Here is a 57,671-nt window from a genome sequence, read left to right as displayed (position 1 = left end):
GAATCGGAGACCCGAGGTTAACACGGTCGAGCGAATTAATTTCTCCATCACCATTCTGATCCACAAAGCGCAGGTCTCCTACGCCGGTCAGTGATTCATGTGGATATGATTCCAGTTCAGCTTCATTCTGAAAAATGCCATCAGTTTCATATCCATAAAAAGAACCTATCGGAATACCGACGGTGCTTCTTGTAACAAGTTGACCGTTGCCGAGATTACCGCCATACAAGACTGAGTCAATACCACTGTTACCTCCGATGCTGAGCACTTCATTATGAATGGTTGCTCCTATTACACCTATCCTGTATTTAAATTCTCCCACGGCATCGTTATAAGCTAAGTTTAATTCAAAACCACGATTCAGCACCGAACCGGCATTGTACCGCACCTTCACACCTTGTCCATTTCCAAGATAGCCGGGTGTAGACAATTCTACTAAAATATCTTCAGTGGTTCTGGTGTAGTAGTCCAACTCTGCAGTGATGCTGTTTTTAATGAATCCCATTTCAAGACCAATATCAACCTGATTAGTGCTTTCCCATTTCAAATCAGGATTACCGGTTTTTCCATAGCTCGATCCGGGCGTAAGCACTTCATTGGTTCCGAAAACACCATTGATCTGGTTTAACACAAGGGCATACTGATCGAGATAATTAATTTTCTCATTACCAATGATGCCCCAGCTGCCTCTTATCTTAAGGTTAGAAATAAAAGGCACACTTTCCATAAAAGTTTCATTCGAGATATTCCATCCTGCGGCAAGAGATGGAAAATTCGAATACCTGTTGTCAACATTGAATTTTGAGGATCCATCTCTTCTGAAAGTAGCAGTGAGGAGATATTTAGAGTTATAGGAATAGTTTGCACGGAAAAGATAAGAGATGATGGAATAATTCTGTTCATCATTCACACCATTGACTATGGATGTTGGTGTGATATTATCAGCATTCAGGTACCACAGGTTCTTTGTATCACTCAGGATATTCATTGCTGCAGCACCAAGGAATTCAGATGATGATTCCTGCATGGTGTAACCACCCAAAAGATTAATCGCATGTTTGCCAATTGTTTTATTATAATTCAAAGTGTTTTCCCATAGCCAGGTTACATATTCTGTATTGCCAACAAAAAGATCATTGATTTCATTTTGCTGTTGTGGTGAAACATAAAATACTGGAGTGAATCGCCTGTTTTTCTGGAAAGCCATGTCAACACCAAAACTGCTTCTGAAGGTAAAATCCTTCAGGAAATGCACTTCCGCAAAAATATTTCCAACTGTTCGCAATCCTTTGTCGAAGCTGTTGGTATTTTCAATATCTGCCAGTGGGTTACCTACTCCGGGCACTTCACTATAACTTCCATCTGTATTAAACGGTGCTACTACCGGTTGTGCACGATAGGCACCATAAGTTGCATTCGCAGTGTTTTGCTGTTCGTAGGGTGCGAAGGTTAAATTGTTACCCAGCTTTATATTTTTTGAAAGTGTATATGTATTATTCAATTGCAATGAAAATCGTTCATAGCTTGATTTCTCAATGATTCCCTGCTGATTGAAATATCCGAAGCCGACATAGTACTGAGATTTCGGTGATGACCCGGAAACAGATAAATGATAATTCTGCATGGGTGCATTTTGAAAAACCAAATCCTGCCAATCAGTATTAGGAACCGCATCGAGATTGTTGTAAGAGCCGGGCGTAATATCATTTACATAAGTTGCAAATTCCCTTCCGTCCAGCAACTCAATTTTCTTAGCAAGAATCTGTGTGCTGTATTCTGCACCAAAACTCACGGTAGGTTTATCCTGTCCTCCCGCCTTTCCTTGTTTGGTGGTAACGATGATTACTCCATTAGAACCCCGCGAACCGTAGATGGCTGTTGCGGAAGCATCCTTGAGAATTTCCATGGATTGTATATCCGCTGAATTCAAAAAAGAAATATCATCCAGGATTACACCATCCACCACATAAATGGGAGATGAATTGTTAAACGTACCCACACCTCGTATACGAACAACCGGATCCGCACCGGGCGCACCTGATGTACTTGTTACTTGCACACCTGCTACTTTTCCCTGTAAAGCCTGTAAGGGAGATGAAGAGGGAATTTTAGTAAGATCAGAACCACGGACTGAAGACACTGCACCGGTCAGGTCGCTTTTCTTTTGTGTTCCGTAACCAACCACTACAATGTCATCGAGAATAGCCACATCAAGTGCCAGCACTACATCAATAACAGCACGGTTTTCAATACCTACAGATTTGGTAATGTATCCGAGATAAGAAAAAACGAGACTGTCATTTCCTGAAGCAACAGTCAGACTATAGTGACCATCTGCATCAGTGGAAGCACCAGTCGTTCCGGCCTTAACCACTACATTCACTCCAATCATCGGCTGACCATCATCTGAACCTGTCACTGTGCCCTGTACAGGAAAGTTTTGTGCATTGGCTGCCAATGAAAAAAAGCACCCTGTTGCAAAAAGTAAATTTCTTACCATATCAAGTATTTAGAAATTTGAGATTCGTTATTTGATTGCCAGAATATCTGAGAGGTGTTTTAATCAATTGCATTTTTATTTCATTCCAAAAATAAATCCGTTCCTGTTCAAATTCTGATACCACTTCTTGTTGAACTTAAAGAAACCTGCCGAACGGTGTGAAAAACCTTCCTGCTTTTCTTTCAACTTTGTCAGTAAACCGCACCTAAGATTTTTCTTTCTTAAATTATGCTTATCAATTTTTCGGTGAAGAATGGCTTCCTAAATATGCTAAAGCTGGGTAAGTGTTTCAAATGCGTGAAGGGCGATTCATTCATTCCACCAACAGCACTTTCAATTCTTCCTTATCAAATACGAAGATCACGCAATCCACAGAAAATCGGAATGCCGCTAAGGTAGTTTTACCTTTAGTATCTTCTTTATATATGGCAGGGAATTGTAAACAAATATAGGCTTCTTTTTAAGTTAAGTGTATTCCATGCACTAATTATTTTAAAGCCAACCATGTTTGGATTCTTTGAATTATCTGAAGAGTTTATATTGTTTAATCCTACAATTACCCGCATGCTAATTGATGCAGCTTTTCAAAAGCTTTGTTACAACCATGTGGCTATTTAAGCATTCAACATATTTTCAAAAATAATATCTTTCAAAATCTAAAAAAGAAAGCTGATCTCACGAAGCTTCATTTAGTGTTATCCAACCAACCACCTTTAAATCCTGCCTTTTTCAAACCTGCAACGATATATGGATTCTTCTTCATCAGATTCCAGACGAAACCGTTTTCATAATTCTGCAGTTGAATGATGATCGGTCCTTCATCTATGCCCAGATAATCCTGGTCTACCCAGCCCTGTGATCCGTCTTTATTAATGATGGTTAGATTGAAGGCATCTTTAAATCCATACCGATCATAAATCTTACTTCCATATTGTTGCTTCATCGCTTTTAACGCGGGAAGACAAATTTCAGGAGCAAAGGGAACTGAACCTCCGGCCGCTGTGGGCGCGATGGTCCCGTCATCCTGCACATACCACTGTGCTGCACCACGGGCACCGTAGCCCATAAAAGCGATGTTGGGATTACTCTTGTTCTCGTTTCCGGGACCATCGCATGCCGTAAGTCCCCAGATAGAAGATGTATAGCCAATGTAACCAGCGGGATTATTGATGCAATAAGCCTGATTGGCATAGGTAGCGCGGCGGGAATTTTCGAAATAATCAATTCCCTTGTTGCGCATGTATTCATCGGTGATTCCTTTAAAATCAATATACATATGTGAATACTGGTGCCCGAACAAAGGCCCGAAGTTCACCATCTCCTGTCCATAATAGTTTGCCCATTGATATGAATTCGTCCATGCCTTCCAGCTTTCAGCAGGAATCGTATGCGTAGGTGAGCCTAATGCCAGCACATAAATAATCATGCCTTCATTGTACCCTTTCCAACGGGCATCAATAAATCCTTTCTCCGGATGCCATCCCATGCTCATGGTCGGATCGTTATTCATCGCCCAATCCCATTCAACGTTTCGGTACAGAGCATCAGCAATATCACGAATTTGTTTTTCAGTTTCATTATCAGCATCGAAATACGTCTGGCAGGAAAGAATTCCGGCTATCAACAATCCCGTATCAATTGTTGAAAGCTCTACGTTTTCAAAACGCAACCCTGTAACCATATCAATGAAGTGATAAAAGAAACCGCGATAACCGGTAATACCTGTTTGCGCGCTTCCCATTTTTGCATTTTTGAAAAACTGCAAGGTCATTAAAACCCTTTCTGCCGCCTGTTGGCGTGTAATGTATTTGCGTTCCACACCAACAAGATATGCGGTAAGCCCAAAGCCCGTAGCTGCAATACTTGAAAAACTCTTGGAAGGCCACCGGTCCGGGATCTGACCATTTTGTTCGCCCGCCAGATCCCAGAAATAATGGAAAGTGTTTTTCGATAAGGAATCAATAAAAGTAGCGGGTACAACCGATGGCTTTTGCTGGTAAGTTGCCGAGAAAAAAACAATGGGAAAGAGGAGCAGTAAAAGAACTTTGTTGATTTTGTGCATGTGTTGATGTTAAAGGATTAGTCAATTCAATGATTAAATTGTTGTGCAATTGCAGTGATCAAACAAGGAAAAAGATACGAAGCCATTTGATCATTAAATCATGCAGCCATGCATCATGATCATTGCGGAATAAAAGTAAAAGTAAAAAGCAAATAGAAAAGCTCCGTTGCTCAGAAAGCATTCGACTTGAATAATTTCACTGCAAGGGCAAGCAGGATAACACCGAAAATTTTTCTTAGTAAATTGATTCCTCCAATGCCAAGCAATTTTTCTATGTGATGGGTGTTTCGCAGCACAAAATAAACCACCACAAGGTTAATAAGAATGGCTGCTATTATATTTTCAACATGCTGGTATTGCGAACGAAGTGATAACAAGGTAGTAAGTGTGCCCGCTCCTGCAATCAATGGAAAAGCAATCGGAACAATGGAAACTGTTTCTGGTGATTCCCCTTTGAAAAATTTAATGCCGAGAATCATTTCAAGCGCGAGAAAAAAAATGATGAATGAGCCGGCTATCGCAAAAGAAGCAATGTCAATTCCGATGATGTTAAGTATTGATTCACCCAGAAATAAAAAAAGAATCATAATAAGGCCGGAAACCATGGTGATCTGTTCTGATTTTAACCTGCCTGTTTTTTGTTGCAAATCAACAAGCACAGGAAGTCCACCCATAATATCGATAACGGCAAACAAAATCATGGAAATGGTTCCTATTTCTTTACCATCGAAATGCATGTCTGTACTGTTTAGACAAAGATGATTATTTTATTTTGGGTGGAGTGATTAAATGGTTGAATGGTTGAATGGTTGAATGGTTGAATGGTTGAATGGTTGAATGGTTGAATGGTTGAATGGTTGAATGGTTGCGGCGAAGCCGTAGCGCAAACATTTGATAACAACACCAGGTGCAATCGAACTCGTATCCACAAAAGTCTATTTTCCAATACCCTGTGCTGAAGAATATGATTAATTTTATGCAACAATGAGACATTTATTGCTGATAATTTTTGCGGCTCTTCCTTTCAATTATGCTTTATCACAACCGTCATTTCATTTAAATGAATTGAAAAGGATGGTGAATCCATATGAGTCTGCTGTTCCTGATTACCTGCAGCAGTCGATTCCGTCAGACCACGATGCAACAAGGGAATTAATTTTCAAACCCCTGTACGAACAATATGATTATTATGACCTGCTCGAGCATGAATGGATCCCTTCGTACAAGTTTGAGTACGATTACCATCCTGATGCCAGTTTGAATATTCTGAATGAATTCAGTCTTGACCTGCTTGTTGGTGACTGGATAAACACCAGGCGCACCACCTACGCTTATGACCTATTCGGTTTTCAATCTTCTGGACTGGAACAGGTATTTGATCCTTCGTCAGGTGGACTGATCAACAATACACTTTATGAAGAACAACACACAACAACGGGTGACTTATTGCAGGAAAAAATCAGCTATTGGAATGCTATCGCAACATCATGGCTTGCAAATCACAAGCATGATTATACCTATTATGCCAATGGCAAAGAACTATCCGTAACCCATTCTGACTGGGTAGATACCAGCATGTTGTGGTACACTTACTCGCAATACATTTCAACTTACGACAATAATGAAAACCTCCTGCTCTACAAAGGGATCGTATGGAATGAAGACTCAGTGGCCTGGCTGAATGAAACGGAGGATACGATGGTTTACAATTCTTTAAATCAACTGATACACAGCGAATCAAAGATTTGGTCCATAGAAAATCAGGAATGGATTGTTTATTACGGTTACGATTATGAATATGATGATTTCGCCAACCTGATCAGGATAACAAGTTCAACATGGGACAACAATAATTCTGTATTCCAAAACCTGAATCAATATCTGTATGAATTCGACAATAATAAGCTCACCAAAATAATCTTCCAGTTATGGGATAATTCGTCAGCGAGTTGGCAGAACTTTAATATGAATGCTTTTTTCTATGACGCGTCCGGGTTTCCAGGCCAGAAAATTATTTCCAACTGGACAGGAACCGGCTGGGTGTCAACCTATCAATACCTTTATACAAATGATGATCATGGAAACGTGATACAATCTATAGGGCAAACTTGGAATAATAACTTTCAGGTATGGAACAATGTAGAACGATACACAGTAAACTGGTTGTCGGTAATCACATCAATTCCGATCAAAACTACCATCGAAAACAATGTCTTGATAAGCCCGAATCCTGTTGCAGACTATTTTATTATTGCAGGATTAAATTTGTCGGATTCTTACAATGCTGCAATCACAGATATGAAAGGAATAACAGTTTCAAACATAAGTATTCATGGCAGTCAGCCGGTATTTGTTAAAAATTTACCTGCCGGAAATTATCTGGTGACTATAAAAGAAAATAGCCGCAACGTAGTTGCAGCTTTGCCTTTCCTTATCGTAAAATAAGTTGCTTAACCGTGAGCGGCAGCCGGTTGTTCACTCTTGGTGATAGAGCCGGGACAACCCATCTTTTGACTTCCACAGGAACTCACCGCGATCGCAATTACCAATGCCATTGCACACAATGCCATTGTTTTGAAAACTGAAGGTTGATTGGACATGTTTAAAAAAATTTAGAACAGGCGTTTTACTTCTAACTAATTTCGGACTCATTAACGGCGTAAAAGTACGCTGAATTGTTAGCTCCTGCAAACGTAAAAAAATGAATGTCCACTTTATAGCAATCGGCGGAAGTGTTATGCACAACCTCGCTATTGCATTGAGCCTGAAAGGCTACACCGTAACAGGTTCCGACGATGAGGTTTTTGAACCTGCAAAAAGCAGTCTCAGGAAATATGGCTTGCTGCCACCTTCATTGGGTTGGGACGAAAATAAAATTACATCCTCGCTTGATGCAATTGTTTTGGGCATGCATGCCAGGGCCGACAATCCTGAATTGTTAAAAGCAAAAAAACTGGGGATAAAAATCTATTCCTTTCCAGAATTTTTATACGAACAATCAAAGCACAAGACTCGTGTAGTAATTGGAGGAAGCCATGGAAAAACAACCATCACGGCCATGATTCTTCACATGCTGAAAAAAAACGGGGTTGATTTTGATTACATGGTGGGCGCAAAATTACAGGGCTTCGACATTATGGTTCGCCTGTCGGAATCTGCACCCGTAATGATTTTCGAAGGTGATGAATATCCTGATTCCGCTATCAATAAAACTCCAAAGTTTCATTTGTATCATCCGGATATCGCCCTTATCAGCGGCATTGCCTGGGATCACATCAACGTGTTTCCCACCTTTGAAAATTATGTTGCTCAATTTAAAATCTTTGTGGATCTCATTCCGCAAAGTGGCTTATTGATTTTTAATTCGGAAGATGAGGAAGTAATGCATATCGCATCATCAACTAATCCTGCATTGCAAAAGATTCCATATGCAACTCCTGACTTCACGATAGAAGCTGGCCTCACCTACCTGAAACGAAATGATGAAAGTATTCCTTTAAAAATATTCGGAAGACATAACCTGCAGAATATGATGGGCGCCATTGAAGTATGTAAAGCGCTTGGTATCAGTGAAACAGATTGCCTCGATGCCATTCGCGATTTTACCGGTGCTGCAAGGCGACTTGAATTGCTCGATCAAACCACCACATCGGCTGTCTTCAAAGATTTCGCGCACTCACCTTCAAAACTCAAAGCAACGATTGCAGCAGTGAATGAGCAGTATCCAAAACGCACACTGGTGGCCTGTATGGAACTTCATACCTATAGCAGTCTGAACAAATCATTTCTTACTGAATACCGGAACAGTTTGAAAGATGCTGCCGTAAAGATTATTTTTTATGATGCCCATACTTTCGAAATTAAAAAACTCGATCCGCTCACCCCTGATTTGATAAGAGAAGCATTCAACGACGATTCAATAATAATATTTACAGACAAAACATCGCTTCATCAATTCCTGGTATCGCAATCATGGAAACAAGCGAACCTGCTATTGATGAGCTCAGGTAATTTCGGCGGATTGGATTTAAAAGAGTTGAGTACATTTGTCAGCACTCATTCATAAAAGCAGCAATGGAATTAAAACTCACGCGACCCCTTGCATTCGTAGACCTTGAAACCACGGGTATCAACTTCGCCAAAGACCGAATTGTTGAAATAGCCGTGCTGAAACTGATGCCGGATGGAAATGTGCACGAAAAGCAAACGCGTGTAAATCCACTGATACCTATTCCTGCTGTAGTAACTGCCATACATGGCATTACTGATGAAGATGTGAAGGATGCACCCACCTTTGAACAGATTGCAAAACAGTATTTTATTTTCCTGGATGAATGTGATCTGGCAGGATTCAATTCCACCCGATTTGATTTTCCGATACTACTCGAAGAATTTCACCGTGCAGGAGTGATCTTTGATGTCAGTGCCAGGAAATTTGTGGATGTACAACGAATTTACCACAACCTCGAACCACGGAACCTCGCTGCTGCCTATAAATTTTACTGTAAGAAAGAACTGATAGATGCACATAGCGCTATGGCAGATGTGAAGGCAACCTACGAAGTGCTGAAATCACAATTGGATCAGTATCCCGATACACTTAAAAATGATGTTGATTTCCTGCATGATTTCTCAAAAGACGGTGATTATGTTGACCTTGGAAAAAGGATGTACTATGAGAACAAGATCGAAATGTTCAATTTTGGAAAGCACAAAGGAAAAGTAGTAACAGAAATTTTTAAAATTGAACCCAGCTATTTCGATTGGCTGATGAAAAGTGAATTTCCATTAGACTTTAAAGAAAAAATAAAAGGCATCCGCGAACGGATGAGAAAATAATTCTATACCTTCTCCGTTTCCGCAATCTGCAATGACCAATGACTAATTGATGACGACTAACGACTAACGACTTTATACCAAGCCCCCTGCTCACAAAATTTGAAAAATTATTAATTAAGAGTTGAAGAACTCCCTCATCGTAATACCAACCTTTAATGAACTGGAAAATATTTCCAGGATGATCCGTGAGATTTTTTCTCTTTATACGGACACAAATCTACTTATTATAGATGATGCATCGCCGGATGGAACGGCAACGGCCGTAAAAGAATTGCAAAAAGAATTTCCGGACAGATTGTTTATTGAAGAACGCGATCGGAAACAGGGCCTCGGAACTGCTTACATAAAAGGATTCAAATGGGCTATTGAACGCCACTATGAATTCATTTTTGAAATGGATGCCGATTTCTCACATCCGCCCAAAGACCTGCAGCAACTCTACAACGCTTGTGCTTTTGAAGGTTATGATGTTGCGATCGGTTCACGATATGTTAAAGGTGGACAGGTGATGAACTGGCCCACCGGGCGGGTATTGATGAGTTATTATGCATCCATTTATGTAAGAGTGATTACATGGATGCCCATACGTGATACCACGGCAGGTTTCGTTTGCTACCGGAAAAAAGTATTGGAAACCATTGACCTTGATAAAATAAAATTCGCCGGATATGCCTTCCAGATTGAAATGAAATTCGCGGCCTGGAAACTCGGATTTAAGATTAAAGAAGTCCCGATTGTCTTCAGTGATCGCCTTGAAGGAATTTCCAAAATGAGCAAAGGCATTTTTAATGAAGCTGCTACCGGTGTTTTGAAAATGAAGTGGAAGAGTTTTTTTGAGAGCTACAGCAGGAATTAAGAATTTAGAATCAGGAATTTATTAGCGATTAACTAATATTAATATACTATCGCATTTAGGGTTGCGTTAAGCGTCATCACGCTCCACTTTATGACGCCATCCAAACTTTCATTTTTCATTTTAAGTTTTGTTTTTGTTATTGCCTGTCATTTCAGCGTAAATGCAGGAATCTCACTTGAAGAAGCCTTGAAAAATAAATGGGTGACGGCCACGGTTCGTGGATTTGATTACCGGAAAGATGCTGTCTATCGTTCTTCATTTTATGGAAGCTGTCTTGTATTAACGTGCAAAAATTTAAGAACAACGCCAATAGAAATCACGGAAGCTGCCGGCCGTTTTTTCTTACCGGACGACACCACTATTCAACGCATGGTACTAACTGAAGCGGTCACTTTTACACTTGCTTCACAACAGGAACGCAGCATGCCGATGTATGCCATGTGCACAGAAGCAAATGACGGAGCACCGGGTTTTGACAGCAAGTTCAAGGCCGGCAAAATGGCTTCCCCTGAATTATTACCTTTAATAAATTTCATAGCTGCACATCATTTTCAAAATGAAGTGGCGCAACAAGCCATCTGGTGTATTACCGATAAATATTCTCCTTATTCCATTTCATCAGAAGATTCGCTTATCAGCAATCAATTTCGAAAATATGTTTGTGAACTTACGAATGTGAAATTTGAAAAAGATCGCGGGGCAGAAAAAGCAGCACCCATGTTCAGAATGGTGGATGGCACATTTACGTACGTCATTCAAAAATCCAAGAAAGTAGATCTCATTATCTACAATGAAGCCGGACAGGAAATAAAAAAATTAGTTACCGATGAAACACAACCGGCAGGAACGTACAATTACAACTATCACTTCAACCTTCCTATCAATGAAAATGCTTTATTGCGCCAGGCACTGATCATCAAATTTTACCTGAATGGTGAAATGATTGCGGAGAAGAAACATGTGTTGGGCAGCTAATACAAAAAATGCGAATTGGCATGAGAAGCACTCCCCTATTAAATTCGAATAAATATTCCTCAGTGAATTAAGCCCACATCCGTTCATAACTTCCCATTCTCCCGTTTTCAGGATTTAATAATTGTGAAGCTGCAGGCAAAGAACGTGAAGTTTAGGCGCGCCGAGAACACTTCTTTGATTCGTTGTATTGAGTACTTCGACTTCACGTGCACTTCGGCTCCGCTCAGTGAACGGGAAGTCGAAGACTCAATGCCCTCTTCTCCGGCTTCGCCGCAACAATTAAACAATTTAACAATTTAGCCATTCGACCATACAGTCATTTAACCCTGCGTCAACTCCTTCTGCAAATCCCCCTACGTAATTCAGTTTCACCTGCACTTCGGCTCCGCTCAGTGAACGGGAAGTTTAGGCGCGCCGGGAACACTTCTTTGATTCGTTGTATTGCGTACTTCTACTTCACGTGCACTTCGGCTCCGCTCAGTGAACGTGAAGTCGAAGACTCAATGTCCTCTTCTCCGGCTTCGCCGCAACAATTAAACAATTAAACAATTAAACAGTTAATCAATTAAACAATTCAGCCATTCAACCATATAGCCCTTCTCATCAACTCTGCGTCAATTTCTTCTGAAGTTCCTCCAACGAAACGCCCTTCGTCTCCGGCATCATTACCCAAACATAAATGAGTTGAAACACCATCATCACACTGAAGAAAGAAAAGATCACACCTCCTCCATACTGATCTGCCAGCACCGGAAAAATGTTGGCAATAATGGCTGCAAAAATCCAATGCGTAAGACAACCCAGGGCCATTCCGGAAGCACGCACTGCATTTGGAAATATTTCAGAAATGAATACCCAGATAACTGAACCCTGACCTATTGCATGCGAAGCAATGAACATGAAAACATAAACAGGAACATTCGCATACGATTCATTAAAGAATGCACCTGCAACCAACGCTAAGGAAACAATGTATCCGATGGAACCGATGTACATCAATACCTTTCTCCCCACACGATCAATCAATACCCAGCCGAGAATGGTGAAAATTAAATTCACAACACCAATACCAATAGTTGAAAGTAATGCTCCTGATTTTGCAGAACCTGTCATTTCAAAAATGCGCGGTGCATAGTAAATGATCGCATTGATACCTGACAACTGGTTGAAGGCTGCAAACAAAAATGCAAGCAGAATCAATTTGAAATACTTCTTTTGAAACAGACTTTCTTTATGACCTTTCAGTTGCTCCTCTGCAGATTTCTTAATTGCGATCACGGCCTCGTCAACGTTGTCTTCTGTAATTGACAATATATCTCTTGCCTTGCTTTCATCACCCTTATGTAACAGCAGCCAACGTGGTGTTTCCGGAGTAAACAGCATCAATAAAGAAAAGAAGAGTGCAGGAATTGCAACGATGCCAAGCATCCAGCGCCAATCATTTGCACCTCCTTCCAACAGGTAGTTGGAAACATACGCGATCAAAATACCCAGCACGATATTCATCTGAAAAGAAATGCCCATTCTTCCACGGTATTTGGGTGGTGCGATTTCAGAAATGTAAACAGGTGCCACTACAGAGGAGGCACCGATGCTCAGTCCGCCAATGAAACGAAAGATCATGAAAACGTTTACGCTATCTGCAATCGCAGAACCTATTGCAGAAAAAAAGAAGAGCACACCAATTGCAATCAGTGTTTTTTTCCTACCATAATTGTCTGCAGGAACGCCGCCAAACATTGCACCAATCACAGTTCCATACAATGCCATCGCAATAGCCAACCCATGACTCCAGCCATCAAGATGCCAGAGCTGTTGGATGTCCTGTTCTGCCCCTGAAATAACGGCAACATCAAGACCAAACAAAAAACCACCAAGGCCGACAGTGATGGACCATAATATGAGTTTGCTGTTCATGAAACGAGTAGTGAGTAGTTAGTAGTTAGCAGTGAGTTTATTACGGGATGATTAGTGCATAAATGTATCAATTCAGTTGAAAATTAAATCACAGACCATTATTGGGCATGTAGCACAAACCTTGTAACCGTGTCACGGCTAATTTTATTCATCGATAATCATTTTGAAAGGAAATTCCCTGGTTGAACCGAACCGAGGCACGGTTTGGTGATTGCATGGTAAATTTTTCACACACCCATTATTGAGTCAATTAAACACCACATGCAATTTAAGAATAGGTTAAATAACGTATGGCGCAAAAAAAGGACTGTACATTTTCAAAAATCCTTACGCTTCGACTACGCTCAGCGACCGGATTTTTTTGCTCCCTGAGCGGTTAAATAACGTAGGGCCCAAAAAAAGGACTGTCCATTTTCAAAAATCCTTACGCTTCGACTACGCTCAGCGACCGGATTTTTTTGCTCCCTGAGGCAGTCGATGGGCGCAAAAAAAAGCCATCATTAAATTGAACAGAAATTATTTCCCCCAATCATTCTATCAAAAGTTTTTTTGAAATCACTCCACCATTTGTTTTCAGATTAATCACATAAACACCAGGTGAAAGGTGACTGATTGCAATAGGAATTGAATTACCCTTCAATTTTTCTTCCTTACTGTAAACCATCATGCCCATTGCGTTTTCAATTTCAATCGAAACAATATCTCCCGGCTTTAAAAATCCATCAAGTATGAAATGGCCATTGTTCGGATTCGGATACACCACAACATTTGATTCATTCATGATTTCATCAACGCCACTGATAATGACCTCATGGCTCTCAGAATTCTTACATCCATTTTCATCCAAAACAATTACGGTGTATGTTCCGCTTTGCGTAACAACATAAGTTTGATCGGTGGCACCCGGAATATCAACAGCATTGAATTGCCATTGGTAACTGAATGCGCTGCTGCAGGTCAACGTAAATCCATCTTGCAGAATAGCAGGTATAGGTGGTGTTGAATGCACCGTTACATAATCTGTAAGTGTTAGCGTGTCACTGCCATTTGCATTCGTGGTGATCAGCGTTACATCAAATACACCAGGTTCCTGGTAACAAACCTGAAATGGATTTTGTAAGGAAGAAGAAGAAGGTGTTCCTCCGGGGAAATTCCACAGCCATGAAACAGGATCATTTGTCGATTGATCTGTAAAATCAATGCAAAACTTTTCACAAACACTTGTATCCGAGGCATTAAATCCAACACTCTGCATGGGTTCCAATGAGATATCATCAAAGTAATAGTAGGCGCCCTGACTTCCATAGGGCAATGACAAATAAATCGTTTGCGCATCAGGTTTGAAATGACCAATCGTAAGATAGTTTTCTCCGCCTGTAGCAGTGTAAGTACCTGAAACCAATTGCCAGTTCAGCGTATCTGTAATCACACTTCCGGAAGGGTTAGTGATCTGTGGTTCCGGATATCCCGAAAGATATCCTGTTCCTGTAGAAGTCGGGGCCGCTACTGAAATATATGCGCCTACATCATCAGTTGCCTTATTTGAATTGTTATGTAGTACCGTGTACATCTTAAACTGATATGTTTTACCTGCTTCCAGCGTTGCAGCAAGTTGCACCTGCACATATTCCATATAAATTCCTCCTCCTGATAAATAGCATCCAACATAAGCGTTGCCTCCATGCGCTAGCTGATAACCGGTTCCATTTTCAGGAACACCGGCGGGAAATGGATTCGCGCATGCATTCATATAATCAGGAGAGGCAATACTCGGATTGATCCAATTGCTTACATGACCATTGAATTCAGAAAACCCAACCGGGCAGGTAGTAAATGATTCGAAGCCGGGATTGGGAACAAGATTTTGTGCCTCGCTCTTACAAACTATACCAAAGCAACATGTAAAAGCAATTATAGACTGGCGAAACACCGTAATCAAAAGCAAGAAATTGTTTTTCATAAGTGAAGGAAGCAAATGATGCTCTTTAAAATTACAAAAAATGATAGGCAGATAAAATAATTTCGACGAACAGATGTGAGCATGCTTTTTGAAATCAAAGCATTGACTGGAAAATATTTTACTCCTAAAAAAACTTCCATTCATTTTATCCTTCGTGTTTTATATTGTATTGTGTTGTTCGTCTTACATAAAAATTTATAGGGCAATATTTTCCCCAAACAATGTAATGCATCTTAAACAGCGAACAGGAATGAATTTGGAATGATTTGTGCAAATCTCTCCTATGTATCAAACAAAAGCAAAAAAAATGAAAGGATTAAATTTAAAAATGCTGGCCTCGTTGGCATTTGTAGCGCTATCAGGACTCTTTACAATCAATACTTCATATGCTCAGGACCGCATTCCAAGGGAAGCCCCTGAAGTGGAAGCACAGAGAGAAAAGATGCCTTACGACGAGTATAACAGAGACGTTCGTACCCGCTATCAAAATGTGTTGGATCAGGTAGATCGCATCCAAAAACAAATGGCAGAAAAAAAGATTGATGATCCCAAATTCAGAAAGGCGCTGAGCAAATTCGAAGCACGCGCGAAATCATTTGGTGAACGGATGGAAAATGCAAAGACTATTCCTGCAGAAGATCAGGAGAAATACAGAAAAAAAATGAGGTCGGAGCTTGAAAAACTACATAAGGAATATGATCGTTTGTTAGATCATTGGGAAGATATGAAGAAATAATTTTCGTTCTTTCAATATAAAACCGCTGCTCTTTAAGCAGCGGTTTTTTTATGCTCTTGCTTCCTTAATTATAAATGACTTCACCGTTACAAATGCTGCGATGAATTATTCAACGTGGAGAAAATTATTCCTGCCCTGCCCGGGGCTATTTTTAATGCTGTTTAATTCATTTCAATACCACAATGTTGCCATCACCGGCAAATGATCTGATGGATATTTAAAGTCATAAAAATCATCGATGGTGATGTATTTTTTAATTTGCAGATCACCGGTATCAGCAATAAAAATATAATCAATTTGTCCGTTTGGTTTTTCCTGGAAATGGAAATTGTTCCAGGTATCTTTTTCTCCGTACGGCTTTGTAAGGCAATGTGTCCTTGCTTCCAATAGATGCTGAAATAAATATTGCACGGGCGACTCATCAGGCTTCGAATTCAGATCGCCCATAAACACAACCTCGCAGTCCTTTGCTTTCCTCAATTCCGCGATCTTCTCAACAATCATTTTAGCGGATTCCAAACGTGCAGTGGCACCCAGGTGATCAAAATGGGCGTTGATGATCCAAATAAATTTCTTATGGTCTTTAAATTTGAATAAACCATACGTGGCAATTCTTGGGAGCGCAGCGTCCCATCCTATCGAAATAGTATCAGGAGTCTTCGATAACCAGAATGTGTTTTGCTGAAACAGATCAAACCTGCTCTTGTTGTAAAAAATATCCGAGTACTCGGCGTTTTCATCGTTCGTTCTCGGTTTTCCGATCACATCGTATTGGGGCATCTGTTGCAGCAAAAAAGCTATCTGCATTTTTTGCGCTTCCTGCATGCCGATAAAATCAGCAGCATAATAATTCATTAAATCAGCTACTTTATTTTTCCGTTTCTCCCAATGATTTTCTCCATCTGCTGCTGTGCCATAACGGATGTTATAACTCATAATGCTCACTTCCTGCGCCATTAATAATTGATTAAACAATAAAGAGATAAGGAGTATTTTCATTTTGCAATTTAATCAGAAGGTCTTTAATCTTTAAGGGCTGGTTCCGAAGTAAAAGATAATGAAACATTCCATAAATATGAATCTGCCATCCTAAACAATTCAAACCCTAATCCACATTAACTCCTAAAAGCACGTGCTGAGAATAATTTTACCCGGATGTTTCATCTGCTCCCCATTAAAAGCATCTTTCAAAGTGAAAATCCCTCGTGTCTAATTGAATTGTTTAAAGACATTTCGCCGCAGGTTGCGATCTGACAGTGGTCACTGCTCTCTCCTGTGTAGAGAATTGAAAAATGTCCTTACGTATGGAAATAAATTTTTTCGTTGTGAGGTTTTTCTTAACGGTTCCTCCTTAAAAATCTATAACAAGCATTAGTATAAACACTTGAGCTGCATTTTTTAAATTCTTAAATCAAAGATCGATATTAGATATTGAAAAAGTTGTGGATTCATCGGATGACTCCTATTTGTTTGTCTCTTTTTGCTAATTATTTTCAAGTCATCCGATGACTATACCTGGGTTGGGAGTTGAGGATTTGGCAGGTTTCTGGCATTTGTGCTACCAACTAAAAAATCACAACATGAAATCGAACATAACCGGCCATACTACTATCACAATTGATGCCCCGGCTTCTAAAGTTTGGGATGCATTGACCAAACCGGAAATCATCAAGCAATATTTTTTCGGTACGAATGCGAATAGTGATTGGAAAGTAGGCAGCCCCTTAATTTTTACCGGAGAATGGGAAGGCAAATCCTATACTGATAAAGGAACTGTACTCGAAAATGAACCGGGCAAGCTGCTCAAATACAATTACTGGAGTTCGATGTCTGGCATTGAAGATAAGCCGGAGAACTATGCTGACATTACATTTGATTTGTCAGAAAATAATAACCATACCACACTTACTGTTACACAGGAAAATATCCCTGACGAAAAAATGAAAGCACATTCAGAGTCCAACTGGAATATGGTGTTGGAGAATATGAAAAAATTGTTGGAGAAGTAAGCTGGAGTTGTTGGGCGCGAAGCTATTTAAAGAAACTTACTGCTTTACTCTATTCTAAAGCGATGATATCATCTGCTCGCATAATTCTTTGATACTCCATAATTCTTCTGGAAATAATCACCAGCAGTAGGAAGATAGTAAACTTCAATGCATGAAGTTCAATCATCTTGGAGTTAACGGTCACCCGAATATTTTGCATGGCAATCCAACGTTCATCAATAACCAAAATAATCACATTCAAATAAACGGATTAACACTGAGTCAGGATGAAATCAAGAAGTTAAATCCTGATCAGTTAACTCAGATTGAAAGCATTTTAAGAACGGTTCTTCCCGAAAAAAGGAGTACGAAAAAAATCAAATGACCAAATCTTAAAAATATAAACAATGCCCAATCGACGTGCATTAAAACTAATTCTTATAGTATTAATTGTTTGTGGTATCCGCAGCTTCATTGGTAATAATCAAGTGTTTGAAACGTATCTAGATTACACAGCATGTGGTATCAGCAAAACACCGGATCGTCCTAGGCCTATGATTGACAGCGGATTTTTTTGATGTTCTTAATGGCAAAAATGACACGGAGTTCTGCCCATTACTTTAGCATTATCCAATGTAATTGTTTCAATGTCTGTAGTGCAGTGAGTTAACCCCTTACAGTTTTCAATACTGTGGTAGGCGTGGGATAACTTGCCATTACAGATATAAACCATGTTTTGCGATGAATTACAACGAATAGAAATAAATATAACTGTCGCTAAAAGAGCAGCAAATATTTTGGATTTCATAGGTACTATTTTGATTCAGAATTATCTGCAATATTCTTTCATAAGTACATAGGCGTCGTCTTCCCCTAATTCACCTGCTTTACTTAAATCCTTACATCCGTCTAATAAATTATTCGATATAATTCTTGCTTTGCCTCTATAGTAATAGGCATCTTTATTACCAGGCATCGCATTAATAGCTATTGTGCAATTATTGATACATTCCGCATAATCTCCCACAGCAAACAAACATTTCCCAAGATCAGAATACATTCCGACAGTGAATATCTCTTTGGGTTCATTTCTCCATATAGCAGCCTTAATATATCTTATTGCTATGGCATATTGTTCATTTGACATGTAATCTACACCCCCTATATAACAAACAAAGCTAAAATTAAATATGGTCGTATCTGCCTTGGCGATCTTATAAAATTTTTCAGACATAACCTTATCTCCCATTAAATACTCCGCATAGGATTTTCCCATATTCGCAAGAGATTTAAAAGACAGGTACCCTGATGATTTATGGTTTTTCATCCAAAGATTATTATAATATAAACAGCTATCAAATGCTTCTAGGGCTCGATAAAACTCTCTATCCTCTATAAGCAGCACAACCGCATTCTTCTGCCATTCGTTTGCAATAGAATCATATCCTTGTACTACACTTTGAGAATGTAGATTGTGTTCAAGTAATACGAAAGTAATAGTGAGTAATTTTATCATATAGCAGAAATTTAATAAGGACATTGAAATTTTCATTATTCGATTTAACGCCTCATTAAATAGTGATTTTATTTTACATAAATATATGATGATTTCTTAAAAAGCTCATTTCAGCATTACACAAGCTTTATGGTATTCGGTTAACTTGCTTAAAATTTCAAATCATGAATGTTAATGATAAGATTCAACAAGCAATTTTAAAAATATTTCCATTGTGGGTACTGATATCAATAGCCCTTTTATTAGGAGTACTAGATATCCTGGGAAATATTCAAGGAACGAAAGATTTTTTGAGAACTCAAATTTAAGATGGGTTTATACATTAATTGATAAAGCAGTTTGGCTGTCAGAATGGATTTATCCTTTACTAACGATTTATCTCATTTTGGTTCTTGCCTCATTAAGAAAATTGGTACTTCCGATGGATAAAAATATTTCAGATATCAGAGGTTATTTGAATAGCGAGGTAAGCAGATTAGATAATGATATTGATGGCAGGATAAGAAACCTAACAAATTTCACCAATACTGAAATAAATAGAATTGACAATTTCAGAGAACCATTAATAACTACACATAGACATCACATAGCTGAGGTGTCATACTTAAAAGCGGCCATGATGTTGATAATTATCGAAATAAATCCAAATGCTGACCATTTAAAAATTAGAGATTATAGAATAAAAGCAATTTCTCATATTTTCAATTCCATAATTGTTTCGACGGCACAACCCCTCCAACTCTTAGAATTGAAAATGTATTTGGAAGTAGCCAATCAAATACTTTTAGGCGTGAATAAAAGTCACATTCAAGAAGCCAAATCCACCTATAACACCGATATACCCGATGTGCTTTTAAATCTCCAAAAATTAGACTCCGGAGGTGCTTTATCAATAGAAATAGGCTTAATCAAAGCAACCATTCACAAAATGCATGAATAATTATTTGACTAAAAAAGAAAAATGCTTTACAATACAGTCACCAAAAATGATTGTATCATGGACAACACCTACAGCCTGAAAGAAGCAATGAAAGTTATAGCAGTGATTAATGGTAAAGAGGAAATCTGCGAGATCACTTATGGACTTGCTAACGGCAAAATGACGGAGCTGATCAGACCGGACAAGCGAAAGTTAATGGTTCCGGCAAAGGATATTATCAAAGTGATTGAGTAGCTTCTTTGAAGCGATCATACCGATTATATTTTCAAATACTAAAGATTTTGATCATCTTTCTTGAAATCTTGGTTATGTCAGAAGATAAAATAGAAGAATTTATTCCAGAGACGTTTATGCATAATCTTAGTAGTGGTAATACTAACTTACCTATTGAATTAAGAAAGTTTATACAGAAAAAGGCTATCCTTGGAATTGACATTTACAAGTATAGCGAATACGACCAAGTGCCTCAAATACTGGTGCCCGTACTTTTTGAAAGCCTATATGAAGCGACATGTTCAGCCGTTATACATCATGAGAAATTTTTCTTTTCACACGATACAACTGATCAATTTAAAACCGAATTTATCTCTGCAGGAGATGGAGGGTATCAAGTATTCGATAATCCACTACAAGCCATAATTTTCGCCATTTACTTTCAGGTTAATACCAAACGATATCTGGCTGGACAAAACATCGTTCCGTTCGCCTTAAATTTATTTAATTTTATAAAGGCATTTGATTTGCGATATGTTATAACTCTTGGCGATATTTACATGTATCATAAAATTTTTTATGGTGAATCAATCATAAGCAATGCAAGGATTCTTTCAAAAGATAATTTAAATCGATTGCTTATCGACCAATCAAGTGTCGATTGGTTCACTGAAAATATTAATTCCGTTGAAAATCTCATGGATATTGAAAAGAAGGATTTACTAACAATACCAACATTTAAAGACTACAGTTCTGAGAAAAAATCATATTTATTTGAAGACCACCGCAAGATTATTTCAGCAGATATTTTGAAAATTGGAAAAGTTATGGTTAAAGCTAACATATTGAATATTTACAATCTTCACCTACAAGCAATAACACGACTAGAAGCTAATAGTCCGTATAGTAATTATGTAGTTACATTAGGCAACCTCAATACCGCTGGCATCTCATAAACCATTTTCTCCTCATCCTTATAAAACAAAAGCCGGCGGGAGCCGGCAATTGCTGTTCAATTATCATACAGGGCAACTGGATTGAAAATCTGCAACGAAGATAATGCTAATATTGAAATGGACGTTCAGCAAGGAAACCATCGTTCAATCTTGTAGGCCTATTTATATCATTGAAAAAGCAAATGCAGATAGAACAGCAGTTGTTAGCAAGATTCCAAACAAGAGAAGCAAACATCCCTTTCCCGCCTTGGCCTTTTCTGCAAGCTTCTCAATACTTAATGATCCGGATAAATAACCTGTAAGTGAGTCTAAAAATTTATTCTGTATCTTCAATAAAATAGCCGGATCAGAATTTCCACCAACTGCTGGCATTGTTGAGATGTGCAATTTTGTCTTTTGGTCATCAATGCTGCTTAGTTGAATGTTAATTATGCCGGCGTATAGACCAACTCCGTAAGCAAACTTATAGGTACTTAACATCTGATTGATCTCTACATTGATGTGACCAGGAGTACGCAATAGCATTTCAAGGACCTTCTTAACTGTTTCAATTGAGAAATTAAGATCGAAATCATTTTCGGGATATGTTTTCATAAGTACTAGTTTTTAAGGCAATCGTAAGATAAAAAAGCACTCTCATAGGAGAGTGCTTCATTTATATGTGCCCGAGAAGGGAATCGAACCCCCACAGTATTGCTACTACCAGATTTTGAGTCTGGCGCGTCTACCAATTCCGCCACCCGGGCCGGTGGTTACATTTCGTTGAAATGAATGATGCAAACTGACTACTCACTACTCACTACTCATTTCACGAACGGGCAGCAAAAGTATCTAAACTCCGCTGAATGCGCAACAGGTATTTCTTGCGGTAATAATAGTCTTTGATTTTCTTCAATACATCTTCATCTGCAGTGTCATCCCGGTAGGATGTTATTTCACTGCGCACTTCATCATACAGCTCTTCAAACAAAGCGGTAACTTGTTTGCGCAGTGCTTCGATCTTATGCTGATCCTTTTCATTTTCCAAATCCATCAGTGCTTCATTGATGTCCATCATGTCCATTAAAAACACAGGAGACAATTCATAGCGCTCTCCTTCTGAAATCAGTTGCTTCAATTCAAGAATGTATTGCATGCGCTTGTCAAAATCAGACAATGCCTGGAAAGCGCGCGTATTCATTGTGGATTTCTCCAGCACTTCCTGCTGCTTTGCTTCTCCTTCGTTCACAAAAAAATCAGGATGGAATTTTTTACTGAGCTCAAGGAATTTCTTCTTTACCTGGTCCTGATCCACTATAAAAGATATGGGCAGTTCGTATAACTCGAAGTAGTTCATTCATGTGGATTTAACGAACTAAAGTTCGTTGTACGTTGACTTATTGATGGAGGCTAAACGAACTGCTGATCGTTGTGCAAAAATTAAATTAACGAACTCAAGTTCGTTATACTTCTGCTACCTGAACAATCCTACAATATCGTTTCCATTGGCGTAGACCAGTAACGTGAGCAGGATGATCATGCCAGCCACTTGTGCATACTCGAGGAATTTTTCATTCGGCTTTCTGCGCGTAATCATTTCATATAAGGTGAACATCACATGTCCTCCATCCAGCGCAGGAATCGGTAACAGGTTCATGAAAGCCAGTGCAATGGAAAGAAATCCGGTGAAGGACCAGAAGGCCAGCCAGTTCCAGGTAGGTTCAAACGCATTCGCAATGCTGATGAATCCACCTACATGCTTATAGCCTTGCACCTTCGAAGAAAAGATCAACCCGAATTGCTTTACATAGTTGCTTAACGTTTCCCACGCTTTATGAACACCTGCAGGCAATGCGCTGACCAGGGTATACTTAATCACCTTTGTTTCCATGAAGTCGGTTCCCGGCGCTACCTGCACTCCTAATAATCCGTCGGAACCAAGCAGCATCTTCGTGGCAACAGTGTCCTGGTTTCTGAGCAGTACAATTTCAATATCCTTTCCGCTGTTGGCCGTTAACTGGTTGCGCACTTCATCGTAAAAGAAAGCAGGTTGATTATTTATTGACAGCACCTGGTCATTCACTTCCATGCCTGCAGACTTTGCAATAGAGTTGGCGGAAAATGCTTTGACAACAAAAGGCATCCTTGCCGAGATAAAATCAACCGATTTATTGTCAATAGCTTTCTTGATCATGAGTTGGTCAATCGGAACTTTCACCTGTTGTCCGTTTCGTTCAACCGTTACGCTCTGCGCCATATCAATAATAATGGTGGAAGTAACCCTGTTGAAATTCTCTACCGGCTTACCATCTACATCCAGAATTTTATCGCCATTCTGAAATCCCATTTCCCGGCCAATAGAATCTACAGCAATGCCATACTTAAGATTGGTGGTAGGTATGTATTCTTCCCCAACGAAAAACAACAACATCCAATAAATAAAAATGCCGAGCAGCACATTCATGATAATTCCACCGAGCATGATGATCAATCGTTGCCAGGCGGGTTTAGAGCGGAATTCATAAGGTTGCGCGGGAAGCTTCATCGCTTCCTTATCCATAGATTCATCAATCATTCCCGCAATTTTTACGTACCCGCCCAAGGGTAACCATCCCAATCCATATTCTGTTTCTCCTCTTTTAAATTTAAATATTTCGAACCATGGATTAAAGAAGAGGTAAAATTTCTCTACCCGTGTTTTAAATAAACGAGCCGCCATGAAATGGCCTAACTCGTGCAATAAAATGAGGATGGAAAGACTTAAGAATAACTGTCCGGCTTTTATGAGAATGTCCATTGAATTGATGCTGCTTGATTAAATGAATAATGTTGCACATTAAAAAGCTGCAAGTTTCGCCACTACTTCTGTTGCATATTTTCGTGCTTCGTTGTCCGTTGCCACGTAGTCTTCGTAACAGGGTTTTCCTACAAATGCAATGTGTTCCATACAAAGTTCTATCACTTCCGGCATTTTGACAAAACGTATTTTATCGTGAAGGAAAGCATCTACAGCAATTTCGTTGGCTGCATTAATGATGCAGGGTACATTTCCACCCCTGTTGAGCGCTTCGTATGCGAGCGCAAGATTACGAAATGTTTTGGTATCGGCTTGTTCGAAGGTCAGCGAAGGATAATTGATGAAATCAAACCGGGGAAAATCTGATTTCATCCGCTTCGGAAAACCCAATGCATATTGAATCGGTAAGCGCATATCCGGCAAACCCATCTGCGCTTTCATCGAACCATCTTCAAACTGTACCATCGAATGAATGATAGATTGCGGATGAATGATCACCTTTACCTGTTCTGTTTTCAATCCGAATAACCATTTAGCTTCTATCACTTCCAGCCCTTTATTCATCAACGAAGCAGAATCAATGGTCACCTTAGCTCCCATCGTCCAGTTGGGATGTTTTAATGCCTGCTCTTTCGTAATCGTTTCTAAAAATGCAACATCCTTTCCACGGAAGGGTCCGCCTGAAGCAGTGAGATAAATTTTCTCGACGGGATTTTTCCATTCGCCAACAAGACATTGAAAAATGGCTGAGTGCTCAGAATCCACAGGATAAATATTCACGCCGTGCTCTTGTGCGAGCGAAGTAACCAGTTCACCAGCTACCACGAGTGTTTCTTTATTCGCCAGCGCGATAGGCTTGCCAGCTCTTATTGCAGCCAGCGTTGGTTTCAGACCTGCATAACCTACCATGGCCGTCAAAACAAGATCAACGGTATCCATGCCAACCACTGCACAAACAGACTCCATGCCTGTATAAACTTTAATATCAAGCGGATCAAGTGCTGCTTTCACGGTAGCATATTTATCCTGATCGCCTATTACTACACAATTGGGTTTGAAAGCAATGGCTTGTTCAATCAGCAGCTCCGCATTCGTATTGGCGCACAACACTTCTGCTTCCAGGAAATCTTTCTGCTGCGCGATTACTTCCAATGCCTGGCGTCCGATGGAACCGGTGGAACCAAGAATGGCGATTCGTTTTTTAATAACAGACTGTTCGGGAGATGGTAATTTCAATGCTATGACTGTACGTGAAATTTATTCAAAAGATGAGTGCGATGAAAAAAGAGCGGTCATTGAACAACCAGCTTCTTTCGGACAATGACTCCTGCTTCGTTCATGATGGAAAGAAAATAAATGCCGGCTGATAATTGTTCACGATGCAAAATCACTCTATCACCCTCTACGTTTACCGACCTTACATTATTGCCCCAAACATCAGCAAGAAGCAATGTATAATTTCCAAAAACAGGAAATTCGACAGTCGCAAAATCGCTGAAGGGACTGGGATAAACTTTTACTTGTTGCGCAAAGAGTTCTTCAATACCTACCTGAACCGGAAGATAAATAGAAGCATCAACCGGACAACCGGTGTTGTCTTTCACTACCACCGAATAAATTCCAAACGTAAGGTTAGCAATCGTTGAATCTGTTCCACCATTACTCCATGCATAGGTGTATGGCGGAAATCCACCAGTAACATGCACCGTGAGTGAACCATCACCGGCCCCTACATAAGATTCAAATTGATAATCAAACAGCAACTTCAGCTTATCCAACCTGAACGTATCGAGCCAGAATTTTCCGCTCAGTAAAGAAGGGAATGCACAACCCGTATGATCGAGTCCTGCGCCTGAGCTCACTAATGAAATGCCGGTTGCTCCTTTGGCAGTAAACGTATCGTATGCAACGTAGGCGTTCAAATAATTCACATCCTTATCACCTTCGCAAAAATACATGCGCAAAGGTGCTTCCGGTTTCCAGTTGTAGGTGTCATTGTCTTTAAGAAATCCGTGCAGCTTATAATCCGGATCGGTATTGAAGGAATCCAGCACAGCAGGCACAATGATGTCGTTCGGTACTGCCGGCATAACCGCATTCACTTCAGCCATGGTATGCAACCCATCAAACAATGGCGGCAACAAAACATCATAAGGCGACACCAGGAAATCTGACACTGCATCGTACATATGATAGACACTGTTGTAGGACAACAATAAATAAGGCAGGTATCCAGGATTCGGATATTCACCACCCTGAGAAATGATACCGGCCTGCACACCTGAAAGATCATACGGCCCCGACATCGGAGCGGAAGCTGTTACTGTGAAGTAGCTGTTGTAATGTTCCTGTATCATCTGATGTGCGGCCATAGTAGCATGACCACCCTGTGAATAACCAATCAGAAACAATTGATTGTTTAAAGTGATGTTCAACTCATCACAGATGGTTAATGACACCACCAGCAAATCAGCCACCGCTCTTGCTTCAGTTTCCGCATGCACATAAGGATGTAGTCCCGGTGAATCACCAAGACCAAGATAATCCGGCATGCACAATACCACACCATCAGCAGCCATAGAGAGACCGATAATCACTTCTCCGCCTGCTAACCTTGATGGCACATCTTCTTTCAGCAGTATGGTTCCATGCTGGTAGCTGGCAAGTGGCGCATGACAGTTAGGTGCAACCGGCACAAAGAGAGCGCCTGATGCAAGAATGGGTAAACTGTCGGCATCCAGCGTATTATAAAGCACTTTATAAGCTTGCACGCCATAGGTGCTCGGAAGAATAATTCCCGGAATTCCATTGGCAGTATATATGCTGTCAATCTGGTTGAGTGAATAAGTTGCAATTAATTCGTAGGATACCAGTTGTTGGGCCTGGCTTCTTATCAGGAAAAAAAAGCAGATGCTAAAGAGGAAACATTTTCTCATAAAGAATGGATGAAGGAGGCCAAAACTACTCGGATTGCGGCATAATAAAAAACCAGCGCAATTTGTGTAAAAGCAGATAGCTTGCAGTATTGATACGGTATAAACTTTTTGTTTCAAAGTAATGGTAAAATATAGCAGCTCTTTAACTTAAATTGGTTGCAACAGAATCCTTATTTTCGGGCTCCTAAATATTTCACACATCATGAAAAAATTCCTACTCACGATTTTCTTTCCTGTTTTTTTTATAACCATAAAAGCTGTTGCAGATCCGGGTGATACCATTGTTGTACAGGCCTTCACTTTTGGTTCACCGCAGGATGCATCGTTTGTATTTCCATCTGATACTGTCAAGTTCGAAAAAATCATGATGAAGTACACCTTGAAATGTAATCCTGCTCAAAGTCCGGCCTGCGGAGAATGGGATTATCTTACGTACACTTATCTGTATAAAAATACCGGCTTCCTTGATTCAACTTTAATTCATCAGCCAACATATACCGTAAATGGTGCAACGCCTTCCAGTGTTGCTTACATGAATACACCATCATGGAAATACTCTCCCGCATGGCAATACTTTATGGTGAATACAAGTACCACTTCGCTAAATACTTACCAGGTTGGAATCAGCACTACAAATACGACCTTACCATTCGGTACGGTCAATCCTGTTTCACATACACAATATCTTTGGAAAGCAAGTGAAATCACTGCTGCAGGTATGAGTGCGGGAAACATTACAGGACTTCAGTTCTACCTGCAAACATTGGGATCTGAATTGTCCAATCTCACTATTAAAATTAAAACTTCCACTCTCGACTCATTGTCGCAAGCAACTTATTCTGCTACCGGACTCACAACGGTTTATTCAAAAAACACTTCGTTCAATAACACTGGTTGGAACAGTTTTCAATTCACCACTCCATTCAATTGGGATGGCACTTCCAACCTGATCATTGATATCACCTATGATAATTCGCAGACCGCATTAAATAATGTAGTGACAGCAACTTCAACCACCTATAATTCCGGATTATCAGGAGCGGGCAACGACCGTGTCGCTTCTTTTCATTCTTACGGATATGTAGATGTTCCGGTGAATGAAGAAGTAGCTGCCATTGATTCATTCGTAACCATTACACTTTGGTGTTATGGAACACCTGAACTTCAACCGATGGATGGAACTGCATTTGAAGCGGTCGACAGTTTGCAAAACAGGTTGCTGAATTCACATCTTCCATGGTCAGACAGCAATGTATATTGGGATGCCGGTTTCTCAGGCACGGGATATGACCGCATTAACAAAGTTGCCACTGCTACTCAGATAAAAGGGCAATGGAACCACTGGGCGTTTACAAAGAATGTTGCAACCGGTTCGATGAAGATTTACCTGAATGGTGTGCAATGGTACACCGGCTCCGGTAAAACAAAAAGCATGAAGGGCATAAAATATTTCAAGATTGGAAGGGGCAACTGGAATGGTTCACAAACGTATGAAGGAAAAATAGATGAGTTTGCCGTGTTCAACAAAGAACTGCCTGCGACTACCATTCAGGAATATATGTTTAAGACGATTGATGCAACGCATCCTAATTACACTAACCTCGCTTTGTATTATCATTTTGATGACGGCAATTACCAAACCTTCGCAGATGCAGCACCGGCAAATAATGCGCCTGCCCTTTCAAACGGAGTGGATAACCCTTTCAAAAAAGCAAATGAAATCAATGATTTTGTTACCACCACTGTACGGCCTGATATAAAATTTGAACGTGGCGTGTACGAGCAATATCTTGATTCTGTTTTGGTAGTTGATTCCACCATTATGGCGCCTGTACAACTCATTACCTACACTGATTCAGTTAACAATCCGGGAGTTGCCACCAGCACCCAAAATGTGTGGCCTGCCTATTACCACAATTATGTGTACAACGAACAAGGCGTAGCCATTGATTCATCACTTGTTAATCCCGACAGCACGCTTTCTCTTGTGTATTACGATTGGTATAATAAATATCCCCAGGTATTCAGGTTTGAATTGGCGCGTTACATTACTCCTTACGGAATAAATCTCAGTTTGGGTGATGGCTTTACATGGACGTTTGATGTGAGTGATTACCGTCCTTTGCTTGCAGACACTGTTCATCTGAATGCAGGTAACTGGCAGGAATTGCTGGATGTAAAGTTTTTGATGATTGAAGGCACACCGCCGCGCGATGTATTGAGTGTTCAGAATTTATGGAATGGTGGTTTCAATTACGGACAACCAAGTGATCCGATTGAAAATCATCTTCAGCCACTTACTATCAATCTTCCTTCCACTGCCGTGAATACAAGATGGAAATCACGCGTAACAGGACATGGCATGGACACGCCACAAAACTGTGCGGAATTTTGTTCCAAAACGCATTACTACAAAGTGAACGGTGTGCAACAATATTCCAAAGCCGTATGGAGAAACAATTGTGATCTGAATCCTGTCTATCCTCAGGGTGGCACCTGGATATATGACCGCGCCAACTGGTGTCCCGGCGCTGAAGTCTGGACGTATGACTGGGAACTTACTCCATTTACAACTGCTGGAACTGCTGTTACACTGGATCATGATGTGCAGACTTACACCAATACGGGTGGCTGGGACTATTATCAGATTGAAGATCAACTGATCACTTACGGTGCTCCTAACTTTACATTGGATGCATCATTAGAAGAAATTCTTTCACCAAGCACCGATCAGATGTGGGGACGTATGAATCCGGTTTGTACCAATCCTATAGTTAAAATCAGGAACACAGGTTCCACCACACTTACTTCATTAACCATCACCTATGGATTAGATGGCGCGACACCTTCCGTTTATAACTGGACCGGCGAGCTGAAAATAACTGAGGAAGCAACCATCACACTCAGCACTTTTGAATGGGTGAGCAATGCAACAACATTTAATGTATCAGTAAGCAAACCAAATGGCGGCAACGACGAATATGCGCTGAACAACAGCAGGACATCGCATTTCATTTATCCTGTGGTGATGCCCGATCAGTTTTATATCGAACTGAAAACAAACAACTGGTCTGATGAAAATAAGTACACCTTGAAAGATGAATCAGGAAATATTTTGATTAACAAAACAGGTTTAGATCCGAACATAATCTACCGTGATACAGTAACACTGGATGCCGGTTGTTATAAGTTTGAATTAACGGATTCCGGAGAAGACGGATTGACCTGGTGGGCAAATCCGGCGCAAGGCAACGGATATGTTCGCTTCAGGAAAACCACTAATGGTTCCATCATTAAAAACTTCAACAGTGATTTTGGCGGACAAGTGTACCAGCAATTTACAGTTGGACTCACCACAGGAACGGGTGAATATTTATTTACTGACAAAACAATGGTAGATGTCTATCCGAACCCTACAGACGGACACTTCTTCATCGACATCAGCCTGGCACAACGCAAGGATGGAAAAGTAGAGATAACCGATCTTGTTGGGCAATCTGTTTATAACTACGAATTTAAAAACTCCACCGCTGAAGGAATTGAAGTTGATTTATCACACCTGGCACATGGTGTTTACTTTGTTACTTTAGTTTCCGGTAATGATCACATCACTAAAAAAGTAATGGTGCAATAGTTCTGCAGGCATTCTGTAAATAGAAAAAGAAAATATTTTGACTTCATCCTTATACACCAGGGTGTAATTTAATTGGGAACCATGGCAAAAACAACCGATTGGAAAAAAGCGATTAAACCGCTTATCAGGAAGTACAAAAACAAGAAACATCCGCTGGATTACCGGAATGATTATCAGTTGCTGGTAATGGTGGTTTTGTCAGCACGCTCTTCAGATGCATATATCAATCAAATTGCGCCTGCACTTTTTGGTGCATATCCTGATTTCAAATCAATAGCTGCAAAGCCGGAAGGTCTTTATCCATTGATAAAAGGCGTGCCCGGAGGGCGGAAAAAAGCCGAATGGATCATTGGAATTGCGAAAGAAATTAAGTCAGGCAAAGCACCGGTTAGCATGAATGAGTTGATTCACTTTTCAGGTATTGGCCGAAAGTCAGCAAATGTGATCATGCGTGAAGCCGGTGCAAAAGCAGAAGGCATTATCGTTGACCTGCACGTGATGCGCGTGGCTCCGCGGTTAGGAATAGCGACAGGAACAGATCCTGAGAAAATTGAACAACAATTGATGAAAGCTATCGATCCGAAAGACTGGGGCGAAGCAGGCATGGCTATCTCTTTCCTCGGCCGTGAAATTTGCCGGCCTGCTCCTATGTGTCCCGAGTGCATTATGAGACCGGTTTGTAACTTCTATTTGGCCGGCGAATATGAGAAAATGATGAAGCAGCAATTAAATAAGGAAGCAATTAAAAAAATGACTGCAGCGGCAAAGAAGAAGAAAAAAAAGAAATCCTGAATGTTACTGACAGCTAAATATTCCTATTCACTATTCATCTCTCATTGCTCACTACCTCAGAAGATTAACATGCTTGTGTTACCGTATATATTTTTAAATTACTTTGAATAAAACTGTAGCTTTATCAAAGGAAAAGAGCTGAACCATCCTGTTAAAAATATCCTGATGCAGGCAATTACGGCAGCCGGAAATTAAAATTGTCGTTAATTCTGCAGTCAGTTTCTATTCAACCATAAATATAAAATTATGAAGCGCTTCATTTATCTCCTTTGCTTTTTTTATCAAACTGCTTTCTCACAGCATTTTCAGACAGAACAGTTTTCCTCAAAAATCAATACGGGTTTTGTTGAAAACAAAGGGCAGGTGATGGATCAGCACCATTCTCCAAATTCCTCTGTCCGGTATATTTATTCCGCCGGCCAGTTCAACCTCCAATTGAAAACTGATGGATTCAGCTATGAATTATTTCAGGCTACAGGCAATGAAGCTTCACCATCAGCTTCATTAAATTCAGAGGCTGGCTTAAATAAGCATGCTGATTTGCCGGAGGAAAATCAGCAGGTTTCATCGCAAAGGATAGATGTTAAATTTATCGGAGCCTCTTCCGCTGAATTGATTCCTGCTGACGCCAGTGAAGCATTGTTAAATTTCTATACCACCAATACCGGCACCAATGGAATTACCAACGTGCGCAGTTATCATTCGATTACTTATAAAAATGTCTATCCCGGAATTGACCTCGTTTTTTCAACTCCGGATCAAACAAATCATTTCTTGAAATATGAATGGAGAATACATCCCGGAGCGGATGCTTCTATCATTAAGATGCAATATGCAGGAGCCACTGCATTGAATCCACAAGCTGATGGAAGCATCGACCTTCTCTCTTCTAAAGGAAAGATAAATGAAGGCGAAATATTCGCCTATACAGAAGAGAAAAAGGTGAAAATGGATGTTCAATACGTAGTCACAAAAAATACGGTAAGTTATCATATAGTAGAAAAAACAAATAATACCCTCATCATCGACCCCAACATTACCTGGTTTACTTACTATGGCGGCAGCGCAGATGAAGATCTTTTTGAAGGTGAATTAGCAATTGATAAAAAAGGCAATCCATTGCTGGCGGGCAATACCATGAGCACAAGTTACATTGCCAGCACGGGTGCTTATCAGGTTACTTTTGGCGGAGGCGTAGTAGATGGTTTTGCAGCCAAATTCAAACCCAATGGTAAACTTACCTGGGCTACCTACTATGGGTCTACCAGTCGCGATGGTTGTCATGCAATTGCCGCTGACGCACTTCACAATGTTTTTGTTGGTGGAAATACATACAGCAGCACCGGTATCGCAACTGAAGGATCTCATCAAAGCGTTTTTGGTGGCGCGATGGATGCCTTCCTGGTAAAGTTCGACAGCTATGGCATCCGTCAGTGGGCAACCTACTTTGGTGGTACCGGATACGGAGATCAGATCAGTGCAATAGAGTGCGATGGTTCAGGCAATGTTTATTTTGATGGTTATACCTGCAGCCCTGACAATATTTCAACACCTGGTGCTTATCAGGAAATTTATAATGGTGTGGATGAAGTGACAGGAGATGTAATGGTAGGTGCATTTACCAATAGTGGTACGCTGCTTTGGTGTTCTTATCTGAGCGGGCCAAGTCAGGATCGAGCCCACGACCTCGTATTAATGACTAACGGTGACTTTTACATTCAGGGAACCTGTGAAAGCACCACTCAATTTGCATCGCCCGGAGTTCATCAAAGTGTATATGGTGGCGGGCCACAAGATGCTTTCATTTCCAAATGGAATACTACAGGCCATTTTTATTGGTGCAGTTATTACGGCGGCGAGGGTGATGAACATGGACGCGGACTTCAGATTGACGCATATGGAAATGCATATATGGGAGGCTGGACCATCAGCCAGGTGGGTATTGCAACATCCGGTGCTGTACAAACTGAATGGAATGAAGGCTATAATAACAACGGAGATCCAACTCCGGATGGCTACCTGGCCAAATTTACACCTGATGGACAACTTGCCTGGGGAACCTATTATGGCGGATCTGACCTCGATCGTTCAAGGGGAATCGCAGTTGATAAGGCGAATAATTTCATATACCTCGTCGGTCAAACCGGATCAGAAGAGGGTATCGATGGTAATATTTTTGACGCCGATTCCGGTTCGGTAAATCAAGACGGATTCATTGCAAAATATACCGTTGACGGCGCATTGGTCTGGAATTATGCGGCAGGCGGTAAAGGAGATCAAACTGTTTTTGATGTTGAATGGGATAAAAACAACTCCCTGTATATGGTGGCCGTCACAGATCAGGCTTTCTTCACTACGTCAGATGTCTATCAATCAGGATCGAATGGTAGCGATGAAGTGCAATTGATTAAGCTAAATGTTGCAGATGAATGCTTTGACAAAAATGAACCCAACAATACCTCGGCTACTGCAAAACAGATAAGCACTACAAATGATACGTATTTTTTTGGATATACCGGTTCTGTTTCTGCAAGCACAGATACAGACTGGTTTCAATTCAAAACAACATCCGTCACCAATTTAAAGCTGCTACTTTCGGATCTTAAAATTGATTATGATCTTTATTTATACAAAAAAAACGGTCAGTTGATCAACTCGTCCACTAATCCGGGAGCAACTGACGAATCCATCATTTTTAATACAGCGCCGGCCGGTCAATACCTGCTGAAAATTGTATCAGCAACAGGCTCATTCGACAAAAAAGCCTGCTACCGGCTAAATGCATTCACCAAAAACTCACCCTGGTTCTGCAAACTGGAGCAAGAGGATATTGTCTCCAACCAATTAAACATGCAGGTGAGCCTCTTCCCTAATCCTGCTTCCGATTTCGTTACCATGAAGATTACTTCACCGGAAGCTGTTTCGCTGCAGGCTAAAATTTTTACACCGGGGAATCAATTGGTCCAATCGTCTGAATATATGATAGAAGAAAATACACAGCTTGTTTCCATGGATTTGAGAAAACTCCCTTCAGGCATATATATTCTTCAATTAGAAGCCAACGGAAAATCATTATTGGCGAAGCTGGTCATTCAGCAATAGCCATAATTATGTTTCTGAAACGATGGAGAAAAGAGGGAAAGCTAACCGTGCTGAAGTTATTTCCATAGAAAGCGAACTCTACAACGCAAATATAAAATCGCAGTGGTAGTTCAAATTCTTTCTAAGAATTTTAAATTGCTTTCATATTCTGATTTGGAAATTTTTCCTTCCATCTTTTCCAATCGCCATAAAAAAGTTCTTACCCCAATGATTCCATGATTTTGGTAAAAAAGATTTTTGAACTCAATAAATAATTTTGCTGGACAGTCAGAGTATAAGTAGTCGTTTCTATTTTCAGGATTTGGTATTCCGTATTTCCAACCATTAGGGAATTGTTCGTCTTCCGTTACTTTCCATTTGTGAACACAGTCAATGTAAACCTTCCACGCTTCTGGATATTTTTTAAAACTACTTTTTGATTTCTCTTCCATTTTCTGAGTTGTAGATAAAATATTAAACCGCAATTCTTCTTCTTGAAGTTGCAGCTTTTGAATGAGTGTGTTTGCCGTTGATTGAAGCAATCAAATCATAATGTCTGTTGAATGCTTCGTGAGAAAGTTTGAAAGTGTCAGAGAGTTTTCTGATGATGTCTTTGCTCAATCCTTTTTTGTAATTCAGAATATCAGAAACCAAACCTTTGCTAACTCCTAACAATTCAGCCAATGAAATTGGCTTGATGTTATGGTCTTCCATCAAAGATTTCAAAAGTTGAACTGGGTCCAAGTCGTGAAATGAATTGTGTTCACTATCCCATTTCTCAATGAGCAAATTCAGCAATTCTATTTCCTCATTCACCGCTTTTGATTTGCTGCGGCTGTTTAGAATTTCTTCAAGTTGATTGCAATACTCATTGTATTGCTTCTTGCTTTTGATGATTTTATATTTCAAAGTTTCCATCTTGATTTGTTTTTAGAATTTACTTACTGTGTATTGCTCATTCTTTTTGCAGAGTGCATCATAGTCAGCATTTTCCTGAGTGAGAAGTTCGTTCACGGATTTGTTTCCAAACTCTGACTGAATTGATTTCAAAATTTCATCTGACTTTTGAAAGTCAAAAGAATCTGATTTTCCATTCACTCAACTCAACTTGAGGAACGATTTAATAGAGTCTCAACTTTAACTGAATTCTTTTTTGTGGACCCAGAAACTGAATTTTGCATATCACTTGCGACAAAAACAGGAATTCAAGTGCAAGACCTTCAAAATAAAATTCATCAAACTGTCAAACTTTTAACCACAACTTATGATAGAAGTTCTAAAAAGGGCAAGTTGAACATTTATTACTTAAAAAATTATCCAACACAAACTATTTTTCTTACGGAAGATAAAATTGTCGTTACCCCATATCAAGTTGCAAGCGGACAGAATGTGATTCCCCTTTTTGAATACGACTATAACGAAAACAAAAAGTCAATAGGCTATCATATTTCTACAGACATTGACAATGTGAGAATAGAAAGTAAAATCATTGAGCAACGAGGAAGTAACTAAATGACGAATTACCGTGAAACGTAAAGCAGCTGCCAACAGCACACGTGAAAAGGACTGAGTTTCATGCTCCGCAGGTAGTTTTTGTCCCACATTTCAATTTGGTCGTTTCAATCTGTTTCCTGCAATGATTAAACCTCAATTAACTTGAAACTATAAAGTTTATAATGATTACTTGAAATAATAAGAAGACAATAATTAACATGAAAATTTTTGTAAGTCATGCTTTAATTGACCATGAGCTTATAAATAGCATTAAGAAAACTCTTGAACCTCATGGAATTGCATTACTTGTTGCAGAGCACTATGAAGACCTGCAAAGAACAATTACAGAGAAGATCGAAAATATGATTAAGACAAGTGATATTGCTTTAATCCTGTTAACTGAAAACGGGTTCAATTCAAATTTTGTCCAGCAAGAAATTGGCTACATTAAATCACTCAACAAACCCTACCTGCAAATTGTACAAGTGGGGATTGACAAAAAAATTACAGGTTTTAACTTTGGGAAAGGATACATTTTGTATGATCCAAATCAACCTCAGAAAGCTTTAGAAAACATGAGTCGTTCACTTTTGATGTACTGAAAGCAAAAGGAGCTAAAAAGAATTGAGGCACAGAGAACTCGTCAACAACAAATGCAACAACGACAACTTGAAGCAATACGAATTGAAAATGAAAGAAAAGCTAGTGAAGCAAAAATTGGATTTGGTATATTGGCTGGCCTCTTAATTCTCGGATTAACTTCCGAAAGATAATGAGTTCTGAATTTAAATATTAGTCAATTTCTGCAAAAAATATGTAACCTTGTTAATGAATTAATTAAAATAGAATCATGAAAGTTTTTATAAGTTGGTCAGGACCATTAAGTCAAAGAATTGGTGAGACTTTTAAGGATTGGTTACCAGCGGTTTTACAAGCAGTTAAGCCATATTTCACACCTTCAGACATTGAAAAAGGTAGTCGTTGGAGTTCTAATATCGCAAAGGAATTGGAAGAATGTAAAATTGGGATTTTTATTTTTACAAAAGAAAATTTAGATAGCCAATGGATGATGTTTGAAGCCGGTGCTCTTTCTAAGACACTTGACACCTCAAAAGTTTGCCCAATACTTTTTGGTCTTGATAACTCAGATTTTAAGGGACCATTAACTCAATTTCAAACTTCTCAATTCAATAAGCTTGATGTAAAAAAACTTCTGAGGACAATAAACAATAGCCTTAGTGACCAAAAACTTGAGGATAAGATTTTAGATGAAGTATTTGAATTATGGTGGCAGAAACTTGATCAAAAAATACTAAAGATTCTTGAAGAAAACAAGGTTGAGAACACCTCATTACGCGATGATAGAGAATTATTAGAAGAGGTCTTAGCAATCGTTAGGTTTACAGCAAAACACACTTCAACAGAAAAAAAATTATCAACTCCAAAAATAAACTATGACATAGATATATTTGAGGGTCTTGTAAATTCCTTTGTATTATCAACACAAAATATTTTTGATTTGGATTGGGAACATACTAAATCTTGTCTTGATTCTGGGTCGATCCAATCTTATATTGATCCAAGAGGAAATTTCCTTGAACCAAATGTTGAAGATGAAGGAAGTAATTGGGGAAATAGAGTGGGTTTTTTAGAATCATTTCGAAAATTGGAAAGATTTATGCAGGATTACGACATAGTAAAAAGAGATGATTCAGATCTCCCTTTTTAGCATTTTAACTTGATTAATTTTTAGGGCCTTTGAATTTTCAATAAATTGATTACATTACTAGCAAACTCATTGACGATGATATGATCTTTTTGAATTCATTTTACTTTTTAAACCCATTTAATATGGTTCTTTTCTCTTAAAAAAAGAATGATTTAAAAAACTTCGTAAAAAAGAATAAATCGCTGATGCAACTCCACATTTTGATCTTCCATTATATACATGTTACGAACTAAACCTATCCAAGTATGCAGCTTCAAAGTCCGTTGATTAGAGATATTAATTCATTGGCAAAGAGATATAAGACAATGAATTATTACCCAGAGCTTGCATCACTGCTTAAAAGTGCATTTCCAAATGAATCCTTTTCAGGATATTCAAAGTATGAACTTCACAAAGTTTTGAATAAAAGACTAATAGAAAATTATCGAGGGGAAGAGATTCTAAAACATGCTCTATTTGAAATGCACGAAAGAAAACAGAATGTGATAGGCGCTTTTGAAATAAAAGTTAATAATAGTAGATTAGACTTTTTGTCAATTAATGGTCATACCACAAGCTTTGAGATAAAATCAGAATTAGATAATTTATCAAAACTAAAAAAGCAAATATTAGATTACATGCTTGTTTTCGAGTTTAATTATGTCTTAATTGATCACAAACACGAGAAAAATGCTATTGCTTTGTTACCTCAAAATGCGGGTATTTTGATTTACAAAGATAGTCGATCTATAATTTTAAGAAAGGCAACCTTAAATAATCACATTTTACCTAAGTGCCAATTGGATTTATTAACAAAAAAGGAATTAATAATGAATTTTCCTGATTGTGACGGAGTTACAACGAATATTTTACAAGCGCATAGTGCATTAGAAATTAATTCGTTATTCAAGAAAATCTTGAAAACCCGTTATAGGCATAGATGGGATTTTTTATGTAAAAATTCGAATGCTATCTTCCCGATCGATGTTCAGTTTTTCTTCAATACAAATATTCATCCGTCAATTATTTACAGTAATTAGATGTATCATGTAACATCAAAGTCATGATTAGCTATTCTGCATTTTAAACAATGTAGATAATGTTCCATTCCAATTCTTTTAAATTTAGCAGCGCTGTTACCTTTTTCTAAACCCTGATGAATTTTATTGATAATACTCCAACCTTTATTGTCACTACCTAAAAAATCCAATGAATGTTCTTTCATTCTCTGAGTGGCCTCAGAAGCAATTACAGCTGGCACTATTGTAGTTTCAAATTCAGAGGGTTCAGGACCCTTTTCATCTTTTTTATGGCTTCCATGCTTAAATCTATACCCATAAAATGAATTGCTTACAGCGTCGTAATAAAGATAACCAGGGCTTATCACGCCACCTACTCCAAAATCTTTTTTTAATCCCGGCGTAATCGGAGAAACAATCTCCACCAAGGTCGTGAAACCTATTAAGCAATTCATTATCTATATTCAAAATAGGCGCGCCATGTTCTAATCCTGTATAAGTAATATTTTTAGGTATGGCATTCCGCTGGATGATTTTTGTGCAATTCAGTTCTTTTATTTGTGAAATGTTCTCTTTTAATTCCCCGTCTATATCAGCTGTTGAGGCATCTTCAAGATCTAGAATGATATAGTCAGATGGTTTTATTATTGGTTTAATCTGGGCTAAATCATTCTGCACAGTTATCCGAAAAGTTCGAAAAGCTATTATCGGAAAGAAGTTGCGCAGTCGTGCTTCTTGAGTTGTAATTGAGTTTAGCGTACCGGATCTTTGGGAGTATGTAGAAATAACAGGAATTATATAGGTAGAAAGTGGAGATAATTTTTTAATATATTCAATGCGTTTTTCCATATCCCCCACAATTTCCTGCAGAAACTGAATGATTTTATTTTTTTTCCCGGTTGGATTTAACTGAACAGGAAGGTCAATGAAGATTTTTTTTGCTTTAATCTTTTTAAGTATGGGCAAATATTCATCTTCAAAGGTTCTTGTTCTTTTAGCTCTATTGGATTTCTTTTTCGATTTATTTACCGATTCTTCCCTTAAAAGATTTTCTTGAATAATTTCAAGAAGTGGATATATTCGATCGCCAAAATCGAAAGATTTTATAACTATTATTTCCTGCTGACGACATCTAAATGCTGGTACATACCTTAGTTGAGAATTCATGCTACGAATTTTTATTACATATGGTCTCCTCGCCTTAATAAGTTAACAAATGTGATTCTATACCTAAGTGAATTTCCAAATGAGTAATTTACTAGTTCTAGTTCTTTTAACCGATAGAGAACTATTGCAGGATGTGTATCATACTTAATAGCAACTCGACGAATATCACTTTCGGAAAATTTATTTTCAAATTCGGATTCAATATTATAAGGTAACAAAACCTTGTTTGCAAAATCATTAGCTTGTGCTTCTTTTTCCTCATCCTGATTTGCTTCAATGAAATCTTCAATGAATATATCCTTCCTCCCATGTAATAATACATGCCCTGCTTCATGAAAAATTGTAAACCAGAATTCGTCGTTAAATTTAAAGCGGTCTGTTATTTGGATTAATGGATTTCCAGCAATCCAGCGAGTAGCACCGCTTACAGGTGCACCGGGTATGCATATAGAAAATACGATACAAACTCCAGCTTTGAATGCAATGGCTTTTAACTGCTGGGCGTAATCTTCTGGTTGAATTTTTACAAGTTTGCGAATATCTTTAAGAGACTCTTTGAAATGTTCTTTATTAAAGGCAGGTAGAGTAAGTCTTTTCATTTCTAATTCTCCAATTCTTAACCATGCTATTAAACTACTCACTGACACTTTATAGGCACCACTTTTCCTAAATTGGGTAGATACAATATTGTTCACATAGAATGTTTCCCATTGAATTGGTGATGCTATTCCATAAAATTGTAAACATTCATTTAAAGTTTGGTAATCGATTTTATCACTTTTAAGATAACCATATTCTTTCAAATGCTTTCTGGGTTGAACCTTTAACCATTCTAATGATAATTCTAACGCTTCTTCTTCTTGAATTCTTGATAATTTCTCTCTGTAAAGAGTTTCACGATTTAACCAAAACTGAGCGTCAATTCCGAGAACTTTTTCTAATTGAAGGGCTGTCAATATTGTAATTGGTTCTTTTCCTGCAGTTATATCATTAATCTTGGGAGGAGTTTTCCCCATCCTTTCGGCTAATTCAACTTGACTCATCTTGAGATGCTCTATTGTTTCCAGGATAGTATCACCAGGTTTTGAAAGAAGTTCGCGTTCATCTCTTAATTTAGTCATACAAATTCCATAATTAACTAGTTAGTGATAGTCTGTAATTTCCAAAAGGGACAATTCAGTTACTAATTCAAGATTGATTGTTCCATCCTCCTTCTTTGGTACGGGATCATTTGCTATTGAAAATATCAAACGAAAGTTACCGGTAACAGTCACTGCCCATTGGCCTTCTTTATCACCTACTAAAGCATGGCAATTCGCAGCTGGTATCTGTTTTAAAATTAGAAGATTGGGAGAAGCAATAATGTCGTCTAATCTATTAGAAAGCCTTTTTGCATTAGTTCCAAATCCTTTTTTCATCTCAGAAGCAGTACTTAATTGTTTTCTGAGTTTATTACTGCTGTATTCAATCTTCATACAAAGATAGTTATTATTACCGAAAAAGGGTAATTAAAATTAAATTTTATCCTCCTAAGTTTTTTCTATGAGATCTTTAGTAATAGCATATTACATATTTCATCCAATTGATCCAATTGTGGTACTAATTCAAGGGTTGGAGGATGATTTAACCAATCCTCGGGAGTACCCCAGAATTTTGCTTTGTGATAGAGGTATGTGGGAAGCTTTTCCTTGATTCCTGCAGCGACTACTTTATTTAAAGCAATATGCCATAACTCTGTTAATTCTTCATTTCTTACGTAACCTTGATCTGAAATGAAATTGCGTGTCTTAATTACCGCTTTTTGAATAGCTGTCACTGCCTCTGCAATTGCCGGACGATTAACCTTTATAGAGTTGTAGATTTGATACAGGAAATTTCCAGCTTCCTTAGCTAAAGTAATTTTACCAGTAGGGTCTATCATATTATTGTTTAAAATTAGCTGAAGTGACTCCTTTATTTATTGCGATAACATAGAAGAGACTTCATAAATATAGTAATATACTTTTATGAATAAAAATTTGGGGTACTCTTTTCATTTCGCAATTGCAACTCACAATACAGATAATAAGAATTCTAAATGGATAGTTAAAAAAGAAATCTGCAAATCCTGTAAACTTCTTTTTCCGTTCACAAGATCTTTTTGGAAACATAATTGGACTGCTTTTTTAGGGCAAATGGGCTGCAATTGGGTGCCATTCGGACTTATTAAATCATTAATTATCAACGAATAGTACAAATTAGTCCATTTACCCAATTGGTTTCGGTATCCTTTAGACCTTTTTACCTATTACAATCCTTTTTTTTCATTTTTCCTTTTTAAAACCTGCCGAAAATATAGGCATGCCACTAGAAGGTCGTTGTCTTGTTTTTTCCGTGGAATAGTGACATAGGAGGCTTTGAATCAGTCTTTGAACCTGATGAAATAGAATTCATAGAATTTGCAATTATTAATAAACTCAGACAATGATATCACATCGGTATCTCTACTGATGTTCGATTATCCGCAGAAATGCCCGTAAGATTCAATGGGATTCTTCTTTTGAATATTTCAGAGGATTGCAACACACCTTAATTACGTAAATATTTTTCCGTAGTTCCATAATTAGTATGCTGCATAGCTTGTTGCACAATCCTCACATCATGGCATTGTTTATATAGTAAAATTGCCCCAGTATGCCGGAAACTGTATAGTGAATAATGTGAATCAAAACCACATTCATCAAGCAGCTTTCTTGCCAGCTCACCAAAATGATTTCTACCCCTCATAGTAGCTCCAGGTTCGCCATTACTGCCGAACACATAAAAATTCAATGCACTCTTACGTATTTGATCCATGTGATCTAATATATCCGGTGTAAGGGCATGAAATCTATTCCGGTTTGTTTTACTGTTCTCAAATCGTAACCTGATGATATTCTCATTGAAATCAATATCTCCTACCCGAAGCGTTCGTGTTTCCTCAACTCTTAAAAAAGTAAACAGTATGAAGTAAGCAAAAAGGAAAAGCTGTGGATCCTTTTCGTGGAAATAGTTGAGTACTCTATTAAGTTCTAAATTAGAGAAGGCCCTCTGTGGTGTTTTACATTCAGCGAACTTAATAACTGTTTCAAAAGGATTATCTCTCTTCCTGAAGGTTTTGTAGAAAGTTTGAAGGCTTGTTTTATACAGGTTATGAGTAGTGCGGTGTAATGATCCGACAGCTTCACTCATGAATAAATTTGCCTGATCATCGCTCAGAAGTTTTACCAGAATTTTATTTTTTTTGCACCACTTGTTGAATCTTCGAAGAATTGGCAAATATGTGTCCCTGGTGCGTGGTTTCCAGAAGTATTTATGGTTCTCGATGTATTGTTTAATATAATAGTCAAGCTTCGCTTGATAGCTATCATTGTTTACACCGGTAAAGAGATCTCTTTCCGGTTTAAATTTTTTCAAGAAGGCAGCTGCCTTCTTTTCTTTTTCCTCAGTGGTATTGCCTCGGTTGATGCCCCCGCAGGTCTTAAGCCGTAGAGTTGTTCCCGTGGGCAGGGTAGCAAATACTACTAAATTCCACCTCTTTCCTTTATGTAAAACGGGTGGCGAAAACAAAATTTTTTTTATCTGTTCCATTGGAAATTCCGATGGGAATTCCGCCAGCACAGAGGCACGAATTAATTGTAATATTTTACTACTATGTCGCACTTAGGAAAAAATTCCTAAACGCTTCACATCAATCTAATCATTATCAATACGTATAGTGCCCGGGACGAGATTCGAACTCGTACACCTTACGGCGCCACCCCCTCAAGATGGTGCGTCTACCAATTTCGCCACCCGGGCATTGTGAATGAGGTGGATGCTTTTTGAAGCGGGGCAAAAGTAAAAAATCTTTCCGCTTCGGATATAAAAAAAAGAAACGCGCAGTAAATGAATACCGCGCGTTTTTTAAATTATTATTGCTACTTATCTAACCAATGTAAGATTGCCTTGTTTCGCGATCGTGAGTCCGGTAGCTGATGCTACTCCTTTCAGATAATAAACATACACGCCTACAGGCTGAACTTCTCCTTTGTAAGTTCCGTCCCAACTGAGATTTTCAGGCAGCGGTCCTCCGATTACATTCACATTGCTGATGGCAAAAACTTCTTGTCCCCAACGATTAAATATTCTGAACTCATCAAGATGTGCGAGACCAAGAATCAGAGGACGGAAATAATTATTCTTGTCATCACCATTGGGAGAAAACGCAGTCGGGAATTCTACCAGCGGATCCAACACAATAGTAATGGTAACACTATCAGTAGTCGGACAACCATCCGCAGTAGTAATATAAACCACATAGGTAGTAGTTTCTGTAGGAGATGCAACAGGTGTCGGGCTTGTCGGATCATCTAATCCTGTTGAAGGTACCCAAACATAGGAAGCACCGCCGGTTACTGAAAGCACAGTGTACGTTCCTAAGATGATGGTTGTGTCTTCTGTAATAAAAATCGGGGGAATTGGAATGATGCTTACGGTTAAACTGTCCTGTCCTACAAAGGGACAGGCATTTGCATTGGTTCCGGATACGGTATAAGTAGTGGTAACCAATGGTGTAGCAGTCGGACTTTCTAAAGCGGCGTTATCCAAAGTGCCCGAAGGAGACCACGAATAAGACGTTCCTCCCGAAGCTGAAATCTGAACACTTTGATACTGGCAAATGCTCACATCAGGACCAGCAACAATAGTTGGAAACGGTTTTACGTAAACTATCACCGTATCTTTTGCAGCACAGGAACCCACCGAGGTAGAAAAAATATAACTGGTAGTGGAAGCAGGTGATGCAATTGGATTATAGACTGAAGTGGAACTTAATCCTGTGGGTGGCGCCCACAAAAAATTAATTCCTCCCGAACCATTTAGCTGCACAGAACCGCCGGGACAAATAGTAGTGTCACTTCCGGCATGGGCAATTACGGTATCATATACTTCCACATGCACACTGTCCATTGCAACACAACCATAACTGTTGGAGATTGAAACCGTGTAAGTGACTGTAACATCAGGACCGGCCAACGGATTTGAAATATTCGGGTTGCTCAGGTTGTAATTTGGTTCCCAGTTAAAATTGTTTGCTCCGGTTGCCGCAGCATTCAATTGAATCTGGTCCAGTTTGCAAATGATGGTATCATCAGGTATTGCATTGATGGTGGGACTAGGGAAAATAATAATCACATCAGAAATGGTATCGGTGCAACCTGCTTCATTACTTGCAATCAATGTTACAGTGTAAGTTCCCACTTCATCGAATACGTAAGCAGGGTTTTGCAAATTTGAGGTGTCACCGGTTCCAAACGACCATAGCCAGTCACTGACTGTAGTAAAAGTGGTAGTGGAATTATCGCTGAACTGAACCGGTTGCCCAACACAACCATCCGGAGCTGAAATGGCGGCCGTAAAAAATGGATACACATACACATCTCCATAAGCAGTGTCTGCACAGGTACTTCCCGGATTTACATACAGTATGATGTGGTAGAGTCCTGTATCCGGAAAGGTAAAGGTTGGATTGATAGCTGAACTGGTGTCAGTTGAAGAAGTCAAAACTCCGAAATCCCAGAAATAACTAGTGGCATTTGAAGAATTGTTAGGGAAATTAAAAGTATACGTCTGGCAGGTATTGAAAACTGCCGGATTATCGACTGTATTCGCTTCTCCATCAATAGAAGCCTGCGGGCCAATGCACTGCGCTACATTAAACTGGAAATCGCGCTTGTGTTCATCAAGAAATTGTCCGTTGCGGTATTCAGAAACACAGATGCCGACTACAAACTGACCTGTGGTGGTAGGCGTAACTGTCAATTCTCCTGTGGCAGAATTTATAGCCAATGAAGGCGATCCACCCATTGGATTCGATGAAGAGTAAGGCAACACAAATGTTACAAAAGAATAAGGAGGAGGTAATGCCGGATTGGGTATTGGATTTAAGGAACTTCCTCCGATATACGGATCGCAGATCATATAAACCAGCGAATCGCCATCCGGATCTATTGCAGAGTGATCAAATATCAATGGTTCAGTTAAACAAATTATAGGTGGCGGAAAATTTTTAAAGTAAGGACTGCTATTGCATTCAGCTAAATCAGGATCGGGAATGTGACCGAGATAGGAAGCTCCGGTATTATCAGGACTGGCGATATTGTCTATGGAATAATTCCTGCAGCAACGCTGATAGACCATAGAGTAGCCGCCGGGTGAAGGATCCAGGAATACATTGTATTGAAATATTGCTTCTTCTACACAAATTCCGGGTGGTACCACTAAGCATGGATTGCCCGTGTTATTTGGTAAAGTATCTGAACCGGGAAAAGGAATAGGAAGTGTTGCAACAATGTTCCCGTTACCATCAAAAACGAAAACATTAGTCGGATCATCGTATCCTGCAGCACCGTTAAAGCAATCACGGTAAACTTTAAGAGTGATCAGGTATTCATTATTCCCCAGACATTCATAAGTCATTTCACCACCTACAATATGCGAGGCTTTGGAGAAAATCGGTTGCAGGGTAACAATGGCTACACATAGGAAAAAGCGTAAACATTTTTTCATGTGAAATTCGGGTTTTTCAACTCATTTAATCAACGTAATAATACAACATTTCCTTTTAGAAAGTAATTTTTGCCCGTTGTCAGGGACTTTCCGGACAATAAGTAAACATATGTTCCCATAGCTTCCTCTTTTCCTTCAAAAGTGCCATCCCAACCCGCCTTAAAATCTTTGGAAGAAAATATCATTTGACCCCACCTGTTGAAAATTTTAAAACTTTCAGATTCAAATAATCCGAACACAACAGGTAAAAACTGATCATTCAATCCGTCGCTGTTAGGCGTAAATGCACTTGGAAAAACCACCAATGGATCTTCAATTACTCCAACTTTTAAAGTAGCAGTTAACGGACAGCCTTCCTCCGTAATCGCATTAACGGTATATACTGTTGTCTCAACCGGAGTAGCCACCGGATTATTGATATAAGGATCACTTAAATAATCCGGAGGTGTCCAGAAATATGTCTGAGCGCCATATGCATGAAGCGTGGCAGAAGTTCCTAAGTATATAATGGTATCCGGAGTAACAATCAAAGGCAATGGGTCAATTACATAAACGATGACAGAATCATGCACTATAACCGGACAACTATTGGAATCAGAAGCCTGCAAGTGATATACAGTTGTAGCTGTAGGATGCGCAAATGTGCTTTGAGCGGAAGGATTATCCACTGAGTTAAAAGGATTCCAGGAATAAACTGTTCCGCAGCATGCAGTTAAGAATGCGCTGTCACCAATACAAATGGTTTGATCTGAATTTGCCTCAATAGAAGGATTGGGTTTCACAAGTATCTGAAGAGTATCAGCATCAACACACGAACCAATGAATGTAGTCATAACATACGTGACGGAAGCGCCCGGTTGTGCCTGCGGATTCGGAATAGTGGGATCAGATAATCCTGCGGCCGGTGACCAGTTGAAATACACACTTCCGGTACCATTTAATTGCAAAACGTCACCAGGACAAATGGTGGTATCATTTCCTGCAAAAGCAATCACGGTATCATATACATTAATTTGCACACTAGCCGTATCACTGCAACCCCACTGATTAGTTACTGTGAGATCATAATGTGTGTTCACATTCGGGCTGGCCAATGGCGTCTGCAAAGTATTGCTGTTCAAACCGTATGCTGGACTCCAGTTGTAATCTCCAATACCCGACCCTGACAACTGAATAGTATCCAGCGAACAAATAATCGTATCCGGATAAGCCGTTGCTTCCGGTTTTTCATGAATAGTAATGAAACCAAATGTTGTATCGAGGCACCCGAGGTCTGTTCCTACAATCAATTGTACATAATACGTACCGGTGGTGTCGAATGCAAAAACAGGATTTTGCTCCAATGAATTTCCAAATGTTCCAAAACTCCAGTACCAGTAATTTATATTACCAACACCACAGGTTGACTGATCAGTAAATTGGAGTGAATCAATCACACAACCATTCGGAAATAAAAACTCCCCATCTAAAACAGGATAGACATACACAATTCCATATGCTGTATCTCCACATGTAGAACCGGGATTTGCAATCAATGTCACTACATAAATTCCCGTATCCGGAAAAGTATATACAGGCACTTCAAGATTAGAGGTATCATTCGTAAGTCCGGGTACTCCGAAATCCCAATGATAGGAAGTTGCATTGTTTGAATTATTCGGAAAGTAAAAAGTAAATCCATCGCACGAATTGAAAAGCGCCGGGCTGTTCACCGTATTACTACCGCCATTGATAGAAGCAGACGCATTGTTGCAATTGGTCACATTAAATTGAAAATCGCGCCGGTGAACAGATAATAAATCTCCGTTACGGTATTCACTCACACAAACTCCCACCACATATTGCCCTACCGCTGTAGGTGTTACTGTTAATTCACCTGTTACCGGATCAATGGCCATTGGCGGAGCGCCTCCCATTGGGTTATCGTAGGAATAAGGAGCAAGAAAATTTATGTTGTTATAGTTAACAGGCGGACTGCCCGGCGTAGGTTGCGGATTAAAAGAACTTGCACCATCATAAGGATAACATAATTCATACACCAGGTCGTCGCCATCCGGATCAACTGCAGAATGATCGAAAACAAAAGGTGTATTGATACAAATAATAGTGGGTGGAAAATTTACAAAGTAAGGACTGCTGTTACAAACCGCCAGCGCTGATCCAGGAATGGTTGCTTCATAGGTTCCACCGGTATTTGCAGGATCAACAATATTCGCGATCGTGGAATTGCGACAGCAACGCTGGTAAATCATTCTGTAGCCGCCAACGGTAGGTGGCAGGTTAACCTGCTTGGTAAAAATCGCTTCTTCCACACAAATATTAGGTGGAACAATTAAACAAGGGTCGCCTGTACTGTTTGGCAATTGATCTGAACCCGGAAATGTGATGGACAGGGAAGTATAAAGTTGATTCGTTGTATTATCGTAAATAAAAATGTAAGTCGGATTGTCGTATGGAGCCTGTCCGTTGTAACAATCGCGGTAAACTTTCAAGGTAACCTGATAACTGTTATTTCCATTACATTCATAAGAAAGTTCTCCTCCGATAATGTGTGAAGCGAATGCAAAACACGGGAACAAACATAATGCAGCCATTAAGAAAACATACCCGGTTCGAATGGATGCTAAATGTTGACGCATTTTTAAAATTTGGCCTTGGCAAGATAACTAATCTTTGAAGACAAATTAATGACTGATAAGAACTTTACCCACAAAACTGTTTATTTCATCGTTCATCCGGAGAAAATAGAGGCCGGACGGGAAACGGGAACTATTAATATGCAACGAATTTTCAGCTTTAAATTCATCTGAAAAAATTTCTACTCCCAAACTATTGACCATTATTATCCTGATCATTTCGTGTTGCATGGAAAAAGGAATGTCCACCTGAATGTCTTCAGATGCCGGATTTGGATGAACACTGATAACCTGGCCGGCACTAACCAGCGGCACGGCAACATTCGGTGCATCGTTGTAAAAAGTTACGCCGCCTCTGTAATTGCCAACCAGCAACTCTAATTTACCGTCAGCATCAATATCGGCACCATTCACAGTAGCGCGAAGTCCCTGGTATATTTCCGCATACGTGGAATCTGCTTTCAGAAAAGCTCCACTCAAATTGTTCTCAATGTCTGTGTATTGAAAAATAAATCCGCGTTCGCAACCAACCAACAATGTATAATCATCGCCCGGATGCAACTGAACAAGATACGGCGCACTATAACCTGTTGTGTATCCAACCTGCCGTACATCCACCTGTCCAAAAAAATTATTGCCTGCACCGAAAACAGGATTGGAAGCAGTACCGGTATTCTGGTAATAATTCAGATTGCCATCGCGTTCGCCTATCAGTAAGTCAAGCAAGCCATCGTGGTTGGCATCCACCAATTGCGGAGTGCTGAAATTTCCGACATCAACACCTGCATAATTCTCACTTGTGAATACAAAATTTGCCGGTGCACCTGCTGCGGCAGTATTTTTAAAATAGAGCAACGTGCCATCATCTCTTCCGGTAATCATGTCGGCATCTCCATCACCGTCAAGATCACCAAATGTTGGATAGACTGATTTCACACCCAACGAAAGAATATCTGCATAATCAATGGTCACTAATTGAAAAGAGGGCGCTGTACTGGTGCCGGTATTACGGTAGTAGGCAATCTGTCCGTCGTAAGTGCCCGGTGAGCTAAGATTCAAATAACCATAGTTGCCAACGAGCAGATCAGGCAGGCCATCATTATCCGCGTCAAAGAAAACAGGAAAGGCGCCTTCTCCAACATCAATCATGTCATTCACCAAAAAGATGTCTGATTGAAAATCAAAGTCTGAAGTAACAACTGTTCCTTTATTCTGATAATACCATACGCACTTATAATTTTCAGTTCCAACCTGGTTATTCGGAGTCACTATCATATCTTTCAATCCATCGTTGTTCATGTCAACCAGGAAAGCGGCCGGAAAAGTGTACACATCCGCACTTAAATTATAGGAAGGAAAAACAGTGTCCTGACTTGTGATCAAAGCATTGGAAGGTGTTCCTCCATTGTGCAGATAAACGATATTTGAAAATGAAATATCTCCTGTAACAAGTTCTACATCATGATCACCATCATCATCAAATGCAAGCAAGGTGGAGCCTGTATGCCTTAACTCTCTTTCATCAGGTTCATCATCACCTCCCGTAAAAAACGGACAAGGCACACTGAGTGAATCTTCCCGTCTGAAACCGCTTTCAAAAAAATCGCCCCAGCACTGGTCTACTGGTTCATACGTTAAATCGTTACAGCCATGTCCGTTTTCCTGTGATTGGTTTTCATAATAAATAACATAGCCTCCGTTTTGCTGAAAGGTGAGAATATCAATATCGCCGTCATGATTTACATCAACTATGGCAGGTATATCAACAGCACTCACGTACAGATTCACTTCGAAGGAATTAAAAGGATATTGCAGCAAATCATCCACAAGTTGAAATTGTATCACGTTATTGATATCATACGATCCTTTAAATACCCGGATACCCGTTGCCGGATTATGCGTATGTGTGTAAATATCTGCTATGCCATCACAGTTGTAATCCACTATGAGCGCCCAGTTTTCCATTGCTGGAAAGCTTGCTTCGTACTCAGGTTCGTAAGTGTAGTCAACCGTATTAGGTGTTCCATGATTGATGAAAGTATACACTTTGTTGCCGCTGCGGTCGAAAACAAAAAGATCATCGGTACCATCATTATTTATATCTACAGCGGAGAACTGTGCTTGGTTCAACCCTCCTACCCAGGGAAGTTTCATGCCTGTGCCGTCCAAATTCTTTACCTGTATTGATTGATCGATCTTGAATTGTGCATTTGCAACAGCGCAGATAAAAATGAACATAACAATTAAAATCCGGTGGCGCATGCTGACATGATTTATTGAGGGTGGAAAATTAGGTAAAAGGGAGGAGAGAATTGGAATTAGGAATTAAGAATGAGGAGAATGTGCTTTAATCAATTGGTGGCATATCAATCATCACAATAAATTTATTAGCTGAATGTTGCGAGCGCTAATGATTCCAAATCCAGTTTAACGGGGGAAAGTACCCCATGATCAGATCACAGCTACGAGGTAAAAAAAATTGTCATCGTGAGCGGAGTCGAACGGTGACAATTTTTTTTGAGGAGGTCGCCAACAAAACAATGTCGCACTTCGACTACGCTCAGTGTGACATTGTTTTGTTTAATAAATATTCAATTCTCAATTATTGCTTGCTATAAATCCTCCATGCTAGCATCCTGCTTTAGATATTTTTTGGAATGCGAATCATTTTTGCATTGAGGCAGTTCCTTTAACTTTCTCCAATTATTTTGGATGAGTGCTTCCTTCTTTGCTCTTGTCCAACCTTTGATTTGCTTTTCCCAGGTGATAGCCTGGATATAGTTTTGAAATGCCTCCATATAAGCTAATTCAACAGGTCTCCTGCTAAAGGTGTAGCATTTAGCATTCTCGCCTTGCTGGTGTTCTTCAAAGCGACGTTCGCAGTTATTGGTTACACCAGTGTAATAAGAGCCGTCACTGCATTTTAATATATATACGTAAAGATATTTTTCCACGCCTTGAATACATTTGAAAAACAAGTTAATATAATTGTTGATGATAGTTTTGAATTTTTAGACTGAGTATGTTTATCAATGGAAAAACTATGGCAAGGTGCTGACAAAAGCAATGTCACAGTGAGCGGAGTCGAACTGCGATATTGCTTTGTGTTCACCAGTTCCTAAAAAAATATCATGCTTCGACTCCGCTCAGCATGACATTTTTTTCTTCTTCCCTCACGGTAGAATATTGATCGTCACTGTAAAATTTAATAGGTGGATCAGTTAAGCAAAAGCAATGTCACAGTGAGCGGAGTCGAACTGCGATATTGCTTTGTGTTCACCGGTTCCTAAAAAAATATCATGCTTCGACTCCGCTCAGCATGACATTTTTTTCTTTCCCCTCACTGCAAAATATTGATCGTCACTTTATATAAGGGCTCAATACAGTGGAGATGTTCAACAAAAGCAATGTCACAGTAAGTCGAGTTCTTCAAACCTGCGCCGCGCGGTTTCTTAAAAGATGATCCGCAATAATGATTGCTGCCATTGCTTCCACGATAGGAACTGCACGTGGAAGCACACATGGATCATGCCGGCCACGACCTTTAACCTCAACAGATTCACCTTTCACATTCACTGATTCCTGGGCTTTCACGATAGTAGCAACAGGTTTAAAGGCTACACGGAAATATATATCCATGCCGTTGGAAATCCCGCCTTGTATGCCGCCTGAATAATTGGTGCGTGTTAAGATTTCATCTCCCTCAGCATAAAAAGCATCATTATTTTCCGAACCCAGTTTCGATGATCCTTCAAATCCACTTCCATATTCGAAACCATGCACCGCATTGATGGAAAACATCGCCTTTGCAAGATCTGCCTGTAATTTATCGAAGAGCGGTTCACCTAATCCAACCGGACAGTTTTTAATGACACACGTAATTACGCCACCGACCGTATCACCTTCTTTCCTTACCTGGTCAATTAATTCAATCATTACATCAGCAGTTGGCTGATGCGGACAGCGGACAATATTATTCTCCGCGATAGCAACTAAAGATGCCATGTCATCCACCGCGCCAAAATTGATTCCCGAAAATTTTATCGCTCCCACCTGGGTCACGAATGCAGCTATTTCAATCTTATCATGCGCAGCTAACTGTTTTGCAATAGAACCTGCAGCGACTACTGAAGCAGTAGTTCTTGCAGATGATCTGCCGCCACCACGGTGATCACGCAATCCATATTTTACCTGGTACGTATAATCTGCATGCGAAGGGCGGTAAGCAGTTTCAATGTGATCGTAATCTTTTGAACGTTGATCTTCATTGGGAATAAACATCGCGATCGGCGTTCCGGTAGATCCTCCTTCAAAAATTCCGGAAAGAATCTGCACCGTATCACTTTCCTTTCTTTGTGTGGTGATGTGTGATTGTCCGGGCCTGCGCCGATCAAGATCGTGCTGTATCTTTTCCAATGAAATTTCAAGACCGGCAGGACAGCCATCTATAACAGCTCCAATGCCTGTTCCATGAGATTCGCCAAAAGTAGTGACGCGAAAAAATGATCCTATTGTATTTCCAGCCATGAGATGATCAGCTTTTTGATATTTATTTCTTTAAATGTGCCTGGCTAAAAGAACGAGCGGCTAATTGCACTTCGGGAATCTTTGCTTCCACAGTAATCTGCATTACGTAAAATTTTGATATACTCCAATCCTAAGGCTGCTCCGTGCTAATAAAGGAAAAAAGTATCTTCGCGACCGTAAATTCAGGTGATGAATGTACTCATAAAAAATATTAAGTCGCTTGCAGGAATCAGGGATGTGACCGTTAAGCAGTTGCGTGGAAATGAATTAAAAACCCTTCCATCACTTGATAATGCATTTCTCTTTATTGAAGAAGGTAAGATCGCTGCGTTTGGTTTGATGGAGCATTTAACGCAGCAACCTAACGGTTATGATTCTTCACGTACAGAAGAAATTGATGCAAGCGGACGATTGGTGTTGCCTTGTTTTTGTGATTCACATACGCACCTCGTTTTTGCTGATACAAGAGAGAACGAATTCATTTATAAAATACAGGGACTCTCTTATGAAGCAATTGCTGCAAAGGGCGGCGGCATTCTGAATTCTGCTTTTAAATTACGCGATACTCCGGAAGAAATATTACTGGAGAAAGCGTTGCAACGGATTGAAGAAATTAAAAATTCAGGAACAGGTGCTGTTGAAATTAAAAGTGGCTACGGATTAAGTTATGATGGTGAATTGAAAATGCTGCGTGTGATTAAGCAATTAAAATCACTTTCACCGATTCCTGTTAAGGCCACATTTTTAGGCGCCCATGCTATTCCTATTGAATTCAAAAACAATCGTGAAGGGTACCTTCAGTTATTGATTGAACAACTGCTTCCAAAAATTGCGGGAGAAGGACTTGCTGATTATTGCGATGTGTTTTGCGACAAAGGGTTTTTTACACCTGAAGAAACGGATCGCGTTTTACAGGCCGGATGGAAATATGGATTGAAACCAAAAATTCATGCGAATCAGTTAGCGATTTCCGGTGGGGTACAGGCAGGCGTAAGGAATAATGCAATTTCTGTTGATCATTTGGAAAGTATGGGCGATGAAGAAATAGAATGCCTCATACATTCGGACACTATTCCTACGATGCTTCCTTCCGCAGCATTTTTTCTGCGCATGCCTTATCCGCCGGCAAGACAAATGATCGAAGCCGGACTTCCGGTTACTCTGGCCACAGATTTTAATCCCGGCTCCTCTCCTTCCGGTCGTATGAGTTTTGTGATTTCATTAGCGTGCATTCAAATGAAGATGACACCGGAAGAAGCGATCAATGCGTCAACAATAAATGGTGCCGCTGCGATGGAGTTGAGTGAAATACTCGGTTCGATAACCATTGGTAAAAAAGCAAATCTGATTATAACGAAACCAATCAACTCCATCGCAAATATTCCTTACAGTTTTGGAAGTGATGTGATTGATCGGGTCATTATTTCTTGAAAATTATTAAGCAGATTGAAAAATCAAATCGCAAATGCCTAAAAATATTTTATCAAAAACCTATCCTGATCTTGGTTTACTGATCATACGCGTTGGGATTGGAGCGACGATGTTTCAATATGGCTGGCCCAAGATTACAGGAGGCACAGATATATGGAAAGATATCGGTAGCAGTATGTCGGTGATTGGTATTACTTTCTTTCCCGTCTTTTGGGGACTGTGCGCGGCAATTGCAGAAGCTGTTGGTGGTTTGCTGATGGCAGCCGGAATATTTTTTCGCCCTGTTATTTTACTATTGTGGTTCACCATGCTGATTGCCGTTTTAGTAAACATGCAGGAAAGCACATCGTTCAACAATTGGGCACACGCTGCAGAACTGGGAATCGTTTTTCTGGGATTATTATTTACAGGTGCAGGAAAATATGTTTTGAAATTTGGATGAAACCAAGTTGGCTCATGCAGGTCCGATTACACAGTTGTCAAAGTCCCACGTCCATCTCGATTCTTCCAAGGCTTGCATTTGCGGAATTAAAAATCGTGAAAGATCATCGAATCCAAGCCAGGCGTTAAGTGGTTCTTCTGTAAAATATCCGCCTTCCCAAAAAGCAAAAACAGGGTGATGATCCGGAATGTAAATCGTGAAGCTGCTGTATGGTGCAACCCTCCATCGTACTCCTATCTGCCGAAGTTTTCCGGCGTTGTAAAAGCTTTCAATTTTATCGGGTGAAATCCAGGAGCAGGCATCCCAGGCCAGGCGCTCTTCTTTTGTAAAATCTAACAAAGGATCATTTGGATTTTGATAGTACCAGAAAACTTCCAGGCATTTTCCACGCAGCTTTTTACAGGACCAGTAAGCGGCTTCACCATAATCAAATAATCCTTCCGTCCAGTGATTGACTAATTCCACTGTCAGTACTTTTAATTTATTCTCCATCTGCTTCACGTTCGCATATCCTTCCCGCAAACTCTCTACAAGATCTGCGCTGTAATATTTATCCCGTTCTACATTTTCCAGCCGGTGTAATAATTTATTTCTGGCCACTGTATACTTATTGTCGTCAACGATCAGCAACTGATCCGTCACGAACTGATGTTTGGGATGATGGTTAAGAATAGTCTGTACCCTGTTGGTGAAAGTCCAGCGATCAAGATCAAGCTGGTTGTAGAACTTCAATGGAATCAGTTTTCTTTCAGGCGGAATGTCCAGCTTATCTACACCCCAGTTCATCAGCACACCGGTTAGTTTTTCAAGGCTTTGTAAATAATCATTCCTGAAATCAATGTACAGCACGTGTTTCAATACATCAGGTATTTCACTGTCAGTGTACAAAACAGGTAAAATAAATTTCCGCCCCAATGCCTTCTGTTTCTCCATCGCAAGCTCCAGTTCTCTTTTTACCCATGGCGACTTCATTGAATTTCCTGAAAGTATCACCAGTTGAAAAAAGCTATCATCAATTCCCTTATTAATCTTGTCCATCAGCGAATCACCTGCTTCAATTTCCAATGTATCTAACCAGACAGGAAAATTCTGATTCAAAAGATCTACTGCCAGCCGCATTACGAAAGGCTTGTCAACTGATGAATGAGAAATAAATAAGCCCGGCATTGATTTTTTATTTTCAGTAAAAATATAAATCTGTTCTTGCAGCATCAGGTTACAAATTCACAATTTTTAAAATCATCAGAATCACGGAGTACTTTTGCGTAAAATATCCCTGAAACATGAATCAACCGCTCATCGAATGTGTACCCAACTTCAGCGAAGGACAAGACTTATCAATCATTAAACTGATTACTGACGAGATCGAAAGTGTAGAAGGTGTTCGCCTGCTGGATGTTGATCCGGGAAAAGCAACTAACAGAACAGTAGTAACTTTTGTGGGAACACCTGGTGCTGTGATTGAAGCCGCTTTTCTTGCCATAAAAAAAGCCGGCGAATTAATTGACATGAGCAAGCATTCCGGAGCGCATCCGAGAATGGGCGCCACCGATGTTTGTCCGTTGATTCCTATTGCTAATATCACGATGGAAGAGACAGCAGCGTATGCTAAAAAATTAGGAGCGCGTGTTGGAAATGAAATTGGTATTCCTGTTTATTTATATGAAGCGGCGCAAAGTAATCCTGCACGAAAAAATCTTTCCGTCATTCGTGCCGGTGAATACGAAGGCTTCTTCAAAAAAATTAAAATGGCAGACTGGAAACCTGATTTTGGTCCCGATGAATTTCCTGCGAAGTCAGGTGCAACGGTAATTGGGGCCCGTGATTTCTTAGTGGCGTATAATGTAAATCTGAACACCACTTCTGTCCGACGGGCGAATGCAATAGCGTTTGATATTCGCGAAGCAGGCAGAAAAATAAAAAATGATAAAGGTGAAGAGGTTGTTCAACCCGGAACATTGAAGGCAGTGAAAGCAATCGGTTGGTTTATCGAAGAATATGGT

49 protein-coding genes and 2 tRNA genes (2 of these 51 running past the window's edge) are annotated in these 57,671 nt (G+C 39.6%); 20 read left to right on the top strand and 31 right to left on the bottom strand.

Features of this window, described 5'->3' with window-relative positions:
* The 4 genes from IPO83_01990 to IPO83_01975 all read right to left on the bottom strand — a co-directional run.
* Positions 1-2,500, bottom strand: partial view of a TonB-dependent receptor gene (locus tag IPO83_01990; protein MBK9730052.1) — the 5' portion only. Its footprint begins 542 nt before the window's first position; only the first 2,500 of its 3,042 coding nucleotides appear in the window; it begins with the start codon at positions 2,498-2,500; the stop codon falls past the left edge of the window.
* Between the two features lie 685 nt (positions 2,501-3,185).
* Positions 3,186-4,562: a Tat pathway signal protein gene (locus IPO83_01985; protein ID MBK9730051.1), complete on the bottom strand. Its 1,377-nt coding sequence runs from the start codon at positions 4,560-4,562 to the stop codon at positions 3,186-3,188.
* Between the two features lie 170 nt (positions 4,563-4,732).
* The gene (locus tag IPO83_01980) at positions 4,733-5,299 is read right to left on the bottom strand and encodes a MarC family protein (GenBank protein ID MBK9730050.1); all 567 of its coding nucleotides are present in this window, start codon (positions 5,297-5,299) and stop codon (positions 4,733-4,735) included.
* Positions 5,300-5,347: 48 nt separating this feature from the next.
* Complete coding sequence (locus IPO83_01975; GenBank protein ID MBK9730049.1) at positions 5,348-5,491, bottom strand: hypothetical protein; 144 nt, start codon at positions 5,489-5,491, stop codon at positions 5,348-5,350.
* A 55-nt stretch (positions 5,492-5,546) separates the two neighbouring features.
* Between IPO83_01975 and IPO83_01970 the strand changes: the two genes are divergently transcribed.
* Complete coding sequence (locus IPO83_01970; GenBank protein MBK9730048.1) at positions 5,547-7,007, top strand: T9SS type A sorting domain-containing protein; 1,461 nt, start codon at positions 5,547-5,549, stop codon at positions 7,005-7,007.
* Positions 7,008-7,012: 5 nt separating this feature from the next.
* Here the strand turns inward: IPO83_01970 and IPO83_01965 are convergent, their stop codons facing one another.
* Positions 7,013-7,162 (bottom strand): hypothetical protein, encoded by a 150-nt coding sequence (locus tag IPO83_01965; protein ID MBK9730047.1) that lies wholly within the window; start codon positions 7,160-7,162, stop codon positions 7,013-7,015.
* Positions 7,163-7,263: 101 nt separating this feature from the next.
* On the opposite strand from IPO83_01965, the gene IPO83_01960 reads away from it, so the two are divergent.
* From IPO83_01960 to IPO83_01945, 4 genes are all read left to right on the top strand, one after another.
* Positions 7,264-8,628: a peptidoglycan synthetase gene (locus IPO83_01960; GenBank protein ID MBK9730046.1), complete on the top strand. Its 1,365-nt coding sequence runs from the start codon at positions 7,264-7,266 to the stop codon at positions 8,626-8,628.
* 8 nt (positions 8,629-8,636) lie between these two features.
* Positions 8,637-9,401: a 3'-5' exonuclease gene (locus IPO83_01955; protein ID MBK9730045.1), complete on the top strand. Its 765-nt coding sequence runs from the start codon at positions 8,637-8,639 to the stop codon at positions 9,399-9,401.
* Positions 9,402-9,522: 121 nt separating this feature from the next.
* Positions 9,523-10,257 carry a polyprenol monophosphomannose synthase gene (locus tag IPO83_01950; GenBank protein ID MBK9730044.1) on the top strand — a complete coding sequence of 245 codons (735 nt, stop codon included), beginning with the start codon at positions 9,523-9,525 and terminating at the stop codon, positions 10,255-10,257.
* A gap of 90 nt (positions 10,258-10,347) precedes the next feature.
* Entirely contained in the window at positions 10,348-11,232 is an 885-nt protein-coding gene (locus IPO83_01945) for a hypothetical protein (protein ID MBK9730043.1), read from the top strand.
* A gap of 603 nt (positions 11,233-11,835) precedes the next feature.
* Here the strand turns inward: IPO83_01945 and IPO83_01940 are convergent.
* A complete protein-coding gene (locus IPO83_01940) occupies positions 11,836-13,149 on the bottom strand; it encodes a sugar porter family MFS transporter (protein ID MBK9730042.1) in 1,314 nt (437 codons plus the stop codon).
* A 529-nt stretch (positions 13,150-13,678) separates the two neighbouring features.
* On the bottom strand, positions 13,679-15,109 hold the full coding sequence (locus tag IPO83_01935; GenBank protein MBK9730041.1) for a PKD domain-containing protein: 1,431 nt from the start codon (positions 15,107-15,109) through the stop codon (positions 13,679-13,681).
* A 307-nt stretch (positions 15,110-15,416) separates the two neighbouring features.
* On the opposite strand from IPO83_01935, the gene IPO83_01930 reads away from it, so the two are divergent.
* Complete coding sequence (locus IPO83_01930) at positions 15,417-15,845, top strand: hypothetical protein (protein ID MBK9730040.1); 429 nt, start codon at positions 15,417-15,419, stop codon at positions 15,843-15,845.
* A 171-nt stretch (positions 15,846-16,016) separates the two neighbouring features.
* On the opposite strand, the gene IPO83_01925 is transcribed toward IPO83_01930, so the two are convergent.
* Positions 16,017-16,844 carry an endonuclease/exonuclease/phosphatase family protein gene (locus IPO83_01925; protein MBK9730039.1) on the bottom strand — a complete coding sequence of 276 codons (828 nt, stop codon included), beginning with the start codon at positions 16,842-16,844 and terminating at the stop codon, positions 16,017-16,019.
* A 581-nt stretch (positions 16,845-17,425) separates the two neighbouring features.
* Here IPO83_01925 and IPO83_01920 point away from each other — a divergent pair.
* Complete coding sequence (locus tag IPO83_01920) at positions 17,426-17,854, top strand: SRPBCC domain-containing protein (GenBank protein MBK9730038.1); 429 nt, start codon at positions 17,426-17,428, stop codon at positions 17,852-17,854.
* Between the two features lie 49 nt (positions 17,855-17,903).
* Here IPO83_01920 and IPO83_01915 read toward each other — a convergent pair whose 3' ends face one another.
* Both IPO83_01915 and IPO83_01910 read right to left on the bottom strand, forming a co-directional pair.
* Positions 17,904-18,095, bottom strand: a complete 192-nt coding sequence (locus tag IPO83_01915; GenBank protein MBK9730037.1) for a hypothetical protein — start codon at positions 18,093-18,095, stop codon at positions 17,904-17,906.
* A gap of 567 nt (positions 18,096-18,662) precedes the next feature.
* A complete protein-coding gene (locus tag IPO83_01910) occupies positions 18,663-19,349 on the bottom strand; it encodes a hypothetical protein (protein ID MBK9730036.1) in 687 nt (228 codons plus the stop codon).
* A gap of 214 nt (positions 19,350-19,563) precedes the next feature.
* Here IPO83_01910 and IPO83_01905 point away from each other — a divergent pair, with 214 nt between their 5' ends.
* The 3 genes from IPO83_01905 (at position 19,564) to IPO83_01895 (ending at position 21,458) form a co-directional block, all read left to right on the top strand.
* Positions 19,564-20,289: a hypothetical protein gene (locus IPO83_01905; GenBank protein ID MBK9730035.1), complete on the top strand. Its 726-nt coding sequence runs from the start codon at positions 19,564-19,566 to the stop codon at positions 20,287-20,289.
* 57 nt (positions 20,290-20,346) lie between these two features.
* On the top strand, positions 20,347-20,523 hold the full coding sequence (locus IPO83_01900; protein MBK9730034.1) for a hypothetical protein: 177 nt from the start codon (positions 20,347-20,349) through the stop codon (positions 20,521-20,523).
* Positions 20,524-20,597: 74 nt separating this feature from the next.
* Entirely contained in the window at positions 20,598-21,458 is an 861-nt protein-coding gene (locus IPO83_01895; protein MBK9730033.1) for a hypothetical protein, read from the top strand.
* Positions 21,459-21,620: 162 nt separating this feature from the next.
* On the opposite strand, the gene IPO83_01890 is transcribed toward IPO83_01895, so the two are convergent.
* The 6 genes from IPO83_01890 to IPO83_01865 all read right to left on the bottom strand — a co-directional run bounded on the left by IPO83_01890 (position 21,621) and on the right by IPO83_01865 (position 27,170).
* Positions 21,621-22,052: a hypothetical protein gene (locus tag IPO83_01890; protein MBK9730032.1), complete on the bottom strand. Its 432-nt coding sequence runs from the start codon at positions 22,050-22,052 to the stop codon at positions 21,621-21,623.
* Between the two features lie 68 nt (positions 22,053-22,120).
* A tRNA-Leu gene (locus tag IPO83_01885) sits at positions 22,121-22,204 on the bottom strand.
* 62 nt (positions 22,205-22,266) lie between these two features.
* Entirely contained in the window at positions 22,267-22,794 is a 528-nt protein-coding gene (gene hscB / locus IPO83_01880; protein ID MBK9730031.1) for a Fe-S protein assembly co-chaperone HscB, read from the bottom strand.
* 117 nt (positions 22,795-22,911) lie between these two features.
* Positions 22,912-24,234 (bottom strand): RIP metalloprotease RseP, encoded by a 1,323-nt coding sequence (gene rseP / locus IPO83_01875; GenBank protein MBK9730030.1) that lies wholly within the window; start codon positions 24,232-24,234, stop codon positions 22,912-22,914.
* A gap of 39 nt (positions 24,235-24,273) precedes the next feature.
* Positions 24,274-25,470: a 1-deoxy-D-xylulose-5-phosphate reductoisomerase gene (locus IPO83_01870; protein MBK9730029.1), complete on the bottom strand. Its 1,197-nt coding sequence runs from the start codon at positions 25,468-25,470 to the stop codon at positions 24,274-24,276.
* Positions 25,471-25,526: 56 nt separating this feature from the next.
* A complete protein-coding gene (locus tag IPO83_01865) occupies positions 25,527-27,170 on the bottom strand; it encodes a T9SS type A sorting domain-containing protein (protein ID MBK9730028.1) in 1,644 nt (547 codons plus the stop codon).
* Between the two features lie 202 nt (positions 27,171-27,372).
* Between IPO83_01865 and IPO83_01860 the strand changes: the two genes are divergently transcribed.
* The 3 genes from IPO83_01860 (at position 27,373) to IPO83_01850 (ending at position 34,698) form a co-directional block, all read left to right on the top strand.
* Positions 27,373-30,804, top strand: a complete 3,432-nt coding sequence (locus IPO83_01860; protein MBK9730027.1) for a T9SS type A sorting domain-containing protein — start codon at positions 27,373-27,375, stop codon at positions 30,802-30,804.
* A gap of 81 nt (positions 30,805-30,885) precedes the next feature.
* The gene (locus IPO83_01855; protein MBK9730026.1) at positions 30,886-31,596 is read left to right on the top strand and encodes an endonuclease III; all 711 of its coding nucleotides are present in this window, start codon (positions 30,886-30,888) and stop codon (positions 31,594-31,596) included.
* Positions 31,597-31,842: 246 nt separating this feature from the next.
* Entirely contained in the window at positions 31,843-34,698 is a 2,856-nt protein-coding gene (locus IPO83_01850) for a T9SS type A sorting domain-containing protein (protein ID MBK9730025.1), read from the top strand.
* A gap of 110 nt (positions 34,699-34,808) precedes the next feature.
* Here IPO83_01850 and IPO83_01845 read toward each other — a convergent pair whose 3' ends face one another.
* Together IPO83_01845 and IPO83_01840 are read right to left on the bottom strand one after the other, a co-directional pair.
* The gene (locus IPO83_01845; protein ID MBK9730024.1) at positions 34,809-35,129 is read right to left on the bottom strand and encodes a hypothetical protein; all 321 of its coding nucleotides are present in this window, start codon (positions 35,127-35,129) and stop codon (positions 34,809-34,811) included.
* A 22-nt stretch (positions 35,130-35,151) separates the two neighbouring features.
* On the bottom strand, positions 35,152-35,595 hold the full coding sequence (locus IPO83_01840) for a helix-turn-helix domain-containing protein (GenBank protein MBK9730023.1): 444 nt from the start codon (positions 35,593-35,595) through the stop codon (positions 35,152-35,154).
* Between the two features lie 237 nt (positions 35,596-35,832).
* Between IPO83_01840 and IPO83_01835 the strand changes: the two genes are divergently transcribed.
* From IPO83_01835 to IPO83_01820, 4 genes are all read left to right on the top strand, one after another.
* A complete protein-coding gene (locus tag IPO83_01835; protein MBK9730022.1) occupies positions 35,833-36,189 on the top strand; it encodes a hypothetical protein in 357 nt (118 codons plus the stop codon).
* Between the two features lie 200 nt (positions 36,190-36,389).
* Entirely contained in the window at positions 36,390-36,773 is a 384-nt protein-coding gene (locus IPO83_01830; protein ID MBK9730021.1) for a toll/interleukin-1 receptor domain-containing protein, read from the top strand.
* A 248-nt stretch (positions 36,774-37,021) separates the two neighbouring features.
* Positions 37,022-37,900 carry a toll/interleukin-1 receptor domain-containing protein gene (locus IPO83_01825; GenBank protein MBK9730020.1) on the top strand — a complete coding sequence of 293 codons (879 nt, stop codon included), beginning with the start codon at positions 37,022-37,024 and terminating at the stop codon, positions 37,898-37,900.
* 245 nt (positions 37,901-38,145) lie between these two features.
* A complete protein-coding gene (locus tag IPO83_01820; protein ID MBK9730019.1) occupies positions 38,146-38,919 on the top strand; it encodes a sce7726 family protein in 774 nt (257 codons plus the stop codon).
* Positions 38,920-38,924: 5 nt separating this feature from the next.
* Here the strand turns inward: IPO83_01820 and IPO83_01815 are convergent, their stop codons facing one another.
* The 12 genes from IPO83_01815 to aroC all read right to left on the bottom strand — a co-directional run bounded on the left by IPO83_01815 (position 38,925) and on the right by aroC (position 53,795).
* Complete coding sequence (locus tag IPO83_01815) at positions 38,925-39,140, bottom strand: hypothetical protein (protein MBK9730018.1); 216 nt, start codon at positions 39,138-39,140, stop codon at positions 38,925-38,927.
* Positions 39,141-39,207: 67 nt separating this feature from the next.
* Positions 39,208-40,065, bottom strand: coding sequence for a hypothetical protein (locus tag IPO83_01810; protein ID MBK9730017.1), 858 nt, complete (start codon positions 40,063-40,065; stop codon positions 39,208-39,210).
* Between the two features lie 14 nt (positions 40,066-40,079).
* Complete coding sequence (locus IPO83_01805) at positions 40,080-41,186, bottom strand: ImmA/IrrE family metallo-endopeptidase (protein ID MBK9730016.1); 1,107 nt, start codon at positions 41,184-41,186, stop codon at positions 40,080-40,082.
* 21 nt (positions 41,187-41,207) lie between these two features.
* A complete protein-coding gene (locus IPO83_01800; protein ID MBK9730015.1) occupies positions 41,208-41,540 on the bottom strand; it encodes a killer suppression protein HigA in 333 nt (110 codons plus the stop codon).
* 65 nt (positions 41,541-41,605) lie between these two features.
* Positions 41,606-41,986: a hypothetical protein gene (locus IPO83_01795; GenBank protein ID MBK9730014.1), complete on the bottom strand. Its 381-nt coding sequence runs from the start codon at positions 41,984-41,986 to the stop codon at positions 41,606-41,608.
* Between the two features lie 647 nt (positions 41,987-42,633).
* Entirely contained in the window at positions 42,634-43,674 is a 1,041-nt protein-coding gene (locus IPO83_01790; GenBank protein MBK9730013.1) for a site-specific integrase, read from the bottom strand.
* Between the two features lie 128 nt (positions 43,675-43,802).
* A tRNA-Leu gene (locus IPO83_01785) sits at positions 43,803-43,884 on the bottom strand.
* Positions 43,885-44,007: 123 nt separating this feature from the next.
* Positions 44,008-46,632, bottom strand: a complete 2,625-nt coding sequence (locus IPO83_01780) for a gliding motility-associated C-terminal domain-containing protein (protein MBK9730012.1) — start codon at positions 46,630-46,632, stop codon at positions 44,008-44,010.
* Positions 46,633-46,661: 29 nt separating this feature from the next.
* Positions 46,662-49,271, bottom strand: a complete 2,610-nt coding sequence (locus tag IPO83_01775; GenBank protein MBK9730011.1) for a gliding motility-associated C-terminal domain-containing protein — start codon at positions 49,269-49,271, stop codon at positions 46,662-46,664.
* 45 nt (positions 49,272-49,316) lie between these two features.
* Entirely contained in the window at positions 49,317-51,530 is a 2,214-nt protein-coding gene (locus tag IPO83_01770) for a VCBS repeat-containing protein (GenBank protein ID MBK9730010.1), read from the bottom strand.
* Positions 51,531-51,880: 350 nt separating this feature from the next.
* Complete coding sequence (locus IPO83_01765) at positions 51,881-52,222, bottom strand: GIY-YIG nuclease family protein (GenBank protein MBK9730009.1); 342 nt, start codon at positions 52,220-52,222, stop codon at positions 51,881-51,883.
* Positions 52,223-52,697: 475 nt separating this feature from the next.
* A complete protein-coding gene (gene aroC / locus IPO83_01760) occupies positions 52,698-53,795 on the bottom strand; it encodes a chorismate synthase (GenBank protein ID MBK9730008.1) in 1,098 nt (365 codons plus the stop codon).
* A gap of 189 nt (positions 53,796-53,984) precedes the next feature.
* On the opposite strand from aroC, the gene IPO83_01755 reads away from it, so the two are divergent.
* Together IPO83_01755 and IPO83_01750 are read left to right on the top strand one after the other, a co-directional pair.
* Entirely contained in the window at positions 53,985-55,226 is a 1,242-nt protein-coding gene (locus IPO83_01755; GenBank protein MBK9730007.1) for an imidazolonepropionase, read from the top strand.
* 34 nt (positions 55,227-55,260) lie between these two features.
* Positions 55,261-55,668, top strand: coding sequence for a DoxX family protein (locus tag IPO83_01750; GenBank protein ID MBK9730006.1), 408 nt, complete (start codon positions 55,261-55,263; stop codon positions 55,666-55,668).
* Positions 55,669-55,680: 12 nt separating this feature from the next.
* On the opposite strand, the gene IPO83_01745 is transcribed toward IPO83_01750, so the two are convergent.
* Positions 55,681-56,880, bottom strand: a complete 1,200-nt coding sequence (locus IPO83_01745; GenBank protein MBK9730005.1) for a toll/interleukin-1 receptor domain-containing protein — start codon at positions 56,878-56,880, stop codon at positions 55,681-55,683.
* A gap of 71 nt (positions 56,881-56,951) precedes the next feature.
* On the opposite strand from IPO83_01745, the gene ftcD reads away from it, so the two are divergent.
* Positions 56,952-57,671: the start of a glutamate formimidoyltransferase gene (gene ftcD / locus IPO83_01740; GenBank protein ID MBK9730004.1), read on the top strand. Its footprint extends 939 nt past the window's final position; only the first 720 of its 1,659 coding nucleotides appear in the window; it begins with the start codon at positions 56,952-56,954; its stop codon lies off the right edge, out of view.

Source organism: Chitinophagaceae bacterium (assembly GCA_016717285.1).
Taxonomy (GTDB): domain Bacteria; phylum Bacteroidota; class Bacteroidia; order Chitinophagales; family UBA10324; genus JACCZZ01.
This window is presented reverse-complemented; position numbering and strand designations above follow the sequence as displayed.

Coding starts and splice junctions, on each gene's coding strand:
- IPO83_01955 (MBK9730045.1), top strand. CDS start 8,637: ATGGAATTAAAACTCACGCGACCCCTTGCATTCGTAGACCTTGAAACC.
- IPO83_01895 (MBK9730033.1), top strand. CDS start 20,598: ATGTCAGAAGATAAAATAGAAGAATTTATTCCAGAGACGTTTATGCAT.
- IPO83_01960 (MBK9730046.1), top strand. CDS start 7,264: ATGAATGTCCACTTTATAGCAATCGGCGGAAGTGTTATGCACAACCTC.
- IPO83_01745 (MBK9730005.1), bottom strand. CDS start 56,880: ATGCTGCAAGAACAGATTTATATTTTTACTGAAAATAAAAAATCAATG.
- IPO83_01770 (MBK9730010.1), bottom strand. CDS start 51,530: ATGCGCCACCGGATTTTAATTGTTATGTTCATTTTTATCTGCGCTGTT.
- IPO83_01810 (MBK9730017.1), bottom strand. CDS start 40,065: ATGAATTCTCAACTAAGGTATGTACCAGCATTTAGATGTCGTCAGCAG.
- IPO83_01780 (MBK9730012.1), bottom strand. CDS start 46,632: ATGAAAAAATGTTTACGCTTTTTCCTATGTGTAGCCATTGTTACCCTG.
- IPO83_01865 (MBK9730028.1), bottom strand. CDS start 27,170: ATGAGAAAATGTTTCCTCTTTAGCATCTGCTTTTTTTTCCTGATAAGA.
- IPO83_01860 (MBK9730027.1), top strand. CDS start 27,373: ATGAAAAAATTCCTACTCACGATTTTCTTTCCTGTTTTTTTTATAACC.
- IPO83_01935 (MBK9730041.1), bottom strand. CDS start 15,109: ATGAAAAACAATTTCTTGCTTTTGATTACGGTGTTTCGCCAGTCTATA.
- IPO83_01985 (MBK9730051.1), bottom strand. CDS start 4,562: ATGCACAAAATCAACAAAGTTCTTTTACTGCTCCTCTTTCCCATTGTT.
- IPO83_01850 (MBK9730025.1), top strand. CDS start 31,843: ATGAAGCGCTTCATTTATCTCCTTTGCTTTTTTTATCAAACTGCTTTC.
- IPO83_01805 (MBK9730016.1), bottom strand. CDS start 41,186: ATGACTAAATTAAGAGATGAACGCGAACTTCTTTCAAAACCTGGTGAT.
- IPO83_01820 (MBK9730019.1), top strand. CDS start 38,146: ATGCAGCTTCAAAGTCCGTTGATTAGAGATATTAATTCATTGGCAAAG.
- IPO83_01795 (MBK9730014.1), bottom strand. CDS start 41,986: ATGATAGACCCTACTGGTAAAATTACTTTAGCTAAGGAAGCTGGAAAT.
- IPO83_01750 (MBK9730006.1), top strand. CDS start 55,261: ATGCCTAAAAATATTTTATCAAAAACCTATCCTGATCTTGGTTTACTG.
- IPO83_01925 (MBK9730039.1), bottom strand. CDS start 16,844: ATGAAAATACTCCTTATCTCTTTATTGTTTAATCAATTATTAATGGCG.
- IPO83_01890 (MBK9730032.1), bottom strand. CDS start 22,052: ATGAAAACATATCCCGAAAATGATTTCGATCTTAATTTCTCAATTGAA.
- IPO83_01855 (MBK9730026.1), top strand. CDS start 30,886: ATGGCAAAAACAACCGATTGGAAAAAAGCGATTAAACCGCTTATCAGG.
- IPO83_01940 (MBK9730042.1), bottom strand. CDS start 13,149: ATGAACAGCAAACTCATATTATGGTCCATCACTGTCGGCCTTGGTGGT.
- aroC (MBK9730008.1), bottom strand. CDS start 53,795: ATGGCTGGAAATACAATAGGATCATTTTTTCGCGTCACTACTTTTGGC.
- IPO83_01825 (MBK9730020.1), top strand. CDS start 37,022: ATGAAAGTTTTTATAAGTTGGTCAGGACCATTAAGTCAAAGAATTGGT.
- IPO83_01970 (MBK9730048.1), top strand. CDS start 5,547: ATGAGACATTTATTGCTGATAATTTTTGCGGCTCTTCCTTTCAATTAT.
- IPO83_01775 (MBK9730011.1), bottom strand. CDS start 49,271: ATGCGTCAACATTTAGCATCCATTCGAACCGGGTATGTTTTCTTAATG.
- IPO83_01790 (MBK9730013.1), bottom strand. CDS start 43,674: ATGGAACAGATAAAAAAAATTTTGTTTTCGCCACCCGTTTTACATAAA.
- IPO83_01965 (MBK9730047.1), bottom strand. CDS start 7,162: ATGTCCAATCAACCTTCAGTTTTCAAAACAATGGCATTGTGTGCAATG.
- hscB (MBK9730031.1), bottom strand. CDS start 22,794: ATGAACTACTTCGAGTTATACGAACTGCCCATATCTTTTATAGTGGAT.
- IPO83_01910 (MBK9730036.1), bottom strand. CDS start 19,349: ATGATAAAATTACTCACTATTACTTTCGTATTACTTGAACACAATCTA.
- IPO83_01900 (MBK9730034.1), top strand. CDS start 20,347: ATGGACAACACCTACAGCCTGAAAGAAGCAATGAAAGTTATAGCAGTG.
- IPO83_01800 (MBK9730015.1), bottom strand. CDS start 41,540: ATGAAGATTGAATACAGCAGTAATAAACTCAGAAAACAATTAAGTACT.
- IPO83_01755 (MBK9730007.1), top strand. CDS start 53,985: ATGAATGTACTCATAAAAAATATTAAGTCGCTTGCAGGAATCAGGGAT.
- IPO83_01830 (MBK9730021.1), top strand. CDS start 36,390: ATGAAAATTTTTGTAAGTCATGCTTTAATTGACCATGAGCTTATAAAT.
- IPO83_01840 (MBK9730023.1), bottom strand. CDS start 35,595: ATGGAAACTTTGAAATATAAAATCATCAAAAGCAAGAAGCAATACAAT.
- IPO83_01930 (MBK9730040.1), top strand. CDS start 15,417: ATGAAAGGATTAAATTTAAAAATGCTGGCCTCGTTGGCATTTGTAGCG.
- IPO83_01920 (MBK9730038.1), top strand. CDS start 17,426: ATGAAATCGAACATAACCGGCCATACTACTATCACAATTGATGCCCCG.
- rseP (MBK9730030.1), bottom strand. CDS start 24,234: ATGGACATTCTCATAAAAGCCGGACAGTTATTCTTAAGTCTTTCCATC.
- IPO83_01980 (MBK9730050.1), bottom strand. CDS start 5,299: ATGCATTTCGATGGTAAAGAAATAGGAACCATTTCCATGATTTTGTTT.
- IPO83_01845 (MBK9730024.1), bottom strand. CDS start 35,129: ATGGAAGAGAAATCAAAAAGTAGTTTTAAAAAATATCCAGAAGCGTGG.
- IPO83_01945 (MBK9730043.1), top strand. CDS start 10,348: ATGACGCCATCCAAACTTTCATTTTTCATTTTAAGTTTTGTTTTTGTT.